At 42.1% G+C, this 57,671-nt stretch carries 41 protein-coding genes and 1 tRNA gene (1 of these 42 cut by a window edge); 15 read left to right on the plus strand and 27 right to left on the minus strand.

Annotated features, from left to right (window positions below; all coding sequences use genetic code 11):
- Positions 1-194: 194 nt before the first annotated feature.
- Genes LEP1GSC050_RS17980 through LEP1GSC050_RS17990 form a run of 3 tightly spaced genes read right to left on the minus strand, consistent with a single transcriptional unit; the run spans position 195 to position 3,621 of the window.
- A complete protein-coding gene (locus LEP1GSC050_RS17980; protein WP_016547953.1) occupies positions 195-524 on the minus strand; it encodes an STAS domain-containing protein in 330 nt (109 codons plus the stop codon).
- A gap of 16 nt (positions 525-540) precedes the next feature.
- Entirely contained in the window at positions 541-3,306 is a 2,766-nt protein-coding gene (locus LEP1GSC050_RS17985; RefSeq protein ID WP_010569742.1) for a SpoIIE family protein phosphatase, read from the minus strand.
- A gap of 9 nt (positions 3,307-3,315) precedes the next feature.
- The gene (locus tag LEP1GSC050_RS17990) at positions 3,316-3,621 is read right to left on the minus strand and encodes a hypothetical protein (protein WP_010569743.1); all 306 of its coding nucleotides are present in this window, start codon (positions 3,619-3,621) and stop codon (positions 3,316-3,318) included.
- Positions 3,622-3,682: 61 nt separating this feature from the next.
- Between LEP1GSC050_RS17990 and LEP1GSC050_RS17995 the strand changes: the two genes are divergently transcribed.
- From LEP1GSC050_RS17995 to LEP1GSC050_RS18010, 4 genes are all read left to right on the plus strand, one after another.
- Positions 3,683-3,755 (plus strand) — tRNA-Ala (locus tag LEP1GSC050_RS17995).
- Positions 3,756-3,820: 65 nt separating this feature from the next.
- A complete protein-coding gene (locus LEP1GSC050_RS21165) occupies positions 3,821-4,507 on the plus strand; it encodes a hypothetical protein (protein ID WP_020987907.1) in 687 nt (228 codons plus the stop codon).
- 6 nt (positions 4,508-4,513) lie between these two features.
- The gene (def, locus tag LEP1GSC050_RS18005; protein ID WP_010569746.1) at positions 4,514-5,050 is read left to right on the plus strand and encodes a peptide deformylase; all 537 of its coding nucleotides are present in this window, start codon (positions 4,514-4,516) and stop codon (positions 5,048-5,050) included.
- Between the two features lie 37 nt (positions 5,051-5,087).
- Positions 5,088-8,411 carry an efflux RND transporter permease subunit gene (locus LEP1GSC050_RS18010; RefSeq protein WP_010569747.1) on the plus strand — a complete coding sequence of 1,108 codons (3,324 nt, stop codon included), beginning with the start codon at positions 5,088-5,090 and terminating at the stop codon, positions 8,409-8,411.
- 241 nt (positions 8,412-8,652) lie between these two features.
- Here LEP1GSC050_RS18010 and LEP1GSC050_RS18020 read toward each other — a convergent pair whose 3' ends face one another.
- Both LEP1GSC050_RS18020 and tyrS read right to left on the minus strand, forming a co-directional pair.
- Positions 8,653-9,849, minus strand: coding sequence for a polysaccharide deacetylase family protein (locus LEP1GSC050_RS18020; protein WP_010569749.1), 1,197 nt, complete (start codon positions 9,847-9,849; stop codon positions 8,653-8,655).
- Between the two features lie 15 nt (positions 9,850-9,864).
- Positions 9,865-11,082, minus strand: coding sequence for a tyrosine--tRNA ligase (gene tyrS / locus LEP1GSC050_RS18025; protein ID WP_010569750.1), 1,218 nt, complete (start codon positions 11,080-11,082; stop codon positions 9,865-9,867).
- Positions 11,083-11,166: 84 nt separating this feature from the next.
- Between tyrS and LEP1GSC050_RS18030 the strand changes: the two genes are divergently transcribed.
- Complete coding sequence (locus LEP1GSC050_RS18030) at positions 11,167-12,786, plus strand: glycerol-3-phosphate dehydrogenase/oxidase (RefSeq protein WP_010569751.1); 1,620 nt, start codon at positions 11,167-11,169, stop codon at positions 12,784-12,786.
- 101 nt (positions 12,787-12,887) lie between these two features.
- Here the strand turns inward: LEP1GSC050_RS18030 and rpoD are convergent, their stop codons facing one another.
- The 6 genes from rpoD to LEP1GSC050_RS18060 all read right to left on the minus strand — a co-directional run bounded on the left by rpoD (position 12,888) and on the right by LEP1GSC050_RS18060 (position 18,335).
- Positions 12,888-14,657 carry an RNA polymerase sigma factor RpoD gene (rpoD, locus tag LEP1GSC050_RS18035; RefSeq protein ID WP_010569752.1) on the minus strand — a complete coding sequence of 590 codons (1,770 nt, stop codon included), beginning with the start codon at positions 14,655-14,657 and terminating at the stop codon, positions 12,888-12,890.
- 13 nt (positions 14,658-14,670) lie between these two features.
- Positions 14,671-16,458, minus strand: coding sequence for a DNA primase (dnaG, locus tag LEP1GSC050_RS18040; protein ID WP_010569753.1), 1,788 nt, complete (start codon positions 16,456-16,458; stop codon positions 14,671-14,673).
- Between the two features lie 11 nt (positions 16,459-16,469).
- Entirely contained in the window at positions 16,470-16,919 is a 450-nt protein-coding gene (locus LEP1GSC050_RS18045; RefSeq protein ID WP_010569754.1) for a GatB/YqeY domain-containing protein, read from the minus strand.
- A 41-nt stretch (positions 16,920-16,960) separates the two neighbouring features.
- Entirely contained in the window at positions 16,961-17,170 is a 210-nt protein-coding gene (gene rpsU, locus LEP1GSC050_RS20730; RefSeq protein ID WP_010569755.1) for a 30S ribosomal protein S21, read from the minus strand.
- A gap of 402 nt (positions 17,171-17,572) precedes the next feature.
- A complete protein-coding gene (locus LEP1GSC050_RS18055; protein ID WP_010569756.1) occupies positions 17,573-17,788 on the minus strand; it encodes a hypothetical protein in 216 nt (71 codons plus the stop codon).
- A gap of 106 nt (positions 17,789-17,894) precedes the next feature.
- Positions 17,895-18,335, minus strand: a complete 441-nt coding sequence (locus tag LEP1GSC050_RS18060; RefSeq protein ID WP_408605414.1) for a hypothetical protein — start codon at positions 18,333-18,335, stop codon at positions 17,895-17,897.
- A gap of 212 nt (positions 18,336-18,547) precedes the next feature.
- Here LEP1GSC050_RS18060 and fbp point away from each other — a divergent pair, with 212 nt between their 5' ends.
- Entirely contained in the window at positions 18,548-19,546 is a 999-nt protein-coding gene (gene fbp, locus LEP1GSC050_RS18065; protein WP_040911923.1) for a class 1 fructose-bisphosphatase, read from the plus strand.
- Positions 19,547-19,611: 65 nt separating this feature from the next.
- Here fbp and LEP1GSC050_RS18070 read toward each other — a convergent pair whose 3' ends face one another.
- From LEP1GSC050_RS18070 to LEP1GSC050_RS18100, 7 genes are all read right to left on the minus strand, one after another.
- The gene (locus tag LEP1GSC050_RS18070) at positions 19,612-20,391 is read right to left on the minus strand and encodes a response regulator (protein WP_010569759.1); all 780 of its coding nucleotides are present in this window, start codon (positions 20,389-20,391) and stop codon (positions 19,612-19,614) included.
- A 36-nt stretch (positions 20,392-20,427) separates the two neighbouring features.
- The gene (locus tag LEP1GSC050_RS18075; protein ID WP_010569760.1) at positions 20,428-20,904 is read right to left on the minus strand and encodes a response regulator; all 477 of its coding nucleotides are present in this window, start codon (positions 20,902-20,904) and stop codon (positions 20,428-20,430) included.
- On the minus strand, positions 20,901-22,073 hold the full coding sequence (locus LEP1GSC050_RS18080) for a histidine kinase dimerization/phosphoacceptor domain -containing protein (RefSeq protein ID WP_020987945.1): 1,173 nt from the start codon (positions 22,071-22,073) through the stop codon (positions 20,901-20,903). Before LEP1GSC050_RS18080 ends, LEP1GSC050_RS18075 begins: the two co-directional genes overlap by 4 nt.
- Before the next feature lie 2 nt (positions 22,074-22,075).
- The gene (locus LEP1GSC050_RS18085) at positions 22,076-26,224 is read right to left on the minus strand and encodes a response regulator (protein WP_020987824.1); all 4,149 of its coding nucleotides are present in this window, start codon (positions 26,222-26,224) and stop codon (positions 22,076-22,078) included.
- A 224-nt stretch (positions 26,225-26,448) separates the two neighbouring features.
- Positions 26,449-27,081 (minus strand): response regulator, encoded by a 633-nt coding sequence (locus tag LEP1GSC050_RS18090; RefSeq protein WP_010569764.1) that lies wholly within the window; start codon positions 27,079-27,081, stop codon positions 26,449-26,451.
- Positions 27,078-28,814, minus strand: coding sequence for a GAF domain-containing sensor histidine kinase (locus LEP1GSC050_RS18095; protein ID WP_010569765.1), 1,737 nt, complete (start codon positions 28,812-28,814; stop codon positions 27,078-27,080). Before LEP1GSC050_RS18095 ends, LEP1GSC050_RS18090 begins: the two co-directional genes overlap by 4 nt.
- Positions 28,815-28,931: 117 nt before the next feature.
- Entirely contained in the window at positions 28,932-29,360 is a 429-nt protein-coding gene (locus LEP1GSC050_RS18100; protein WP_010569766.1) for an SRPBCC family protein, read from the minus strand.
- Between the two features lie 199 nt (positions 29,361-29,559).
- Here LEP1GSC050_RS18100 and LEP1GSC050_RS18105 point away from each other — a divergent pair, with 199 nt between their 5' ends.
- From LEP1GSC050_RS18105 to LEP1GSC050_RS18115, 3 genes are all read left to right on the plus strand, one after another.
- Positions 29,560-30,843, plus strand: coding sequence for a YncE family protein (locus LEP1GSC050_RS18105; protein WP_010569767.1), 1,284 nt, complete (start codon positions 29,560-29,562; stop codon positions 30,841-30,843).
- Between the two features lie 327 nt (positions 30,844-31,170).
- A complete protein-coding gene (locus LEP1GSC050_RS18110) occupies positions 31,171-33,384 on the plus strand; it encodes a sensor histidine kinase (protein ID WP_010569768.1) in 2,214 nt (737 codons plus the stop codon).
- 83 nt (positions 33,385-33,467) lie between these two features.
- Complete coding sequence (locus LEP1GSC050_RS18115; protein WP_232225819.1) at positions 33,468-34,112, plus strand: response regulator transcription factor; 645 nt, start codon at positions 33,468-33,470, stop codon at positions 34,110-34,112.
- A 492-nt stretch (positions 34,113-34,604) separates the two neighbouring features.
- Here LEP1GSC050_RS18115 and LEP1GSC050_RS18120 read toward each other — a convergent pair whose 3' ends face one another.
- The 5 genes from LEP1GSC050_RS18120 to LEP1GSC050_RS18145 form a co-directional block, all read right to left on the minus strand.
- Positions 34,605-35,438 carry a patatin-like phospholipase family protein gene (locus tag LEP1GSC050_RS18120; protein ID WP_010569770.1) on the minus strand — a complete coding sequence of 278 codons (834 nt, stop codon included), beginning with the start codon at positions 35,436-35,438 and terminating at the stop codon, positions 34,605-34,607.
- Between the two features lie 448 nt (positions 35,439-35,886).
- Positions 35,887-36,543, minus strand: coding sequence for a hypothetical protein (locus LEP1GSC050_RS18125; protein ID WP_010569771.1), 657 nt, complete (start codon positions 36,541-36,543; stop codon positions 35,887-35,889).
- Positions 36,544-37,020: 477 nt separating this feature from the next.
- Positions 37,021-37,785: an ABC transporter permease gene (locus tag LEP1GSC050_RS18130; protein ID WP_010569772.1), complete on the minus strand. Its 765-nt coding sequence runs from the start codon at positions 37,783-37,785 to the stop codon at positions 37,021-37,023.
- Positions 37,786-37,791: 6 nt separating this feature from the next.
- Positions 37,792-38,592 carry an ABC transporter ATP-binding protein gene (locus LEP1GSC050_RS18135; RefSeq protein ID WP_010569773.1) on the minus strand — a complete coding sequence of 267 codons (801 nt, stop codon included), beginning with the start codon at positions 38,590-38,592 and terminating at the stop codon, positions 37,792-37,794.
- 329 nt (positions 38,593-38,921) lie between these two features.
- The gene (locus LEP1GSC050_RS18145) at positions 38,922-40,028 is read right to left on the minus strand and encodes a helix-turn-helix domain-containing protein (protein ID WP_010569775.1); all 1,107 of its coding nucleotides are present in this window, start codon (positions 40,026-40,028) and stop codon (positions 38,922-38,924) included.
- Positions 40,029-40,257: 229 nt separating this feature from the next.
- Here LEP1GSC050_RS18145 and LEP1GSC050_RS18150 point away from each other — a divergent pair, with 229 nt between their 5' ends.
- Together LEP1GSC050_RS18150 and LEP1GSC050_RS18155 are read left to right on the plus strand one after the other, a co-directional pair.
- Positions 40,258-41,997 (plus strand): C45 family autoproteolytic acyltransferase/hydolase, encoded by a 1,740-nt coding sequence (locus LEP1GSC050_RS18150; protein ID WP_232225825.1) that lies wholly within the window; start codon positions 40,258-40,260, stop codon positions 41,995-41,997.
- Positions 41,998-42,212: 215 nt separating this feature from the next.
- The gene (locus LEP1GSC050_RS18155; protein WP_010569777.1) at positions 42,213-43,055 is read left to right on the plus strand and encodes an SDR family NAD(P)-dependent oxidoreductase; all 843 of its coding nucleotides are present in this window, start codon (positions 42,213-42,215) and stop codon (positions 43,053-43,055) included.
- A 254-nt stretch (positions 43,056-43,309) separates the two neighbouring features.
- Here LEP1GSC050_RS18155 and LEP1GSC050_RS18160 read toward each other — a convergent pair whose 3' ends face one another.
- From LEP1GSC050_RS18160 to LEP1GSC050_RS18175, 3 genes are all read right to left on the minus strand, one after another.
- Entirely contained in the window at positions 43,310-44,302 is a 993-nt protein-coding gene (locus tag LEP1GSC050_RS18160) for a class I SAM-dependent methyltransferase (RefSeq protein WP_232225826.1), read from the minus strand.
- A 442-nt stretch (positions 44,303-44,744) separates the two neighbouring features.
- Entirely contained in the window at positions 44,745-46,115 is a 1,371-nt protein-coding gene (locus LEP1GSC050_RS18170) for an ATP-binding protein (protein ID WP_010569780.1), read from the minus strand.
- 3 nt (positions 46,116-46,118) lie between these two features.
- On the minus strand, positions 46,119-46,802 hold the full coding sequence (locus tag LEP1GSC050_RS18175; RefSeq protein WP_010569781.1) for a response regulator transcription factor: 684 nt from the start codon (positions 46,800-46,802) through the stop codon (positions 46,119-46,121).
- Between the two features lie 394 nt (positions 46,803-47,196).
- Here LEP1GSC050_RS18175 and LEP1GSC050_RS18180 point away from each other — a divergent pair, with 394 nt between their 5' ends.
- Genes LEP1GSC050_RS18180 through LEP1GSC050_RS18195 form a run of 4 tightly spaced genes read left to right on the plus strand, consistent with a single transcriptional unit; the run spans position 47,197 to position 53,987 of the window.
- Positions 47,197-48,438, plus strand: a complete 1,242-nt coding sequence (locus tag LEP1GSC050_RS18180) for a hypothetical protein (protein ID WP_010569782.1) — start codon at positions 47,197-47,199, stop codon at positions 48,436-48,438.
- A gap of 12 nt (positions 48,439-48,450) precedes the next feature.
- A complete protein-coding gene (locus LEP1GSC050_RS18185) occupies positions 48,451-49,734 on the plus strand; it encodes a TolC family protein (RefSeq protein ID WP_010569783.1) in 1,284 nt (427 codons plus the stop codon).
- Positions 49,731-50,852 carry an efflux RND transporter periplasmic adaptor subunit gene (locus LEP1GSC050_RS18190; protein ID WP_010569784.1) on the plus strand — a complete coding sequence of 374 codons (1,122 nt, stop codon included), beginning with the start codon at positions 49,731-49,733 and terminating at the stop codon, positions 50,850-50,852. The genes LEP1GSC050_RS18185 and LEP1GSC050_RS18190 overlap by 4 nt, the downstream gene beginning before the upstream one ends.
- Positions 50,853-50,903: 51 nt before the next feature.
- A complete protein-coding gene (locus tag LEP1GSC050_RS18195; RefSeq protein ID WP_020987868.1) occupies positions 50,904-53,987 on the plus strand; it encodes an efflux RND transporter permease subunit in 3,084 nt (1,027 codons plus the stop codon).
- 186 nt (positions 53,988-54,173) lie between these two features.
- Here LEP1GSC050_RS18195 and LEP1GSC050_RS18200 read toward each other — a convergent pair whose 3' ends face one another.
- Positions 54,174-57,671, minus strand: partial view of a trifunctional serine/threonine-protein kinase/ATP-binding protein/SpoIIE family protein phosphatase gene (locus LEP1GSC050_RS18200; protein WP_020987930.1) — the 3' portion only. The gene runs 2,439 nt beyond the window's last position; 3,498 of the gene's 5,937 nt are visible here — the last part of the coding sequence; the start codon falls outside the window, past its right edge — the gene reads right to left on this strand; its stop codon occupies positions 54,174-54,176.

The raw sequence follows: 57,671 nt of genomic DNA on the forward strand, positions 1-57,671 counted from the left end.
AACCGACTAAAACATTCCTGCCGCTTATTAAAGAAGGTCGGTTATGAGGCTTTGAGAGTGCCGGTACACAGTTTTTCTAGAAAGGCCTGAGAGGAAAGCGGAAAATAAAGGAAAGAACTCCTACGTGCTCGGTAAGCACTGCGTTGTTCCTTTTAGATCCTTTAATTTTGAAGTGAGACGAGCTAAGTATCGGGTTATTGTAAGGATGAATCCACCGTATCGTAGATTTTGAAAAGGGAATCCATATCGATAATTTCGAAAACTTTGCGAACTGCGGGTCTCAAGGCGGCCAATTTAAGCTGAATTTCCCTTTCTTTGCAAACGCGAAGAGAAGCGACAATGACTCTTAACCCTGCGGAAGAAACGAATTCAACATTCGACATATCGAGAACGATATTCGATTCTTTGGCTTTATTAATATGCTCCATAAACGCTTGTTCGATCTTATGGGTGTTATGGACATCCATATTCCCGATCAGATGGACGACCCGCGAATTCCCTTTTATTTCTACCGTAAGCTCCATTCTTTCCAACCGCCGTTTAGCGAAAGTTTTTTCTGAGAGTAAGAACATTCCTACCCTCTTCGATTCGGTAATCGACCGAATCCATCAATTTTTCAATCAGGTAAACCCCAAAACCGCCTTTCCTTTTTCCGGAAAGGTTTTCCTCGATGGACGGATCCTTAACCCGAGTTCGATCGAAACCCGTGCCGGAATCTGTCAGGACGATCGTGATAGAATCCTCAGTGAAGCGTATTTTACAATCGAATTTCGGATTCCTTAGAAGGGTATCCTTATATCCGTGCATTACTATATTTGTTCCGGCTTCGTCGCAAGCAAGTAGGATATCGTCGCGGAAAGCCTCGTCCAAATTGCGAACTTTGATGGTGTCGTAAATGAATTCCCTAAATACCGGAATTTGCGCCGTATTTGCGTCAAAGGTCCTATAAAATTGATAATCGTTGTTGAATTTCAAAACAAGAACGGTAAAATCGTCGAACGGTTCTTTTGATCCGGAAAATTTGCGGATCTCCTCATATAATTCTTCTACGATCTTTTGAGAAGATAAATGTCTTCGGCTGCGAATTTCTTCGATCATCCGTTCCAATCCGAACTCGAATCCCTGAGCGTCCTTCTCTTCCACTGCCCCGTCCGTGTACAGGACGACGATATCTCCCGGTTTTACCCTAAAATTGCCTCCTCGGTATTTTGCCGTGGGAATAACTCCCAGCGGAGGACCCTGCCCCTTAATCAATTCGTAAGATCCGTCCTCTTTGATCCATACTTGGTCGTTGTGACCAGCGGATGCATATTCGACCGTAAAGATGGACGGGTTATAATGAATGAAAAACGCGGTTACGAACATTCCGAAATGAGAATCCTCGAAAATAAGTTCATTCCCTTGGCGCAAAATTTCTTCGGGGGTTAAATCGTGATTTCTGGCCAGCGTTCGAATGATCGAAGAACTCATCGCCATGAATAAGGCTGCAGGTAAACTCTTTCCCGACACATCGGCCACTAAAAAAGAATATTGTCCGTCGCTGTATTGATAGTAGTCGTAAAAATCTCCCGACACGTCTTTTGCAGGAACGGAAAGGATCCCCAGATCGAAGTTGGAGAGGAATACTTTTTCGGATGGAAGAATGTTCTGTTGGATTTTTCTAGTGATATCGATTTCTTGTTGAATGACTTTCTTAGCCAGCATTTCGTTCCTAAGTCGAAATGCCTCGAACCCCTTCGTCACCTGAGAAGCCATTGTTTGTAAAAGTTTGAAATCGGAATCCCGATAAGAAAGCTTGTCCCTCCGATCCGCGACCGTCAAAGCTCCGTAAGGTTCTCCGCTAGACAAGAATAACGGAACGATAATATAGGAGCCTCGTAAATAGGTCCGATCCAGCGAGTGAGGAAAAGGATGATCCAGAATATCCCGTTTCAGGATGGGCAGTCCTTCTTTTATGCTGGAATGAATCTGAGAGCCTTCAATCGTCGTTTCGGGAATTCGATCGATTCGTTCGGTTTCTCCGTCGAAATAAGCACAATTGATGTATCCGTCTTTAGTGAGACTATAAACAAATGTACCCGAGATGGACGCATCCAATTCTCGATTTACTAGCCTAATCGTTTTTCGAACCAAACTTAAACGGTTTCGAGATTGAGTTACAGCATGAGAAAGTTCGAATAAAGATTCAAGCTCGGATACTTTTTTTCGCAAGTCTCTGTTAGCAAGTTCTAGATTCTGCAACAGCCCGGTTTTTTGAATCGCAAGAGCCGATGTCCCCGAAAAGCTTAAGAACAATTCCAAATCTTCGTCGTTAAAAGATTCCCGGTCGACCGTATTGATCGCTTCAATAACGCCGATCACCTCGTCGTTTGCGACTAGAGGGGCCGCCATTATATTTCGAGTCGTAAATTGTGAGGCGCGATCCACTTCTTTATAAACTCGATCGTCGTTTTGAGCGTCATTAATGATCATCGGCTTACTTTCGCGTACGACCATACCTGCGATGCCCTTGCCGATCGGTACTTTCATTTTAGTAACGGCCTCGCTCTTTTCGCCCAAAACTGTATGAAAATATAGATATTCTTTCGTTTCATCCAATAGTAAAACGCTGCAAGCTTCCGTACGAAATACGGTCTTGGAGGAGAGCATAATCGCTTCTAACAGTTGAGAGAGATCCAGAGAAGAATTGATCAGCCCCGAAACTCGGATCACTTCGGTTAGTAGAAAATCGAATCTTTCGGATTGCCGCTTGGCTTGTGCTGCCTCTAGCACTAATTGAGTAGTCGCTAGTAAGGATAGAGTTACTAGAGAAGAATCTCCTGAAACATAGGATTCTTTTAGGAGTCTTCCGATCGTTTTGCACGTCGTTCGCAATAATTCAAAATCGGTCTTTGCAAATCGATCCGCAGTTTGCATTCCTCTAAGAACCAAGACCGCGTAAACTGCGCCTTTTGGAAGGGATGATCCTGTTTCATCGATTTTTAATTTGCAGATAATGATCGGGGAATTCGAGTGATGCTTTGTCCAGGGAGGAATCTTTCCTCTCTCAAGTAATAGATCTTTTCCGGATGCGGAAAATGCCCAATCTCCCGCTTCTACTAATTCTTTCGTGGATTCTCCTGAAACTAGTCTAAGTTCTCCGGGATTTACTTTAGAAAATACCGCTCCTGCTTCCGCGTGAGTCAAGCTCATTGATTCACGCAAAAAGCTGTCGAAAATCGCGGAGACTCCTTCCCCTTCCTCTAAAGAGAGGGAGCCGTCGGGACGGCTGCGAAGCAGAGTCTCCTGTTTCTTAATCTGGGTCAATGGTGAAATTTAAGATTGAAACTTAAGAGATTCTTCCCGAAGTTTCTTGTTAGCAAGTTCCAACTCTTTGATTCGATTCATTGCAGAAATGAGTTCATCTCTAGAAAGATTTGTAACGACCGAGGTTGCGTCAAACGCCTCCCTTACGTCTTTCAATTCTTGTCCGGAATATTGAATAATCGTTTCGTACATTCTTATAATTTCATCAGCGTTTTCTAATTCCTGTTCGTTCAGTCGCAGGACTTTTTCGTAGCCCTTGATAATGTCGTTCTGGATTTTTATTTTTTTCTTTAGTTCCTCTATGGATTCGCTCATCCACATGCTCCTAACAATTATCTATTGACAGTACGACCTCTCATGGGATCGTGGGGCCCGAGGGGACGTAGCTCAGTTGGGAGAGCGTTTGAATGGCATTCAAAAGGTCGGGGGTTCGATTCCCCTCGTCTCCAGCGCCTTCCCAATTCTCCTATAACTACTTACGTTTCACAATCACTGTCAATATCTTTTGAGACCGATGAACGATAACCATTGGAGTTTTACTAGTAAAGGAACCCCTAAAGGAGAAGAAATTCTCTGGATCAGGGACAGTTGGAATCTGTCTTTTTCTTCGAAAGAGCCGAATTCACCCGATGGTTCTTACTTAACTTTTGCCGTTCCCCCTAAGAATTCGGGAACGGAGACTTTCGACGAGCTATTTGCGTACGTCTCCTCCAGAAAACGAAAAGTAAATTTAGTTGCGGAAGGTTTCTCTGCGAGATTTGCATGGGAACTCGCATTAAAAAAAAAGGAATCGATTCAATCTCTTTTTTTACTCTTTCCAAACCCTAGTCCGATCTCCGGATTCGCTCTGCCGATTTTGGAGAAGGCAGATTGGATTCTAAAAAATCTAAGCCTTCTGCCGCGATTTATAACCAACCCGTTTTCACTGGATAAAATTCTTTCTCAGTTTGATAAGAACGATGTCTATGAATTCGAAGTTTCCATGTTTTTGGGAATTCTACTACCCAGAACCGTCGGGCAACTTTCAGCTCAGGCGGAACCTCTCTCTCGGCTGTCTAAGAGGACTCAAATTTATCGTTGGGAGACCAGAAATCCTAGATTTTCCGAACCGGACATGCATAAGTTGAATAAAATCCTGGAGTTGTTCTGGAATAATAGTGGGCAAAAACGGTCTAAGTCTAGGATTAAGACTAAATTCTAAATTCATATGTCCATTCGTAAAATTCTTAAGATAGGCGATCCAATACTTCGTAAAATTAGCGAGCCGGTGCATCCTGACGAACTACAAACCAAGGAGTTTAAAAAGCTCGTTAAAGATATGTTCGATACGATGCGACATGCGGAGGGAGTCGGTCTGGCGGCTCCTCAGATCGGTATTCTTAAACAAATGGTCGTCGTGGGTACGGATCCAAAGGAAGATTATCCCGAAAGTTCCCGTGTTCCGGAGCGAGTGATTCTGAATCCGGAGATTACCCCTTTGGTCGAATCAGTCGATGGGAATTGGGAAGGGTGCCTTTCCGTTCCCGGAATGAGGGGCTTTGTGGAAAGGCCGAATAAAATTCGAGTCATATGGATGGATGAAAAAGGAAACCGGCACGAAGAAGTGTTGCAAGGCTATGAAGCCATCGTTTTCCAGCATGAGTGTGACCATTTAAAGGGCGTTTTGTACGTAGATCGTTTAAAAAGTACCAAACTTTTCGGTTTTAACGATTCTATGGAATTGACAGGTCCGATCCTAGACTGATCATTCGTCTTTCAAGCCAACCTAGACGGGGTTCTCCATGAAAACTATTCTAGAATATTTTCTATCGAAGAGTATCTTCGTCAATCTTCTCACATTCCTTATCATCATGTTCGGCGGATTGACCGCCGTTTTGATGAACCGGGAAGCATTTCCTAATATCAATTTCGATATTGTTTCAATTTCTACTTTGTATCCGGGGGCTTCCCCTCAAGAAGTCGAGAAATTGGTCACAAATCCTTTGGAAAAAGCGATCAAGGAAGTGGACGGAATCAAAGAATATAGATCCACTTCGATCGAGGGCAGGTCCGGCATTGTCGTCACTCTCGATCCGGATGCAAAGGATTCTCAGAAAGTCGTAGACGATATTAAATCCGCAATCGACCGAGTGGAGGATACACCGGAGGATGCGGAAGATCCGATTGTAACAGAGATCACGACTGCGAGAACTCCGGTTATCGAAGTATCCGTAACTTTGAAAAACGACGACGGTTCCGTAGAATCCGAGAAGAAATTAAAAGCCCATGCAAAAATCGTAGAGCAATCCCTGCTCGATATTTCTGGAGTAGCCAAAGTCGTACGTCGCGGATGGAGAGACACCGAAATGCAGGTGGATCTGAATCCTAGCGGTTTGAATAGCCGTTATTTGACCGGCCAAGACGTAATAAATGCATTACGAAATCGAAATGTGAATGTACCTGGAGGAAATGTAACCGGTTCCGAAAATGAAATCATTCTTCGAACGGTGGGAGAATTCGATACCCCGGACGAGATCTCCAGAGTGCATGTCAGAGGTAACGAGATCGGATATGCGATTCGAGTTCAGGACGTATCTAAAGTAACGGAAGGGTTGAAAGAAGCCGATTATTTGGAAAATGTGAACGGGAAAAAAACCGTCGCATTGACGGTTCTAAAACGACAAAGCTCGGATGCGATCAAGGTCGTGGACGACGTGAAGAATACCGTCGAAAAATTCCGGCAAAGCAATAAAGAATTCGAATATGCCTTCGTAAACGATTTATCCAAGTACATTCGCCGTCGATTGAACGTACTTATATCGAACGCAGGTTTCGGAATGGTTTTAGTCACGGCTTCCCTTTTCTTCTTTTTAGGCTGGAGAGTCGCATTAATGACTGCACTCGGAATTCCTGTCTCTTTCGGCGCGACGTTCATCTTGATGAATTATTTCGGACTAACCTTGAATTTGATTTCGATGTTCGGTTTAGTGTTGGTCGTCGGAATACTCGTCGATGACGCCATTATTATTTGTGAGAACGTTTACAGGTATATAGAAGAGGGTCTTCCCCCGTACGAAGCTACGTTAAAGGGTACCTTGGAAGTGGTTTCCCCGGTTACAGCAACGGTTACTACGACTATCGCCGCATTTGCACCGATGTTATTCATGTCGGGAATCTTCGGAAAATTCGTTTATAGTATCCCTTTAGTCGTAATCATCGCACTTTGCGCCTCCCTTTCCGAAGCGTTTTTTATTTTGCCCAATCACTTATACGATATTAATAAGAGACATGTTAAAACGGGTGAAATCAAAGGAGAATCGGGCTGGTTCGCTAGATTTCGTAATACGAAATATATTCCTGTTTTAAAGTTTTCACTCGCCCACCCTTGGGCCATGACTTTCGGAATCGTCGGGCTTCTAATAGTAAGTTTTATCGTTCTTGCAAATTATCCGCGATTTAAATTATTCCCCGGTTCGGTAGATCAGTTTTACGTTAAAATCACAGCCAAGACTGGAGCCAGCTTGTCGGAAACGTATCGTTACCTAAAGGTGATCGAAAAGGAAATCGCGAAAATTCCTCCTGAAGATTTAGAAAATTTTGCTACAAGAGTCGGGATCATTCAGGCAAATCCGAACGATCCATTCACAAAACGTGGAAAACATTTTGGAATGACGATGGCCTACCTAACTGCGGAAGAGAATCGTAAAAAATGCCATAAGACGGACGATATCATAAGGCGATTGCGAAAAAAGACTCTCTGGCTCCTGAACGACGAATCCCGTAAAATCGAAGAAGGACGGATCAAAAAAGAATCTGCTGATAAGAAGGATGAATGCGATGTCGATGAGCCGGCGGTGATTCCCGAAGAATTCGCCTCCTTACGTGGAAAGTTAGTCGCCCTTGAATACGAAAAGCTTTCCGGAGGACCCCCCGTCGGAAAACCGATCGCGATCGAAATTCGCGGCGACGAATATGATACTCTTTCGAAAATCGCAGCCGAATACAAAGAAGTCTTGGGAAAAGTGAACGGGGTCACCGATATCGCCGATGATTTTAACGAAGGAAAAGACGAGGTTCGGATCAAGGTAAGCGAATCCCTTGCCTCGACTGCAGGCGTTTCAGTGAGTCGAGTTGCGCAGGCTATCAATACCGCCTTTCAAGGAACAGTCGCTACGAAGATCAAGCGTACCGACGAGGAGGTGGAGGTAAAGGTCCGCTTTCCCGAATCCTATCGTCAATCCGTTGGCAGCTTGAATCATGTATATGTTTCGAATTTGCAAGGAAAAATGATCCCCGTTTCAAGGCTCATCACGATACAAAAAAATCCGGGCTTCTCCAATATCAATCATTTGGATGGGAAACGAGTTATGACCGTTTCCGCAAATCTAGCTTCCGGTAAAAATACGAATCCGAGTAAGGCCAACTCGGAGAGTAAGAAATTGGCTGATGCCCGTAAGATTCTGGAAAAGTATCCGGGATATACAGTACGTTTCGGAGGAGAGAATAAGGATACGGACGATTCGTTTAAATCTTTGGGACTCGCTTTTGCAGCTGCCTTTCTGATTATTTATATCATACTCGCTTCCTTATTCGGGTCTTTATTGCAGCCTTTGGTCGTAGTAAGTGCGATTCCATTTTCGTTTATCGGAGTCATCCTTGCTTTCGTTTCTCACGGAGAATATTTCGGGTTCTTGGCATTTCTCGGAATCGTTGGTCTTTCCGGAGTCGTAGTTAACGATTCGATCGTGCTCGTGGATTTTGCTAACTCTCTCCGGAAGAATAACCCAAACAAAGATATTATAGAAGTTCTTCTGGAAACTGGAAATTTACGACTTCGAGCTGTCATTTTAACTACGGTAACGACCGTTCTGGGATTACTTCCCACTGCGTACGGAATCGGAGGATTCGATCCATTTTTGGTTCCAATGGCTTTGGCATTTGGCTGGGGACTAGCTTTTGCGAGCTTAGTCACGTTAGTCATGGTTCCGGTATTTTATCTGCATTTATATCGGTACCAGACTTGGTTTAGCGGTCTGTCGGATCGAATTTGGAGTGCAAAACCGAAATCGATAACGTATTCATTCGAATCTTCCCCGATCCCTCAAAAGCAAAAGAAGAAAAAATAGAGGGTTTCTATAAAACTTTCTCGAAGTAACTATTTTTCCAGTTTCATTTCGTGGGTTCTCTTTCTCCCCAACGATGAGAATATCGGTAGGAAGCGATTCCGGGGCATTATCTATTCCATGTAATCGCAATCTCAGTAGAAAACATATTTTAATAGTCATTCGCCTTTCCTACAATGCATAAATACATACTAGAAAAGGGTATAGAGAAACTCGTCGCCGGCTCGGTCTTACTTGGTAACGCTTAATCTTGCCGATCGTTTAATATTTCCGGAACTGTGACGAATTTATAGCCTTTATCCAGCATCGCTTGGATAAAATCGGGCAAAATATAGATTAATTTCTCTGTCTGTCTAGGCGATCCTAAATGCATCAGTATGATTGCACCGTTCATTCCGTTCTTGTCGGATTGCTCCCAGCGATAAAGAAAATCCAGCATCTCTTGTTTGGTTTTATAATGCGGATTTTGAATTAGTTTTGTTTTTCCGTTGGAATCCTTTCTCGCGACGTATTTCTTATAAACGAAATCGGGAACATCCAGCGACCCTACGGAATTATTGCTCCAGAAAATGTGATTTTCATATCCGTAGTTCGCATACGTATCCAGCAGAATTGGATCGACTGCTCCGTACGGTAGACGATAGTATTTCGTCAACTCGGCTCCGGTTAGAATCCGAAACTTTTCTTCGACTGTTCTCATTTCTTCGAGTAAATCGTTGAGATCGGGAATTTCATCGTTCACGTAGCTGAGCAAGGCTCGTTTTCGCAGCGAAGGTTCCCTTAAACTACGCGGGAGATTATAGTGGCTCCATGTATGGTTTCCAAACACTACCCTTCCCTTTAAGGCGACGAGTTTTTTTAAGTAATGAATGTTCGTTTTGGAAAAAAGAGAACCGCCTTTCTTTGCGGGATTTTCGTTCGAGACGAATAATGTAACTTTAATCGGAAAACGACTCATAAACTCATAGAGAATTTGTAAATCTTCTCCCGTGCCTAGATCGAAAGTAAGAGCAATTTCTTTGAATTTTACGTTCCCTCGAGTGATATTCTTTCCGATTCCTTTCGTCGGTAGGGATTGATTTAGAATTTGGAGATTTTTTTCCACTTCTTCGTGTAAATCCCCTTCGGGAACGTCGTCAAGTAACGAGGATTTAAATCGTAAAACCTCCTCTTCTCTCTGTTGTTCGTCTAGGCGAAGACTCGTAATGTCTTCGGAAAGAACCGAGATGACTTTATTCTGTTTTTCGACGGTAGTTTGGAGCGAGTCGAGTCTGCGCGCCAAAGCAAAAACTGTCGTAACGATCAAAATTAAAAAGAAAAGTCCGGAAGACGCTAATCTTATCGTACGAAATTTCCTCTCCAAAACTTCGGACTGAATTCCAGTGTCTTGGATTTCCTTAATCGTTTTTGAAAGAACAGACGATTCTTCTTCGCTAAGCATAGATATATTGTCCGATTAACTGATCAGACGGAGGAATTTTCCCTTTTTCCCTTGTCGAATCAAGTACTCTCTGCCCCGTGCCAGAGTAAATTTCTCGTCCCCGAGTTTCTCCTCATTGACATAAATTCCTCCTGACTTAATAATTCTTCTTCCTTCGGAAACGGAGGGAATAAAGCTTAACTTGGCTAGAACCCAAACTAATTGGGGCGTTTCCGATTCCGAAAAAAATTCCTGCCCAAGTTCTGTGACCGTAATATCTTCGGGAATCGCTCTGGATTTAGGATTGTGGATCTTGTTCCATTCCTCGATCGCTTCAGAATTCCTTTCTGCAGGAGAAAATTGATCCATAATCAATTTCGCCAATTCGGTTTTTACTTCTTTCGGATGCAGATTTCCGGATTCCATCCCTTTCTTTCTTTCGGAAACTTGATCCAGGGGGAGATCCGTCAGCAATTCGTAATAATTCCACATAAGATCGTCGGATATGGACATCAATTTCCCGAACATATCTATCGGTTCTTCAGTAATTCCTACATAGTTTCCGAGAGATTTGGACATTTTTTTTACGCCGTCCAATCCGACTAATAACGGAACGGTCAATACGCATTGCGGCTCCTTACCGTATTCACGCTGTAAGTCGCGTCCCACTAGAAGATTGAATTTTTGATCGGTTCCCCCCAGCTCCACATCGGATTCCATTTCTACCGAGTCATAACCCTGAACTAACGGATATAAAAATTCTATTAGGGAAATGGACTGGCCGGATTTGTATCTCTTGCTAAAATCATCTCTCTCCAATAATCGGGCCACACTGTATTTGGAGGATAAGACGAGAACGTTTTCAAAGTTCATCCCGGAACACCAGGAAGAGTTATAGACTATCTTAGTTTTATCCTTGTTCAACACCTTAAACACCTGGTTTTGGTAGGTTTTGGAATTTTCCAACACCTCTTCTCGCGAAAGACGTTTTCTAGTTTCGGATTTTCCGGTAGGATCTCCGATCATTGCCGTAAAATCGCCCAATAGAAAATGAACCTCGTGTCCTAGCTCCTGAAAGTGACGCATTTTTCTAAGAAGGACGAAATGCCCTAGGTGAAGATCGGGAGCAGTCGGATCGAAGCCCGCCTTGATTTTGAGAGTTTTTTTCTTGTTCAGCTTAGCGAGAAGTTCGTCTTCGCTAATCACATCTACGCAACCGCGTCTGATGATTTCGATTTGTTTCTTTGCTTCCATGTAGTCCGAGTTCGTTCTTGTTTAGGAAATCTATTTGCAAATTCGCAGGCGGAAACCACCCTGTAAAGCAGGAAGACGTTACGTATGCAAAAACAAGACCGTAAAACTAAATTTCGGAGCCTCTCCGAGACCGAATTCGATGTTCTCATTTTAGGCGGAGGAGCGACTGGAGCCGGAGCGGCTCTGGATGCAAGTCTGCGAGGTCTCAAAGTTGGTTTGATCGAGAAGGCTGACTTTGCTTCGGGAACTTCTTCCCGATCCACTAAACTTATCCATGGAGGAGTGCGCTATTTAGCGCAATTCCATTTCAAATTAATCCATGAAGCCTTAACAGAAAGGCAAAGACTTTTGGAAAATGCTCCCCATCTTGTAAAACCGCTGCCGTTTGTCTTACCTACTTATAAATTCTACGAAAAACCCTACTATAGTATCGGAATGACCATGTATGATATCTTAGCTTGGAGAGGAAAACTTCCGTCTCACAAGCGCATTTCCAAAGAGGAGGTGCTAACTGACTTTCCGTCTCTCAAGAAGGAACATCTGGTTGGAGGCATTCTATATTATGACTCTCAATTTAACGATTCTCGCTTAAACGTTTTACTCGCGCGCTCGGCGCAAAAGGAAGGAGCGGTCGTCCTCAATCGCGCCGAATTACTCTCATTTAAGAAGAAAGACGGTAAGATTGTCGGAGCGAAAGTCAAGGATTGTATCTCCGAGCAAACGGTGGATGTCAAAGCTAAGATAGTCGTGAACGCGACCGGTCCTTGGGTGGATGATATTCGATTAAAGGACGATCCTCGGACGTACAGAGTATTATCTCCAAGTCAAGGGATTCATTTGGTTTTTAAAAAAGAAACGATTCCATGCAACACCGCATTAATTATCCCCAAAACCAAAGACGGTCGAGTCGTTTTTATGATTCCCTGGGAAGACCATGTGATTTTGGGAACTACCGACAGTCCGGTTCAGGACATATCCGAGGATCCGATGCCCTTGGAATCGGAAGTGGAATTTCTCTTAAATACGAGCTCGGATTATTTGGAGAGGCCCGTTTCTCGAAAGGATATCATTTCGGTTTACGCCGGTATTCGCCCTCTCATTTCGCCGGAAGGCAATCAAGATACCAAAAGTATCTCAAGAGAGGAGGTAATTTTAACTTCTCCATCCGGTTTGATTACGATGGGAGGCGGTAAATGGTCCACCTATCGAAAGATGGCGGAGGATTTAATTGATCGAGTCGTTCGGGAAGGGAATCTTTCCTCTAACAATGGTTGTAAAACGTACCAGTATAATTTCCCCGGGAAGTCAGGATTCTCGGAGCAATTATATCTGGAAATAGGTAAAACGTATAAAACGTCGGAACCAACTTCGAAGCGCCTACAAAATGCCTATGGTGGAGAAGTCTTTACTATTCTCGGAAAGAAACCGACTGCATTAGGGGCCGGATTGGAATTCTTTAAAGAAGAAGTAGAATGGTTTATTGCCGAAGAATTCGCGTTGACTGTCACGGACGTAATCGCCAGACGTTTTCGGGTTCAATTTGTGGATCTAAAGTTGGCCGGAAAATTGATCTCGCCGGTAGCGCAAATTTTGTCGAAATCCCTGGGTTGGAAAGAAGCAGAACGAAAAAAACAGGAGGAGTCTGCACGGACTCTGATTCAGTCGCTGGCGGCAAGCACCGCAACCGAACCGAAGGCTCGCTAAATAAAAAGGCGGAGGCAAATTCAACCTGCTTCCGCCTTTGATCTATCCGGAAATTTCGTTTCGCGATAGCGAAAAATCCGAACCTGAATTAAATCTAAAAATCAGTCTATATAATCTCTGAGTTTCTTAGAACGAGACGGATGTCGCAGACGACGCAATGCTTTTGCCTCGATTTGACGAATCCGTTCGCGGGTTACTTTAAACTGATAACCGACTTCCTCTAATGTTTGCGGATAACCGTCATCCAGACCGAAACGCATCCGTATGACTTTCTGTTCCCTAGCAGGAAGCGTATGTAAAACCTGACGAATCTGTTCGGCAAGAATACTGGATGCCGCCGAATTTACCGGAGATTCCACGTCTTTGTCTTCGATGAAATCGCCCAGCTCCGAATCTTCCTCGGATCCAACTGGGATTTCCAAAGAGATCGGCTCCCTCGCAACGTTTTTGACGGCCTTTACTTTTTGAACGGGCCAACCTAAACGTTCAGCGATCTCTTCGTTGGACGGATCTCTACCGAATTCCTGGACAAACAGTCGAGTCTCCCGTATCACTTTATTGACTTGCTCGATCATATGGACGGGGACGCGGATCGTTCTGGCCTGATCGGAAATCGCCCGCGTGATCGCTTGCCGAATCCACCAGGTTGCATAGGTGGAGAATTTATAACCTTTCTTATACTCGAACTTGTCGACCGCTTTGATTAATCCGATATTTCCTTCCTGGATCAAATCGAAGAAATGCATGCCGCGATTCGCATAACGTTTTGCGATCGAAACCACTAGTCGAAGGTTAGCTTTAACAAGTTCCTTTTTGGCCTGCGCGATTTCGCGCTCGCCCTTGATGATTTTCTCTCCCCAGTCCTTAATTTCCTGAACGGAAGACCCGGCCTCTTGCTCCATACGGCGGAGTTTTCTTTCATTGTTTCGAATGTCTTTAATGACTTCACGAACTTCGTCAATGGAAACTCCCATCATCTTTTCGATATCTTCGAGCTTTTCGTTCTTCTCGATGAAGCGATTGAACGCCTTGATATCCCTTACATCGTAACCGTACTGTGCCTTGATTTTTAAGAAATGACGATCTATCTCTTTAATCCTAAAAACCATCGATTTGATTTTCTGGGAGATTTTTTGAATTTCCTTTTGGGAAACTCCGAGCTCGCGGATCGCCGTATCGATGATTCCTTTGGATACGTCGATTTTTTCCTTAAATTCTTTGAACTTCTTGGAATTCTCAGAGTATTTGCGAATTCTAGATTGAGCTTCCTGAAGAACTTTTTCCTGTTCCTGGATAACGGAGATGTTTTTAAAGAAGAGCTCTTCTAATTTCTTCGCTTCTTCCGCATTCATCGCGTACATTTTATCTACGCGAACAAGATCATAGACCTTGGTTTTTTTGCTTCGAATCTTAGGTAGAAGTTTGATAAAGTTAGCGCGAAGTATCGATGACCCTAAGATCGTTTCTTCAATGATCTTTTCGCCCTTCTCGATTTTCTTTGCTAGAAAGACTTCCGTCTCGCCCGAGATCAGATTTACTTTTCCGATTTCCTTTAGATAGAGACGGATCGGATCTTCGGAGCCCCCTGCCGCCGATGCGGACTCTTTCTTTTTGCGAGCGGGTTTCGCGGGAACCATACTTGGGTCATCTTTTAAAACGACTGCCGAAGAAGGTTCTAAAGTTTTCCTGGTATACTCTTCTACGATTTCGATTCCCATCTCATGCAAAAGCGTGAAGACGTCGTCGATCTTTTCTGAGTTCAGGATTTTATCCGGAAGAATCTCGTTGATCTCGTCATAGGAAATTTCGCTGTTCGCCTTTCCTATCGCGATGATCTTCTGTACTTCGGGCATGCTTTGCAAATTTTCCATCATAGGGATTCCTCTATCGTATTGCCGAGCCGGCGTTGCGAATATGCTCTAAGAGCTTTTCCTTCTCGGTCTTGTAATATGCCAATTTAGTTAGTTTTTCCAGTTGGTCTAGGCTGGAATCTCGATCGAGCTCTCTCATTTTTTCGTCGATTACGAATACTTTTTGTTGCTCCAGTAAAAGTCCGAAAACTTTGGAGGCTTCTTCTAAACTCATTTCCGATTCGTCCAAAAGAAACGGTGCAATTGCTTCTTTGAATTCGTTCGGCACTTCGGAAGCTAAAATAGCTGCCGGAGAAATTTCTTCCTCGCTAACATACCGGGTATATAAAAAGTCCCAGAGGAACGCGCTTTTAGCGTCTAAGAATTCCATAGATGATAATTCTTCTGAAAAAGAAAAAAGTGCGTTCATTCGTACAAGAAGAGCTATCAATTTCCGTTCGCAATCTTCTGCGGGAGTTGGACCAGAAATTCGCACCCCCGGTCTACCTTTATTATCGGACCCGAGCGGGGTGAACTTGGCTCCCCCGCCCTTATAATCTCGTAAAACCGCATCCATACTGATGCCCAGTTTACGAGCCCCGAGGCCGAGGAAAAATTCCCTATCGGAATCGCGAGTTAATCCACGAAGGAAGCCGTAAAGATTATCTAAGGCCTTCCTTTTTTTCTCAGGTAGGGCCCGAGAATCGGTTTTTTCCAACAATTCGTCTACTACGAACGAGGAAGCGGGATGCGAAGTTTCGAGCAGTTTTTGTAATTCCTGGCGTCCGCTTTCTTTGGAGATATCGAAAGGATCTTTTCCCTCCGGAAGAAGTACGACGGAGCATTCCAGCCCTTCTTTTAGACAGAGTTCGGCAGCATGAAGTGCTCCTTTTCGACCTGCAGAGTCCCCATCCAGAACTAAAAGGAAACGATCGGCGAACTTTTTCATTGTTCGAATATGGTTTTCAGTGACTGCGGTTCCCATACAGGCAACCACGTTCTCGATTCCTTTCGAGACCAATCCGATTACATCCAAATACCCTTCTACTAAAATCGCAGTTCTGGATTTTTGAATGGATTCTTTTGCCTGGTATAGATGATAAAAAGTTCTACCCTTGTCAAAGATCGAGGACGCAGGACTATTCACGTATTTCGCCTCTTTTCCCGGTCCCAAAATCCGTCCCGAAAATGCGATGACTCTGCCGGAAAGATCTAGAACGGGGAACATGAGTCTTTCTCGGAAAAAATCATACGGTTCACGGCCTTTATCGGACTCTCGAATGAGTCCGACATCTAAAGCGGCTTTGATCTCTTCCTTTGAAGAAAATACTTTAGGAATTAAATTCTGGAATCCAGGAAGGGAGAATCCGATCTGAAAACTTTTTTGAACTTCTTCACCCAATCCTCTCGAATTTAAATAATCTCTAGCTGCAAGACCCATGGGGGAACGAAGATTTTCCAAGAAAAACTGCAAAGCCTTGCGATTTACTTTATAAAGTAGTTCCGTCTTTTCCTTTTCGTCCTTCCCTTTCTCCTGGATAGGTATCCCGGAATATTCGGAAAGAATTTCCTTTGCCCTTTGGAAATCTACGCGCTCGTAACTCATAACGAACTGGAAGATATCGCCGGAGGCTTTACATCCGAAGCAATGATAGAATTGCTTATCCGTTGAAACGTTGAATGACGGAGACTTTTCCTGATGGAAAGGGCAAAGCCCTACCATATTTTTTCCGCGTTTTTGAAGCGGCACAAATCGACTGATATAGCTTTCGATGGGAATTTCCCTGCGTACTCGGTCGATAAACTCCCTTTGGAACTGCAATGGTTGCCCGCTTAGGAGAGTTTGGACTTAACGATCGCAGAGACCTTTGATCCATCTATGTTCAACCCTTTAAACTCGGCCATGACTCTCCCCATGACTTTGCCTATATCTTTCGGACCTGTCGGTTTTAACTCGGCCACAATTTTATCCAGGACACCGAGGATCTGATCTTCAGATACTTCAGGAGGAAGATAGGATTTGAGAACTTCTGCTTCGGCTTTTTCCTTATCCGCTAAGTCGGATCGATTCGCCTTTTCATACATCTGAATCGCATCGGTTCTCTTTACATAGCTGCGCTTGATTAGAACAATAATCTGCTCGTCTGATAACTCTTGAGCACCGGTTTTCGTTAATTCGTACTGGATATCCGCCTTAAGAAGGCGGAGTGTGGACAGAAGAGGTTCTTGCTTTGACTTAATAGCCTCTTTCAGGTCGGTATTGATCTTTGCCTGTAGGGACATGTTCCTCCCCTTTTCACTGTCCGAAATCGCGCGAACGCGGATTAACCGCGATCCTTCCGCGAAAAGAGGCGCTTTTTCTTTTCGAGCTTGCGTTTTGCAGACTCAAGTGCCTTCTTCTTTTTGATACTTGGCTTTTCGTAGAATTCACGGCGTTTAATTTCGCTCATAATTCCTGCATTTGCACAATCCCTCTTAAAACGTTTGAGGGCAGATTCGATGGATTCTCCTTCCTTTACGATGACTCCTACCATTCGGTGGAATTCCTCCTGTTCGGATTTTTAGAAACCGGATCTGCGGATTTCGGCCTTATCTTGGCGGGAAAACCAACCCTGAAGGGACAGATTTCCCCGAGGTCCGGAAGCAGGGAATAAAAAGCCCTGATTTGCTATCTTCCTATTTTGAGGTTCCCTGTCAAGGGAATTTATCCCCAAATTTGATCATGGAGAGTTTATCTGTAATGGATCTTGGCCAAAGTTGGGGATAATTTTGACCAAGTGTGGTCAAAAAGAGCTTTTTTAAGATTACGAGATTGGGTGTGCCGTGGTGTAGAAGTTCCTACAATTCGTGCAAATCACTGCGGTTCGCCCGGAACCAGAATTCAAATTGGAGTTTTTAGTACTAGGGGACTTGTAGAAGTTCCTACAAGTATCCCCTCAAGCGGCAAAAAAATCTGCTTTCTGTATTTCGGAAATCTCGATCGTAGCTTCGATTCCGAAGGTTCCGTTTTTAATTACGATATCACCGTCCATTCTGCGGTTCTTATCTAATTCGATAATTGTTCCATCTTTCAATGTGAGAATAATATCAATTCCGCGATAGTTGATATAACGTTCCAAGGTAGCTCTAAACTTTTTCGCTCTATCTTCCATCTTTATCTCCCGTACGTTCCAATTTACGGTACAAACGTTCATTTTCAGAAGAGAGTTTTTTTAATGTAATAAGATTTTTGAAAGGCGGCCAAAACTAAAGCAGGAACTACCCTATCAAGGGGCGAAGCAATTTTTCATATACGGGCCGAAAAGAATCCAACGGTTCGGTGATTTCGAGGAAACGAATTTCGTAATCGATGATTAGATGGTTTACCTGGAAAATAACTTCATCAAATCTACTTTTTACGATATCCAATCGGCAATCAGGGCAAAAGGTCATAAAGGACCTGGAATTCAAAACATAGAGTTTGTCGTAGGGTCGCAAATGCGCCTGTATCACCGATTTTAAATCGGTCAGGATTTCGCCCGATTTTTGCTCTCCCAAAAGTCGAAAGTATTGGGAGAGATCTTGGAAATAAAAATGAGTCAAAACCATTTCGGTACTCAGTGAATTCTTTACGTCTCTGAGAAACTGGTTCGTAAATTCTTCGAAAACATCCGGAATTTGCGTTTTGGTTATAGGTGAATTCACGACTGCTATTAATATCGACCGAACAGGTTTGATTTTCACCCCTTTTTCTTTTTCAAAATCCCGATATCCTGCTAAATTTTTTCTGATTACCCCTTCCCGATTCAAAGTTATAGCCGATTCTCACCTACAAATCCGGCTTGTCTTCTCAACAGGGTGCGATTTCATAACCGAGTACCATTCACTTACGATAGGAGATTCCCGTGACGACCGCCCATCCGACCCAATTGATGAGTCTTTCCCAGTATTTGATTGAGGAGCAATTAAAGCTTCCTCAAGCGACGGGAGATTTTACGGCTCTCATGAGTCACTTGGTTTACGCAGCAAAAATCGTTTCTAGGGAAGTTCGTAAGGCCGGATTACTGGATAATATTTTAGGTTCCACAGACCAGACAAACGTTCAGGGCGAAACAGTCATGAAACTGGACGAATATGCGGATAAAATCTTTACTCACACTCTCACGCGTTGCGGTCATTTATGTGCGATGGGGAGTGAGGAACAGGAAAATATCATTTCGATCCCGACAGGTTATAAGATTGGTAAATATACGATCGCGATCGATCCTCTGGACGGCTCTTCAAATATAGACGCGAATGTTTCGATAGGCACAATATTCTCCGTTCATTTACGCACATCGCCTCAAGGAACGCCCGGCACCAAGGAAGATTTGCTACAAAAAGGGGCAAAACAGAGAGCGGCCGGATATATCGTGTATGGATCTTCAACTATGTTAGTCTTGTCTGTCGGTAAGGGGGTTTCCGGATTTACTTTGGATCCTTCCTGCGGGGAATTTATACTCTCGCATCCTGAAATGAAGATGCCGGAGTCCGGCGGAATCTATTCGATTAACGAAGGAAATTATAATTACTGGTCCGATGAAGTAAAAAATTATATTCGAGATATCAAATCCATCGAAGGCGGACGTAAACCGCAATCCGCTCGTTATATAGGATCCCTTGTCGCGGATTTTCATAGAAATTTACTTAAGGGCGGAATCTTTCTGTATCCGAACGATACAAAATCTCCGAAATACCCGAAAGGAAAACTACGATTGTTATACGAAGTAGCTCCGATGGCATTGATCGCCGAGCAGGCGGGAGGAGTCGCCATTACGGTGGAAGGGCAAAGAATTCTGGACTTACAGCCTTCCGAACTTCACGAAAGAACGACATTCATCGTAGGTTCAAAAAAGGAAGTAGAGCATTTCCTTACTTTCATTAAAAAGTAATCCGGAAGCGGGTTCCGAATCCGAAGTGATAAAGAACGAAATTTCATCGTTCTGCCGATTCGATTTCATTTCCATGGGTTATCGGAAAGCGAATTGCTAAAGTCTCGGATGATCAGGATGTAGGCAAGATCTAATTCCTCTTCCACTACGACGAATTTATTTACCGTCAACACTTCCGTCATAACTTTTTCTTTCGAAACTATAAAACCGTGGGAAGGAATATCTAAATCAGATTCCGCTTTTAATATCGTATCTAAATCAGAATCCTTAGAAGGAGAAGAAACCAGTATTCTGACAACTTCTTTGAGAGGACGTCCGGACGCTTCCGATTCGTTCCAGCCGGTCAACTTTTGTGCAGTTCCGTTTATAAAGCAAATATTTCCGGAACGATTGACGGCAACGATACCCTCTTGCAGATTATAGAGCGTCGCCGACACGAGGCGGTCGTCTTCTAAAAAACCTTTTTCAATCTTATGCCTGTATAGAGTTAGCTCTATCGCAATTTGAAGTTCCCTGCTTTGAAAAGGTTTTAAAATATAACCGTCGGGTCCGGTCGCCTTAGCCCTGGTTAAAGTTTGCGCATCCGAAGAGGCGGTTAAGTAAATGATAGGTACGTCTGAAAATTTATGAATTTGTTCCGCCGCTTGGACCCCATCGATAAATCCATTGGATAAAATTATATCCATAAGAATCAAATCTAGCTCGGTATTTTCCGCTTTTTCCACCGCCTCCTCTCCGGTATAGACGATGAACGGAGCCGGGTAACCCATTCTCAAAATTCTATGCTTAATATCTTGAGCGACGAGTCCTTCGTCTTCAACAATGAGTATTTTTGCAGTTCCCAAATTGAGCCTTCCTTTTCCGGTAAAATCTTCGCTCGATCAGTAGGTTCGCTGAATTTTCATATCAATAATACTTTTAATATTTTCTGAAATAGAATTGAGTAAGCGATAATCTTCTTTTCTTTTCTTTTTTAGTTCGTGGTTACTCAATGCTGTTTCGATTAAAACTTGAAGTCCTTTGATTCGGAACGGTTTCAATACGTAAGCGAACGGATTTGTGGCAATGGTTCGTGAAACTGACGATGAGTCGGCGTATGCGGTTAGAAAAATAACAGGAACATCTATTTTTCCTCCGAACGCAATTGCGGTTTCGACACCGTCAAGGACACCTGAAGAAAACATTATATCCATTAACAATAAATCCGGCGGGGACTCGATTACCCTGCGAATCGCTTCTTCGCCGTTTCGGGCAATACTTACGTTAGGATATTCCGCTTTTATTAGGCGGCTTTGGATATCCTTCGCTACTATGTTTTCATCTTCTACGACTAGAATTCTGGCAGGATTTACACTCATCTTTTTACCCGACTGCGATCTTTAAACGCTAAAGTAAATTTTGTTCCCGAATCTCTACTCAAATGTAATTTTCCCTCGATTTGCTCGGCTAACGTACTTACTAATTGTAAGCCTAAAGAATCGGCTTGTCTATAGTCAAAATTTTCCGGGAAACCTACACCGTCGTCCTCGACCGTTAAAATATATTCATCTTCGAAATTTTTTATCGAAACGGATACTTTACCTTCGTCTCGGCCGCGAAAGCCGTATTTCAGCGAATTTGTTACTAACTCGGTTACGATCAATCCGCAATGTATTGCCGAATCTAATCCGAATGTTACGGGATCGGCGTCAATTTCGAAGCTGATTCGTGAATCTACTCTATATGTTCTCAACAAATTGGTTACTAAACTTCGCAGATACTCCTTAAAATCCATTCTAGCTAAATCTTCGTTTTGATACAATAGTTCATGAATGAGTGCGATCGATCTAATTCTGGACTGGGAATCTTCGAACATCTCCAGCGATTTTTGATCTTTAATATAATTGCCCTGTAAACTCAAAATGCTTGATACGATTTGAAGATTATTCTTCACACGATGATGTATTTCGCGAAGAAGAACCTCCTTTTCTCGTAAGGAGTTTCGCAGAGCCTCTTCTGCTCGTCTTCTTTCTATATTCTCCGTCATTAATTCAGCGTTGACTCTATGTAACTCGGCAGTACGTTCTTCGACTCGTACCTCCAGTTCATCATGACTTTGCCGAAGTAATTCTTCCTGCAGAATTAGAATTTTGTTTTTTTTGAATAGATCAACAAATACGGAAACTTTTGATTTCAGTATTTCGGGGGCGATAGGTTTAATTAGAAAATCGACAGCTCCTAACGAATATCCTTTAAACATTACGGTATCACTATTGCTGTAAGCGGTCAAAAAAATGATCGGAATTTGCGCGCACCTTTCGCGTTGACGTATCAGCGAAGCGACTTCGAAACCGTCCATCCCGGGCATCCGGACGTCCATAAATATTAGAGCAAAATCCTCCGGATCAAGAAGTAGTTTTAAGGCATCCTGTCCCGAATAAGCTTTAATCACATTCAATTCTGGATCTGCGAGAATATATTCCATCACTCGTAGATTCTCGGGATTATCGTCGACGATGAGAATATTCACATTAAATTTTAGATCCATATTCACCTGCACAGCAGCACCCGAAGCAACGAAAGTAACTGATCGACACTCACCGGTTTCGTAATATAATCGGTGGCACCGGCATCGATGCACTTTTCTCTGTCACCTTTCATTGCCTTGGCTGTCAGGGCAACAATCGGAAGTTGGGCGAAATTCTCATCCGCCCGAATGCATCTCATAGCCTCATAACCGTCCATGTCCGGCATCATTACGTCCATTAACACGACTTCCACGCCCTCGACCTTTTTTAAAAGTTCAATACCGTCTCGAGCGTTTTCAGCATACTCGATTTTCATTTTATGCTGCTCGAGAACGCTGGTTAGCGCAAAAATATTTCGCACATCGTCGTCTACGATCAGCACTTTGCGACCTTTTAACGCTTGATCGTTATGTAAAGTTTCCGTAATTAATTTTTGATGTAGAGGTGTGATATTTTCGATCGGCTGATGCAGAAAGATTGATATTTCTTCCGCCGCCAATTCCGGCGACTCGACTTCCTTCAGAATAAATCCGCTCTTTAGATTTTGAATTTCGGCTTCCTGAGCTTGACTAAGTTCGGAATCGATGTTTAGGACAATCGGAATTATTTCCTTTCCTAGATGGCTGATTTCAAGTAAGAAATCATGGAAAGACATATCCGGTAGTTTAAACGAACAGTAAATGCAATCAAAAGAATCCTGCATTAAGAAGCTTATTGCTTCACGCGCATTTTCCGTCGTCTTTATACTTAAATCGCGCTCACCGAGCAATTCGCGAAGTTCCTTTAATGTTTCCTCGCTTCCATCGATAATCAGAAGGGATCTCGACTTTTTACTTTTAAAATTTAAGAACGTATCAAAGATTTGCTGAATCATATTCGGCTCGATCGGCTTGGTTATATGTGAAAGAGCTCCCATTCGCAGACTTCTTCTCCATTCATTTTGCTCGGATATTATCTGTACTGGAATATGTCTGAATTTCGTCTCTTTTTTTAACCAATTAAGAATGAGCCAACCGTTCATGTCGGGTAATTGATGATCGAGTAATACGGCTTGAACGGGAAAATCCTTTAAGAGAGAAAAGCCGGTTTTACCGTCTAGTGCAACGAGACCTTTGAACCCGTTCTTTCGGGATATTTCTAGAAGCAGCATTGCGAATGCTTCGTCTTCTTCGATAATTAGGATCGTATCACCGGAAAGGCTTGAACGGTCGTCTTCCACTAAACGTCTCGGGATTCTTTTGGAGAATGATTCGCTTAAGATTACCGGATTCACCCGGTTGCTGATTCCGTTCGACTGAATCCATTCCGTTTGTTCTCCGGCAGTTTGAGTTTCATCCGTCGGTATGTATTCGATCGGGAGATAAAGTGTGAATGTGCTACCCGTATTCGATTGACTTGTGAGTCTAAGTTCTCCGCCTAATAATCTGGTGATCTCCTTGCTGATCGATAAACCTAGACCTGTCCCACCGTACTTCCGACTTGTGCTTCCGTCGGCTTGTCGAAAAGCCTCGAAAATCAAAGTTTGCTTTTCCAGCGGGATGCCGATTCCGGTATCTATAACTGAGAAGGCTATCACCGAGCTCGCCTGATTTAGAATTTGGTGATCGCTACCCCAGCCCGATTTAACTGGGGAAATGACCAAGCGTACTCCTCCTTTATGAGTGAACTTAAACGCATTAGAAAGTAGGTTTCTCAATATCTGCTGTAACCTTTGCAGGTCGGTAGTCATTCTGGCCGGGAGATCGACGTTTAAATCGACTTGGAATTCAAGCTCCTTATTTCGAGCGGTCTCTCTAAACGACCTTTCAAGATAATCCGCGAATTCCTGAAATGATACGGAATCCAAATCAACCGTCATTTTGCCGGATTCTATTTTTGATAAATCTAATATATCGTTGATCAGTTGCAGCAAATCGTTGCCAGAACTGTGAATCGTTCGGGCATATTCGATTTGTTTAATCGATAAGTTATTATTTTCGTTATCGTATAATAGCCTAGATAAGATCAACATATTATTAAGAGGAGTTCGTAATTCGTGGGACATATTGGCGAGAAACTCGGATTTGTATCGGGATGTTAAGGCGAGTTGTCTCGCCTTCTCTTCGAGAGAATGTCTGGCCTGCTCTACTTCCATATTTTTTCGCTCGACTTCGTTATTTTTTCTCGCCAGAAGTCTAGCTTTCTCTTCCAGCTCGTCGTTTTTATCCTGCAATTCTTCCCTTTGTTCCTTAAGCAGATCCTCGGATGCTTGCAAAGATTTGGCTTGTTCTTCCAATCGTTCGTTCGTTTTAGTCAGCTCTTCTTGACGTCCTTGCAGCTCCTCCGTTAAAGTCTGAGACTGAATTAGAAGCTCTTCCGTTCTCATTCCGGCGGCAATCGTATTTAAAACGATTCCGATACTTTCAGTGAGCTGATCTAAAAAGTTTAGATGGATCGGTGTAAAACTCGGAAAGGAAGCTAACTCGATAATCGCCTTCACTTCTCCCTCGAATAAAACCGGGAGAACGACGATATTGAGTGGCGCCGATTCCCCGAGCGCCGAGCTGATCTTGATGTAATCGTTAGGGACCTGAGTTAATAGGATTCTCTTCCGTTCCAAATAACATTGGCCTACCAGTCCCTCTCCAGGGTCAAATCGATTCGAGACATTCTTGCGCTCTTGGTATGCATAACTTACCAAGAGTTTTAAGGAAGCCTCTTCCTCTGCGTTTTCTGTAATGAAAAAAGCTCCGTGTTGAGCGGAAACAAGAGGAGCCAATTCCGATAAGATCAATTTACTTACGTTTACGAGGTTTCTTTGGCCTTGCAGTAATCTAGTAAATTTCGCGAGGTTCGTTTTGAGCCAGTCTTGTTCGGTATTGATTCTAGTCGTTTCTCTTAGATTTCGAATCATCTCGTTAATATTATCCGAAAGTGCCGCAACTTCTCCTGCGGCCTTAACCATAACGGTCCTGGACAAATCTCCTTTCGTCACACCTGTGGCAACCTCGGCGATGGCTCGAACCTGAGTGGTAAGGTTACTTGCCAACTGATTCACATTATCCGTTAAATCTCTCCATAATCCGGCCGCTCCGGGAACGCTTGCTTGACCTCCTAATTTACCCTCGATTCCCACTTCCCTTGCAACGGTCGTCACTTGGTCTCCGAATAGACCTAAAGTATCGATCATATCATTGATCGTATCGGAGAGTTCCGCTATTTCCCCTTTGGCTTCCAAATATAATTTTTTCTTTAAGTCTCCGTTAGCTACTGAGGTTACTACCTTGGCGATACCGCGAACTTGAGTTGTGAGATTATTCGCCATAAAGTTCACGCTGTCAGTGAGGTCCTTCCAAGTTCCGGCTACTCCACGAACGTCAGCCTGGCCTCCAAGCTTTCCTTCAGTTCCCACTTCTCTAGCAACCCGAGTCACCTCGGACGCGAATGAATTCAATTGATCCACCATCGTGTTGATCGTGTCCTTGAGTTCTAGGATCTCTCCTTTTACATCCACGGTGATCTTCTTAGATAAGTCACCTGTCGCTACCGCCTTGGTTACTTCCGCTATGTCTCGCACCTGTCCGGTGAGATTTCCGGCCATAAAGTTCACGCTATCCGTGAGGTCCTTCCATGTTCCGGCTACTCCACGAACGTCAGCCTGGCCTCCAAGCTTTCCTTCAGTTCCTACTTCTCTAGCAACCCGGGTCACTTCCGACGCGAATGAATTCAACTGATCCACCATCGTATTAACGATTTTAGCCGTACGTAGGAATTCCCCTTTTAACGGGCGCCCTTCGATTTCTAAAGACATATTTCGAGAAAGGTCTCCGCCGGCTACCGCTCCGATTACACGCATTACTTCGGTATTCGGTTGTACTAAATTACCTATAAGGGAATTAACGGAATTCATGCAGGCTGCCCAAGAGCCGCCTGTTGCTACTGCGCTTATCCGGTGTGAAATTTTTCCTTCTTGACCGACTTCGTTACTGATTCGCTCGAATTCTTTTACCATCCGGTCATTTTGGTCTATTATATCATTAAGAATGTCTGATATTTTACCCGCGATACCGGTTTGGTCGAGCGGCATTCGTCTGGATAGATCTCCTCTTTTCAATGCGGACAAAACTTCCAGCAATTGTTTTAAGTCGAGCGTGTCTCTAACAGGAATTTCAGTCGTTTTCGTCGAAACCATAGCCTTTCACTCCGATGCTAAAGATGCAAAAATATTGCAGAAAGTAATAATTATGCAACGGAAATGGAAGAGTAACAACAAAAATTGATATTGAAATTTATCGTATTAATATAGTTAAACGATACTATAATTTGTAGCGAAAAATGCTACAAGGAAAAGGTAGGCAAGGTATTCAATTTTCGAATCAACTTAATATAGAAGTTTTACGAGCTTGATCGTACTTCCTATTCAAGTAATTGTTGGTCGAAAGCATATCGCACTAATTCTTGAGTCGATTTTAAATTCATTTTATATAATATCCGAGATCGATACGTGTTGATCGTATTTACGCTCAATCCTAAATCCTGCGAGATACTTCGAACATTTTTTCCTTTAGCTAAAAGTAATAGAATTTGAAATTCACGTTCCGAAAGAATTTCATGAGATAAGCGGTCAGCGGGGTTGGATAATTCTCTGACGAGTATTTCTGCAGCTTCGGAACTTACATAACGTTGACCAGCGGCAATTCTTCTAATTGCACCGATTAATTCGTCTCCGGCGCTGCCTTTCGTAATATAACCGGCGGCTCCCGATTTTAGGGCTCTAACTGCAAATCGTTCTTCCGGGTACATACTTAAGACTAAAATATGCGTAGTAGGACAGGATTTGTGAACGTATTTAACAGTCTCTAGACCGTTCATAAGCGGCATATTCAGGTCAAGAATGAGTATATCGGCAGTACGATCGGCGAGAAACTCTAGCACCTGCTTTCCGTTTTCGGCTTCATAAACCACGTTAATATCCTGTTCTCCGACCAGAATTTTTTTCAGGCCTTCTCTTATTAGTACATGATCGTCCGCAAGTATTGTATCAATCATAGGAATACCGTTTTTAGTGTTTCTCCGCGCGGGATTCTTACTGCCACAGTAGTTCCTTTGGAATTATTGCTTTCGATAGTTAACTCCCCTCCTAAAACTGTGGCTCTTTCTCTCATACCGATCAGACCTAAGGATTTAGAATTTGAAATCTCATCGGTAGGAATTCCTACCCCGTTGTCGTGAACGGATAGTCGTAAGCTCGATGCATCTTGGGTTAAAGACACATCTACAATTGTTGCCTGGGAATGTCTAATCACGTTAGTAAGTGTTTCTTGAAGAATTCGAAAAATAGCCGTTCCACTTTCCGCACCGGGGTTAAGCGGGACTTCAGCATCTATGGAGATATTACAGACGATACCCGATCGCTTTTGAAAATCCTTAACATACCATTCTATTCCTTCCAATAAACCGAGATCGTCGAGGATTAAGGGTCGAAGTTCGGTCGCGATTCTTTGTACCGATTGGATGGCCGAATCCGCAACCTTGCTCATTGAATTTATTTCATTTATCAATCTTTCTTCATTATGGACTATTTCGCTCTTCTTTTTACGCAATAAGGAAAGGTCGATTTTCAAGACGGTTAATAATTGTCCTAACTCGTCGTGAATTTCGCGAGCGATCCGAACCCTTTCTTCTTCCCTTACATGTTGTAAGCGAGCGGCCAAGGATCTTAATTCTTCCCTTGAATTGCGCAGATAATTTTCGGAATACGTTCTTTCAAATACTCGTCCGATTTGAGAACCGATATGCCTTAAAGCTTCCAAGAATGAGGGCTCCGGTATTTCAGGGCCGGAAAAAAATTCCAAAACACCTACAATTGTTTCTCGAACAAAAAGCGGAATCGAGCAGCAAAAGTAAATACCCGCCTTCCACGCCAAGTCCTGCTCTAAAGTCGTGAATACGGATCGAAAATCATCGACCCAAATTACCTTTCTTTCCTTTATGACCCGCATAGCAATGCCTGACGCAGTAGAATGAATTTGCTTTTCCAATTCTAACTTGAATTCTTTGAGTGCAGTCTCCTCCTCCATATACCAGATCGGCGCTAACTCGAGCATTTCCGTTTCGGAGGACCACAAATAAACACGACCGAGCTTCCAACCCGATATAAGGCAAATTCTATCTAAAGCAAATTGAAGGAGTGATTCGACACCATCTGCTTCGTTGGCTGCGGTCGAGATTTGCTGGAGAAGGTTTAAAATAGAAATTTTCCAGAGAAGTTGCTCTTTATTGGCCGGATCCGACTTTTCGGACCCTTCATCTGACGTTAAGGATTTAGTTGGCGAAATGGTCGGGTCGATCCGAAAATCCAGTTCCTTTAACGATTGCCGGTAAGACAATGCCGGTCCTTTAAATAAAGAATTACTTTCGGAAAGAGTCGAATCCGAATCTTCAAAAACGGCAAAATAAAAATTACAATCCGAAGAACTCCGCCAAACGGAAACAAGTTCGGGGGACGAACTTGCGCGTGCTCTCTTTGAATGAACTACCGCATGAAATGCTAAGGACAAAAAATCATTTCGAGCATCCCATTCCGGTATAATGCGAGCTAACGTATTAAATTGAACGGATTCTCCGAGATCTGGAAATTCCAGCCACGCCGCCTTATTCCATTTTAGAATATTCCAATCGTAATCGAGAAGTAATAAAGGATCTTCGATACAATTTTCAAGAAGATTCCATTCATCGAAAATTAAGGTTCGATCATATTCTATATTTAACGGATTCGGCACGCAATGATTATGCCGTTTTAACTAGGATTTTTCAATTCGTTTTTCCCGCCTATCTATCCGTCCTTGAAAAAAAGGTAATATCTTGAAAAGGATTTTAACTAAACACGGCAGGAAACTTTAATCGCCTACGTGTATTTTAACATCATAAGGAGAAGGACGACCTTCGTCTCGTTCCAACCAGTATTTTAAACTTAAAAGAAAAGTTGCCCATTTGGTGCTACAATGATGCATAAACTCGACAGGATTTTTCCAATTTGCATGAGTAAAAATTACGAATGTTTGGTTTTCTTTATATTCCAGCCTGAATTTAATCTCGGTATCCAACCACTCCTCGGGTCCTCGAATACATCTCCACTTTATCGATTGGTAAGGCTGCAGCTCGATTACCTTCAAATCACAAAATCCGAGGAGAATCGTAGAGTTTAGTTCGGCATTTCCTTTTGTATCCGAAACCCACCAATGACGTAACCCATCTATGCTCGATATACCTTCGAATACCTTTTTAATGGGTGATGCGATTCCAACTCTGTGAAGAATGTCAGACATTGTTTTTACCCCCTGAATGTAAATGAATTCGTGAGCCTAAAGGCATTACTCGATTCACCGACTTGTCAAACGAAATACTAAGCACACCTCAAGTGCAGACAGTAAAGAAATATAATTTATAAATGTAAATAAATTCTTGCTCGATTCGAACGGCCCGTTTATTTTTTGAGCGATCGATTTTTACCGGACGAGGAATCTTATGAGGATTTATTGGAATCTATTAATCCGCTTAACAATTGTGTTTATGGGACTATTGTCCGGAGAAATCGCTTCCCAATCTTTAAAAAAAATCGAAAGCTACAAAGTGCAAAATCGTGCGGACGCCTTTTTGAAATTAGATGCAAATCGGTACGTTTTAGTAGGTCAGAAGAACGAAAATTGGGATTCGTTAGAAAAGCATAAAGTGACATTTCGCCTTTTCGATATGCGGGATAGAAAAACGTTCGATTTGTCTCCGCCAATCGCGGAATTTGCGGCGAGTAATCCGGATGTTTTCATAGATGCCACACCTATTAGAACTTTTTCCAACGGTAGATCGTTCGTTCAATTTAATACTAATCTCGTTTTCTTTGACGGGACAAAGGGCGGCCTAATTCTTAAAAATCGGAGTAGACCGGGTCAGCCGAAGTCGATTGAGAGAACGATTTACTTAGATTGGGATATCGGTTCGAATAAAATAAATTGGAGTAAAACAATATCTGAGTTGGATCAATTCGAAAACTTAGATATTAAAGTCGGTCCTAATTCGGTCGAATCCAAATCGATACTCCGAAATCTCATGATTTCAATCGGAATAGATTCTAAGAATGGAATCTATTATTATCGGATCGAGAAAGATAAGGATAATTTGGGTTGGCCGTCTTCGATTTCAATCCTGAGTTTTTCGATCGATTCGAAAAAAATCGAAGAGGTTGCTTCCTTTTCCATAGAGAAAATTACCGGCGGCAATAATTTCTATTCTGAACTCGGAATTACCGCGAGTTCAGATTTCAGCAAGTTGGCTATTTTAGAATACTCCGAGCTGGTTTGGAAGAAACTTGTGAAAGGACATGTCTTGGATTTAAAAAGCGGTAAAATGATAGATTTCGCGATTCCCGTATCTCCTTACGGAGTCGCGTTCGATCCTACAAATGAGAATCTTTTGATTTTAAGTAATGAGACGGGTAAGTTGGTAAAAACCAATTTATCGTCGTTAGAGCAAGAAACTTTCGATTCCATTAAAGGTGCTCGAAATTTAATTTTTTCGAATACGGGAAAATTTGTATTCGTTTTCGTTCACGGTGGATTAGTGGAAGTTAGGTCTTGGCCATCCTTAAAAAGCCTAAAAAAAATTTCCGTTTCCTCATTACAAACCGGTCAGTCGGCTTGGGAACCGGGTGGTTCCGTTTTCAGTAGTGATGGAACCTACGCGACAATACCGGAAAGCGACGCAGTTTCACAATTGGGAAAATCGGGTTTTCATCTCTTTTCCATCAACGAATGATTTATATTTGCCGATCGATGCTTAATCCAATTATCTATATATGCTCGATCTTAAGATAAAAATTTGGCTTTAGTCTTTCGACTGTGTCATTCGTATGTATTAACGATTGCTTGTCGAGTTCGTAGTACGAATTGAATTTTTATCTTCTGCATCGAAAGTCCGTTTTCTTAATAAGCGGATTGACTTTGCGCCCATTCTTTATAGAATGCTTGTCGAGCTAATTGATCCAAACCGACGATGCGCCGTATCTATATATTTTTTCTGCTTATCTCGATTTGCATAGGATGTAAGACTCAACCTAGTAGTTCTTCGGAAAAATCAAATGATGTGAAAATCGAATCCGGAACTTTAGATCTGCGAGTTTGGAATTCGGAATCATCGCCCCTACTATTGAATGGATCCTGGGAATTTTATTGGAATCAGTTCATCCCTACGTTCTTCCAAAATCGGAGCCCCGTTAAGTATTTTCCGATGCCGGGATTCTGGAATGGAAAAAGCATCGGTCAACAAGTCTTAAACCCCCAAGGATATGCAAGCTATCGTTTAAAACTACTTTTACCGGAAGAACGTTCATTATATGCGGTTTCTATTATTGATTTGGAGTCTGCGTATATTCTATTTGTTAACGGTAATATCGTAGGGAAAAACGGAATAGTCGGGACTTCGCGAGAAAAGGAAATCCCCGAATGGCGTCCCGCTGTTTATCCGTTTGAGACCTCGGGAGAAACGGAATTACTTCTTCACGTTTCCAATTTCCACCACCAGTTGGGTGGAATCTGGCAAGGAATTTCTTTCGGAAAGGCCGACTCCCTTTTATCGCATCAGCGTAACTCGATAGCATTGGAACTTTTTGTTGCAGGTTCGATCTTTATGATCGGAGTTTATCATTGTTTGATTTTTTTCGTTCGACGGAGGGAATTAACTTTTTTACAATTAGGTCTTTTTTGTTTTATAATGTCCGTCCGAAGCTTGGTAACGGGACAACGTTATATTTTACAGATTCTTCCCGATTTATCCTGGGAATCGTTAGTGAGACTCGACTATTTAACGGTCTATGTAGGGGCGCCGGTCTTACATTGGTATCTGTTTACGCTTTTTAAAAAATACTATAATCGATACGTGTTCGGTGTTTTTGCCTCTGTTTCGGGATTTTTCAGCGCACTTGTCTTATTTTTAGATCCTCTTATATTTACCAGATTCGCTACGATTTATCATTTGGTCCTGCTCAGTTGCTCGATCTATTTTCTTTACATTAATTTTATAGCCGTTCTCCGTAAAGAAACGGGGGCTGCCGTCCTTTGGATAGGTTGGATTGCTTCCACTTTGGCAAACATAAACGATATACTCTATACATCGTCTATAATTAATTCCGGATATTTTTCGGCTATTGGACTACACATTTTTTTACTGACTCATTCGTATTATCTCGCCGTTCGCTACGCTAATACTTTCAATTTAAGCGAAAGACTCGGTCAAAGAATGGAAAGCCTATTGACGATTACTCGAAATTTGAACCGTTCGAATAGTAGGGAAACCGCAATTTGGACCGCTTTCTCAGGAATTCTTGATGCATTCAATATAAGAAGCGGGTATTGCGTATTTCTTTCTCAAACGGATTCGGAGAAATTTATTCGACTACTTCCTGAGCCGAATTCGTTACCGGAAGCCGTTTTATCGGATGTTAATAAGGAGCTAGGTTCATTATCTGAATTGGAACTCCTCGGAACTCGGTTACGTCTTCCGGTGCTTAGAGGAAATGAAATCCTCTGCGTTTTACAATGCGAAGGAATTAAGATCGAGGATCTAGAAAGAGAAAAACTGTACATTACGGGTGTTTGCGAATCTCTAAGCGTTGTCTTGGATAATATCGATAAGATTCGAGCGGAAGCGCTAGCCAGCGTTGGCCAAGCTGCATCTGAAATCGTTCACGACATCAATCATCATTGTCAGGTAATCGGAATTCAGGTTCGTACCGCATTGCAAGAACCGCAGTCCGCTGGAGTAATTCTCGAGCAGATCGAAAGGGAGGCTTTATACATGAGAAATATGGCCTTGGACATTCTCGATTTCGCAAGAGAGCGAATTATTGTTCGTTTGGAAACGCATACTTTATCCGAGATTGCTAAGCGTATAGAGACAGATCTGTCCGATCAATTGAAAGATATACCTATCGAGTATAAAGTCGTCTTACGAGAAGAAGGTCTCGTTCGTATGGACGTGGATAGGTTTCGTAGAGTCGTCTTAAATCTGACTCGAAATGCGGCTGCGGCCATGCAATCCGGTGGACTCTTTCAAGTCGTCATAGATCGGGAAGACAATCGGCTCTATTTTATTTTTCAAGACAACGGACCCGGGATAAAGCCCGAATTACGAGGTAAATTGTTTCAACCGTTCGGTCTTATCGGAGGTGATCAGAAAGGTTCCGGATTAGGGTTGGCCGTGGTCCGAAGAATCGTACTCGCCCATGGAGGAGAAATTCATTTTTATTCGGAATTGGGAAAGGGAAGCCGATTTACGATCGAGTTGCCTTCGAACGTTTGATTTCAATCGGAACATTTTCTAAAAGTATCACTTCTATTAACAATTGACCGATCGAATGGGACGAATACCTTCAGCAGTGGAAAATGTTGAGTTTGAAGCGTAGTTTGTTTTTTGTCGATGATCATCCGCTTGTGCTTGCCGGTCTTGAAAATGCACTGATCGGAGCCGATGATTTTAGCATCGATGGAGTGGCGCGATCCCGCAACCAGGCGGAACGCAGATTGCGCACGGACCCTCTTCCGGATTTGACTCTGCTTGATATTCAACTTCCCGATGGACCGGTATTTGCTTTGTTGGAGGAGCTTCATGCGGAGCGTCGAACGTTTCCGTTTGCGATCCTGACTTCCTCTCGAGATTGGGATCATTTGCGTCGCGCTGGACAATTGGGAGCCCGCGGCTACCTTCTAAAAGATGCGGAGCCGATGGAAATACTCTCATCGATCAGAAAAATGCTATCAGGAGAAAGGTTATTTCCCGATTTTCCGATCGGTGTACAAGTCTTGCCGGAAGAACTCATCCTCTCTTTCCATAAATTAACGGATAGGGAAAAGGAATTGCTTCGATATATCTCTAAAGGGTTTATGAATCGAGAAATCGCGGAGATACTCGGAATTAGTCTGCGAACAGTGGAAGCTCATCGGGCAAACGCGGCTGAAAAGCTGGGTGTCAAAGGGAGTATGCAATTCTCGACTATTATAGTGCAACTTCGAGATCTGCTAGATTCATAAAATTGGAAAGTTTTATGAATTTTTGAATAACCGTAAGTAAATCACGTACAAGTATTCGGATCGATGTGGTTCCTACGAAATGTCAATCTCATGATCTTCGTTTATTCTGAATGACATAAATTCACCGGAGAGTGTATGTCTTTTAAGAATAAACTATCAATCATTCCAATCGCTTTAGGATTCACCGTGCTTATTTGCAAGCTGTTCCAAGAGTAAAGGCGACAATAATAGTAGCCTTCTACTTCTTGCTGGCCTTGCCGGTTCGGGCGATAATCCGAACTGCGGGGTCATCGATTTCGGTACTCGTTACACCGGAACCACGGCTATAGCGCCTACAACTGCGGTCCGTTCGATTCAATTTCAGCAGATCACTAGCAATAAATTCATAAGAATTGCCTTGCTTGTAGACGTGTCAGAGGGCGCGGAATACACTGTGAGGTTCCCGTCTGGAGTCCCCGGCGGACAAAGCGCTTACAATAGTTTCGCCTGAATTTAGGAGGATTGAAAAAGCGTCTTTGCTCGATCATATCCGAGATTGATCAACTTCTGAATAGACTCTTGTCGAGTATCTAAAATGGAGAAGAATCCGGATTCTTTTCCCGGCTCTATTAATATCGTGTCGGAGTCAAGTTTATCCAGACCGCTCCTCTCCCGATCGTTCAACAATATATCGATCGTCCTAATTAAATATCTAAAATAATTAGCGTTTGCCGGTAAAATCGGATCTAAAACTTTACTACAACTTACGACAACGAACGAATTCGCTTTTGAATTAGAGACATCATTTTTTGCTAACTCTAAAGGAACGTTTTCCGTCAGTCCTCCATCTCCATATAGATAATCTTTAATTTGAACCGGAGGAAAAATACTTTGAACCGCCGAAGAAGCTTCAAGAACTCTCTTAAATTCGGGCAAGTTTTCTTTCGATAAAATGTACGATTCCTTGGTGCCGAGAGACATATTCGTCATGATAGCACCGAAGCGGATCCCGCTTTTTAATATCTTGGATGGATCCGTATACTTTTCGATTAATTTATATAGCGGAGCCGGATTTAACGCGGCGCGTTTCCAGTAGGATTGAAATATTCCCAGAGGCCATTGCTTAAAAAATGAGTTATTTTCTGAAAACGATCCCCATAACGCTTCAAGGCCTTCGTAATTATCCTGAGAAAGTAATGCGGAATTCAATGCTCCTGCCGACGTCCCGTAACAGCCGACAATATGCGCATTATTTTCTTTCATCCATCGAATAACGCCGACTTCAAAAGCCGCCAATGCACCTCCACCTCCTAAAACGAGAGCGATTTTCTTTCCTTTGATATTCATTGTGTCCTTCCTCGTTAAAACGTTTCGGGGATATGGTTTTTTATAGATCCTGGATTACCGGTCGATCTAAATGAATCCAGTTTTGATAATCGTATTTCGCCGTTGTAGAATTCAACATGGACTTCTGCATAAATAACGAAAAATATGTCGGAAATAAAAAAATCGACAATAATAGTTCAACTAACGAAAAAAGGTGAAATTACATTTTAACGCTTAAGCGAATGTAATTCCATATTCCGAAAAACATCGCTAACTGAAATGCGGTTTATCATCTATACGAAAATTATTTTCTTGATGAAAATTAAATCCCTATCCGTCGTTTATGTTAGTTTGCGTCAAGACTTTCAACGGGCTAATCAAAATCCCATAATTGTGTAGTAACGAGAAAGCAAGTTCGTTATGAAGAAACTTATTGAACGCGTACAGCAATTATTATTTTGTTAGAATTTCACTGGACTAAGCCGTCTACCGTTGCTTGATCTAATACGCAATAATAGTAAAACGATTGTGTAGCTTTTACCGAGTGGATAAAACCGAAAAATTCCTTCCAAAGCGCTCCGTCCCAAGTACTATCTATTACGCTGCAACCGGCACTTGCAGCATTTACCTCTTCTGACGGAGTCGATTTAGCATGAATATCAATGCCGAACCACCCGGTCTGGAAAACACTAGGTTTTTCTTCCTTCCAGGAAACCCAGGGCGATTGATCAGAATGCTCTTTGTATCTTTGAACCGTCACTTGTGAGTCTTGATTCAGCGCAGGATGCCCTCGGTGAATACCGATTTTATATTTATAGAGGCCTTCTTTTAATCGAGCGGTTCCTAACGGATTCATTGCCATACGTAACCAAGTCAATCCGGGATCTAAAGTAGCATTGTACGAATGGCATTCCAGTTGACTCGTCTTTCTTAGCAGAATCAGTGAGTCGTTATAAACGTTAATTTTGTCGTCATTCTTTGTTAAAAGGTTATTTGGAAGAGTATAACCTCGAATTCCAAAAATAACGAATTTATTATCGAGATCGATGATCGGTTTTCCGGATTGATCGTGATAGGTGCGGCTTTCATATTCGATTAGTTTGCTAGCCAAATCCGGCAAGTTCATCTTTTTCTCGTCTCCATTTAATTGATAAAGATCGAATAGTCGTCTTAAAGAATTTCGCGGCTCAGTTAAAATAAAAAACCGATCGGTAATGTATTTAACTGGTGCGCGCAGTAGAATTTAATCCTAACTGCTAAACGATAACAAACATATATCCGTATTTGACCCCGGATCGCCCGATTTTTCTAGTTTGCGGCGAAAAGGCCACATTTTTTTATTATTTTCTAAGAATTTAAACGGAAGGAAATTCTAAGAATGAAAATAAAGAAACGCGTGAGAAAAGTTTTAGTCCTGATGAATTGCTTCCGAGAAAATCGAATTCATAACCCGTAACCCTTAGGAAAAAGTCTATAACTAGAAGTTTTGAATGAAATACTTTTGCTCTTAGGACAGCTTAATTCCAGATTCAAATATTCGCATGATACGCCGCGTGACAAAGGTGAAAATCTCTTGATCGCTCCAGAAAGGAAGATGCACTGCCTACACTGCCACTCTTTTATATAAAACTCCACCGATAAGAACGACCAAAAGCGACGCGATAAATAAGACTCCGAAATCTACTAATACTCCGAAGTTTGAGGGGAAGTCCAGCATTAACGAACGAAGCGCGTCTATCACGTACGTGAGGGGATTTACATGGGAGACAACCTTAAGCCAATCGGGCATGATTTCGATCGGGTAGATAGCGTTGCTCGCAAAGAATAGCGGCATAGTCAACAATTGACCTATTCCCATGAACCTTTCCCGAGTCTTAACTAAGCAAGCGATGATTAAGGAAAAAGTGGAAAAGAATATAGAGCCAAGAAAGACGAATAGTAAGACGCCTAAGATCTTAAAAATGTCCCAATGAATCGATACTCCTAAGATTAACGCTAAAAGGTAGATAATGACTACGATCGGGAGCGTACGGAATCCGGCTGAGATCGCTTTTCCCAAAACCATGGCGGTTCTCGGAGTCGGAGTGCTAAGCATCTTTTGGATGAGCCCGAGATCTCTCTCCCAAATTATTGCGATACCCGAAAAAATCGAAACGAACAAAACGCTCTGGGCGAGAATTCCAGGAGTCATAAAAGAAAGATAATCCGTTCGATTTGCTAAAAATGGCATTTTTGCAAAAACTTGACCGAAAATCAACAACCAAAGAGCAGGCTGAACGGATCTTGTTATGATCTCCGACGGATCATGTATAATTTTTCTTATTTCCAGCTCGCTAATAATTAATGTTTTATTAATAAAGTTAATCATTATTAATCAACCTAGCCTTCTCGCAGTTTTTCGTTCCAAGTTAACCGAATGAAAATTTCCGTCGGACTCGTTTAGATCTTCGCGGGCATAGTGTATAAAGACTTCCTCCAATGATTTGTCGGAACCTCCGACGGATTCTTTCAGTTGGGCTGGCGAGCCGATTGCGGCCAACTTTCCCCTAGACATTAGCGCGATTTTCGTGCAAATCTTCTCGGCTTCGTCCATCAAATGGGTCGTCATTACGATGGTAGTGGCGTATTTCTTCCGGAGCGCTAATATATGTTCCCAGACAACGTTTCTCCCGATCGGATCCAATCCGACGATCGGCTCGTCAAGGAACAACAATTTAGGCCGATGAATTGTTGCCTGTGCAATTTCCAATCTTCGGACCATCCCACCTGAATACTTTTGGATTAGAACGTCTCCAAAGGAATCTAAGCCCATAAAATGGAGCGCATCCTTAACTCTTTCTTTCTGTTCCTTTCGGGGAAGATCGTAGAGCTTAGCGAATAGCATCAAATTCTCATAGCCTGTTAAATTCCCATCCACCGAAACCATCTGAGGCACATATCCGATTATTCTACGGATTTGATCTGTTTGGGTTTTAAGATTAAAACCTCCTATAAATGCCTCGCCCGAACTTGGCGGAAGAAGAGTGGTCAACATTTTAATCGTTGTAGTCTTCCCTGCCCCATTCGGGCCAATCAGGGCGAAAATTTCCCCCTCCTCGACCATTAGGTTAAGCGAACTGACGACCGTTAATTTACCGAAGGATTTGCTTAGATCGTGTAATTCTAAAATATTCATTGCATACTCGTTAAAAGGACAGTTTCCGTATGCTGATTTAGAATAGAAATCGATCGACCAATAATTCTTGGAAAAGTTCTGATAATTATCATTTCATCCATTTCGTTTAACCAAACGCTTGAAAGGAATTTAGATTTATCCTGGAGGCGATAATTTCTACAGATCGGAATTGGAAATGAGCCGACAAAAAAGGATTTCCTCTTTTCTTGAGAATGTATCGAACACGCGTCCGTCACGATATACTAATATTATCGAATACGATTCTCCGAATGCAGTCGTAACAACCCGCAATTCCTATCTAAAAATTAAAAGTCTTCGGTTTGGCTCCTTTATTCTTTTTGTGAAAAGCTTTTTCTGTATAATGCCGGAGACATACCGGTCACTTTTACGAATTGAGAGTTAAAGGTAGACTTGGAATTAAAACCTACTTCAAAACCGATCTCCAGCACCGACGTACTAGGATTGGCGATTAAAAGCCTACAGGCTTCTTTAACTCTATAATGGTTTATTAATTCGTAAAAACTCATTTTATGAATTTCGTTCAAATAACGAGAAGTTTGATGAAGCGTTAATCCTAAACCGGCTGCTAAATCTGTTAAGCGAAGTTCGTTGTCTCGATAGAATTTTTGCCTCTCTAATATTTCCTTAAGCCTCTCGTCGGCTTGCTGAATATCTTTCGGAAGAAGGTTGGTATTTTGGTATTTGGCGGTTTGAATGGCAAGACTGATTTCTTCAAAAAAACTAGGATTTCTCTCCTTCAAAACGAACGTCATAAGAACGATTAGGCTTATGCAAGAGGTTCCGATTTCAAATAAAAGAAAATTCTTTAAAAAGAAAGCCGGGCCAATCATGCTGTTAGCAACCACCGGTAAGAGGAGAATAATCCAAACCAATTTCAGCTCGTAAATCTCATATCGACGGCTTATCTTATGATAGATATGTAGGCAAAATAGAGAATAGATTGAGACTTGAATGCAGGCGATAAGCGTCCCGAAATGTATTAGATCCCAATGAAATTGAATGGCGCTCTGCCGAACTAGATTTCGTAATTCGATCGGATCCTTTTGAAAATAGAAAATTTCGAAGATAGCGAAGAAAAAGGGAAGAGAAAAATGAACGCCGTATTTGGTTAAAAAATTCCGGAAACCTACGATTTCGTCCAAGGAATTTTGGAGACGAGAACTCCCGTAAAGATAAAGCAAGGGGCCGACAAGAGTTATACTAGTGTGAAGGAATAGGAATAAATACGGATTTTCTATCTGCCATGAATCGGAATACCAACCGTAACGAATGAGAATTGATCCGGTCAGAAACATCACTAAAACTAACAATTTGCTCGAAGAATTTCGCTTAACGATTTCGAGGAAGGCATAGAGAAATGAAATTCCCGCTCCGAAGTAAATCATCGTTTTTAAGCTATAGTGAACGAATTCCATACCGTTGTTCTTTTCTATGAATTCTCAGAAATCTTTCCTTTTCCATACCTTTTTTGCCGTTCTTAAAACGGCATAAACCGAAAATCCTTCTCGAACTTTAAAATCGAATGCCCGAATTTAAAAAGTGAAAAGGAAACCGGAGCGATGGAAATGTCCGATCCGATAGGATAGAACGCCCTAACCTATAAGAGCGGTCGATGTATTTTTTTTTGATGGTATTCTCCGAAGTATGAATCAGCAGCAGACGCACCCACTGGCAGTTTTACAGCTCAAAGGAACCCAAGAGGAAATGGGCCGACAGTTCGGCGAAATCATGAACGTTATAGGTCAGTTCGAACCGATCTTCGATTTCTATCCGGCCATTGCTCAAAATTTGCTCTTAGGCAGTATGCCTAGGAGAAGTCGGAATGCCTTGGCGAAGGGAGTCACCTCGTTTTTCATAAAAGTACTGCAAGGCAAAATGAGGAAACATAGACCCTCAGAATTCTCTAAACGGACCCTTGCAGCATTGGCGGCAGCCGGGCAATCTTCCCGAATTGAAAGAGAACTATTTACCATGGACGCGTTTCAAAATTCCGTGGGTCTCTTGGGGAAAATTCAAATTCTTCCCGAACTAGGTCATATCACCGGTTGGGGAAACGCACAGTTGGTTCCTGCGTGTACGAGTGTTGCTGTTTGGGGGGACCAGAGCCGGGATGGAAATTTATACCATGCGCGAAACTTCGATTTTCCGGGAGTCGATGTTTGGGATCTAAGACCGATCATCGTATTTTGCACACCGAAAAACGGTTTGCGCTACGGTTATATCGCATGTCGAGGCGCGGATGTTCCGGGTATCACCGCGTTCAACGAAGCCGGTTTAACGATTGCGTTTCATACTCGATTCCATAGAAAAATCGGTTTCGGGGGATTAGGGGTAATCGACTTCGGTCATAAAATTATTTCAGAGGCCAAAACGATAGACGACGCTGCAAGAATAGCAAGATCCCATAAAATCAATTCAACTTGGGGAGCAATAGTTACGAATTATTCGGAAAAAGGACCTAAGGCCGCCGTGATAGAAACTAACTATGAAGACGTGGATATCACTTATTCCAATCTAGGAGCCGAGAGTTTTGTGAATACGAATCACTACCTAAGCTCGAAATTACAACACGGAGAATTGCTGGCGGCTCCCGTTTTTTACCATCACAGTCAAAGTAGATATATTCGCGCACAACAACTATTGGACGAGCAAAGGACAAAAGGTACAAGCATAATCGATCTACAGAATTTGTTAAACGACTCAATCGATCCGACGAGCGGCGCTCAAAGGGTAATGGGTTCGACTATTAGACAAATTACTTCGGTAAAATCGGTTATCATGAGTCCGGAGGCAAAAAAAATCCATATTTCGGTGGGAGCCGCTCCGACCGGCAGCGGCCCATATCTTGAAATTCCGATCAGTTGGGACTCCCCCGGTCATAAAATTATCGATCTCCCTCAAAAAGTACAATCTAAGAACGGTAAATCCGACAGTTCGGAACAAGCAATTGCAGTGAAACATTATAAAAATGCAATGTTACTGAATGACAAGGCGACTTTCTCAGACCTGGACAAAGTAATCGGGGAACTCCAATTGGCAGGTCGATACTCGGTAAATGATCCTTCTCTCTTGTTTTTGGAGGCGTTACTGCATTTGGAAAAAGATCAGTTTAGACAAGGTGCGCAACTTTTGGAAGAAGCAGCCGAATTGGAATCGTCTACTTTTCGTAAACGGCAGGCGGAGCTTTGGCTTGCAAGGACCTATTCAGCTTCGGGGAAAGAAAAGCGGTCGGAGCATTTCTATCGTAAGATTCAGAAAGGAAACGACTCGACTGAGAATTTCGTCTGGAAAAAAAAGGCCTTCACCGACAATGGAAGCTACTCCGCACGAAAGCTTAGAAAAGTTTCTCCTAATTTTCTTTTAGTGGATGCCAACGAACTTTGATCAAAGCTATAAGCCCTGCGGAGATGGAATTTTAACAAACCAAATCGGCATTAACTTATTATCCGAAGTTGGAATGAGTTCCATATGGGTATTTCTTCGCGAGAAGCATTAATATATTATGGAATTAAAAATTGACCGTAATGGAGAATAACGAGTATGTATCACTATTATGCAAGTGTTCGCAAAGCAACTGCGACTAAAGGAAGAAAGAACAGATGAATCAATCTCCGTTTCAAGGTAAGAAAATCTTTATCGCAGGCGGATCCGCCGGGATTGGAAAAGGACTTGCGAAGTCGTTTGCAAAGTTAGGGGCAAGTGTTATGATCGGCGCTAGAGGAGAATCGGCGCTATTGAAAACGCTCGAGGAATTGAAAGATTCCGGCAGCTCGTCTGCAATTTTCGGACATGTGGTTGTAGACGTTTCTGATTCTGTTAAAGTCGGTATCGCGGCTAAGAAGGTACTAGATACGCTAGGCGGACTCGACATTTTAATTTGCAATACCGGTTACGCCCAGGCCGGAACGGTTGAAAATTTGGACGAAAACGTATTTCGCCAACTAATGGACGTAAATTTTTTCGGACACGTTAATTTAGCAAAAGCGTTTCAAGCCCATTTCTCAGCCCAGCGCTCGGGTGACATCGTGTTCGTTTCTTCTATGCTCGCGATTCTATCAGTTTACGGGTATTCAGCCTACTCTGCAAGTAAATTTGCGATCGTAGGTTTTGCACAGGCTTTTAGACAAGAAATGCTGCTACATAACGTTCGAGTAAAACTTTTCTTACCTCCTACTACTGACACTCCCGGTCTGTCGAAGGAGAATGAAGATAAACCTTTGCTATGTAAAGAGATTGAAATGGGTTCCGCATTGAATGCCACTCATTCTGTGGATACTGTAGCTAAAGCTCTGATCGACTGGTTACCGACCAGGAAATTTTTCGGGTATGCTACTTGGGACTCTTGGCTTCAATATTTTCTGGCGAGACATTTTCCGGAGTTGACTCTCAAGATTGCGGATGGAGAGTTACGGTCCGCCCAATTGCGTCTTTCAAAAAAATAACCGGGTCTACATAGAATCTTTGATATAGTAATTTTCAGGGAAATCTGCGAATCTCCGAGTTATAACTAATTAAGCAAAATCGACTTGTGAAAAGGGCATATACTTTTCGAATTTTAAAACTTCGATTGAATATTTGCTCAGCTACAAAACACCGACGAAAGCGAATCGTTATAGGCAATGCCGGTAATGATCCGCTCCCTCGACTGATTCCCAGCTAAGAATACTGCATGGATTATATTAAATAAAGCTTTTTCTTAACCTCCGTTTTTCAGAACCGCTTGTATTTTATATCCAAGATAATTTTCGTGAAGCAGTTTTTCATCAATAAGGTTTATTACTTTACCACCGTGGGGAATATCGCCCAAATATGCATCTTCGTAATTAAGATAATTATTAACTATCGGAATTTCCGAAATAACGGTACTCATAGAGACGATCTCAAAATCATTTTTTTCGGCGATTACTTTTAAAGTGACGGGTGAATAAAGGTTAACGTGCTCCAATCCGTCAAACATCTTGCATTTTTCTTGCAAAACCCTTGCTGCAAGAGCGTGGAAATTCGGAACTTGGATAAAAATTACTCCGTCGGGTGCGAGTAAGCGTTTCATTAATTTTAAATATTTATGCCCATCTTTGATATGTTCAAACACATCCCATAATGTAATCGCATTAAACTTAATCGGAAATTCAATACTCTCAAGCATCTGATTAAATGCCTTATGGCCTTTCTTTTTAGTGTAAGCAATTTCGGCTTCGTTGAGTTCAACACCCCATGTGTCCCAACCGTTCGATTTTGCGATATCTAGAAAGCCGCCGGCCGAACATCCCACGTCTAGTATAGCTCCCCTTTTCGTGTGCGGGGTTAACGCTTCTAATCCTTTCATGTATATTTTTTTATAGAAGTCGCTTTCATTTTCGACAACTTCGGATTGAACCGTGTTATTGCCCGTATAAAATTTAGTTAGCGAGTCATCCGTAAAAACGGGGTTTAAGTAACCCATACCACATTCGTTGCATTTAACGTAAACCCCTCCGTCCGCGTTAAAAATAACTCTCTCGTTATCCTTCAGACAAACAGGACAGCTTCGTTTCTCTAAATATTCTGATTTAAAAAAACCGGTTTTAGGATCTTTAAAGGAATCATGATATCGTTTTGCGGCGTCGTACATGAACTGCCGGCCCTCGTGGAGTTTTTTGGCTCCTATTGCCAAAGCCATATCCTCAGGTCTACTTGTGGTATTACTCACTATCGCTCCTCTCTCCGTCTGCAAGTTATTCTTTTCAAAGAGAATAATATCGCAAATCATCTAAGCAAGCAAAAAAGTAATTTTCAATAATGAATACGCGGCCTTGGTGATCATCATTCGGAAGATGAAAAAATCAGTCGATTGTCCGGCTGATGAACTATCCAGTAAAACTTTCAATCGGTCCCTTTCCCTAACTCCCATAGTTCGAATAGTGTCGGTCCGGCCGTAAGGGAAGGCGTCTAATTTTATAAAATTGAAAATCGGCAGTGCGGGCTTTACTAGTTTCACGAACGATCAGTATAAGCCATGCTCCAATGCATGAAACTCTTCCTTGAGCGCCTTTTTTACATTACATTGAAAAAGATCCGGTTGCGAATTATTTAGCGTAAAGCAAGCTGAAATAATTGCAAAGGGGGGCAAATATTTAAAATTCGTGCTCCTATTAAGATAAAGTAAACTCCATTTTCACGGACGTACCCGCCTGAGGCTTCGACTGAATGCTTATCGAACCTTTGTGAAGTAAGACTATGTTTTGCGTTAGGGATAAACCGATTCCGTTTCCTTCCGCGAATTTTCCGTTCCCGCCTCGAAAGAAGAAATTAAAGACATTCGGCAGGTCTTCTTTTTCAATTCCAATCCCGCTATCCTTAAATTCTATAATCAGTGAGTTATTCTTGCTCATTTTAATAAAAACTTGAGATCGATTGTCCGGTGAAAACTTGCATCCATTTTCCATAATATTCATGAAAGCTAATTTTACTAGATACTCATTTCCGCTTACGGTAAGTGCCTCCGATTGCTCGAAATCGTCGCTAAAAACCAAGTCGACGTTATAGTGCTTATTTTTAGCGATCAATTCGGATCTTGCATCCAGCAACACTTCGTCGATTCTAACCCGCCTAAACCTGATAGCGGAAGGATCATAACTAGTTTTTGCGAGGTCGAGCAAGTCGCTTATTAGTCGAACTAATTTTTTAGAATCGGATAAAGTAAGTCCTATGATTTTCCTATATTCGTCGACGGTTCTCCGTTTATTTTGTGATAATTCCAGCTCGGCAACGATTGCAGACAAAGGTGTGCGTAATTCGTGCGATATATTCGAGATGAACTCCTTTTGAGCCTTAAACGACTTTTCAAGTCGATCTAACATCTCATTAAAGGTAAGACCTAATTCGCTTATTTCATCCTTCCCTTTTCCGACTATGATTCTTGAATCTAGGCTAGTGGCTGTAATTTCTGCGACTTTGCCGATTAGCTTGGACACCGGATTTAAAGATTGCTTAGCGAATAAGCGACCTAAAATCAAGGTCAATCCGACCATGATGATGTATGCTATGATCAATCTATACTTGAGTTTTTGTAGAATTGCGAACCCGTATCCGTCCCTAGCCGCGGCGGTTATGATATACTTTTTTCCGTCGTGAATATGCAGTAATCCTACCGCTTGCAGATTATTTGTATAGAATTTGATTTCGCCTTGCTCCAGAATATCCTGAAACATGGACGGCGTTTCCTTAACTTTGTCCAATTCCACCGAGTCATGGTATAATAGATTCAAATTTTCATCATAGATAGCGATCTCCTCTTCGAAAAGAGTATTCGGGGAACTTTTGTAGATCAACTGAAGCGCCTCAGGCGGAACTTTCGCCTCCAATAGAAGTTCAGCCTTCGTAACCGCTTGGCTTTTCAATCTTTTATAATATTCTTCTTCTCTATTATTGCTGAAAGAAGCATAAACTATCAAAGCAAACATCAAAAGCAATGTGGAAAAAAGCGCTGTGAATAATAAGGTTAGCTTAAGTCTAATTTTCACGAGTCACGGGCCTTCTTTTAGTATAAAACCCATTCCGGATTTGGTATGTATTAGTTTTGTCGGAAAGTCCCTGTCTATTTTCTTTCGTAAGTAATTTATATATACGTCTATAAAATTCGTTCCCGTATCGAAATTCGTGCCCCATACCTTTTCCGCAATCTCTCGCCTGGATAAGACCCGACCGTTATTTCTCACTAAGTATTCCAAAAACTTAAACTCTTTCGGGGTCAATTCGATCTCTACACCGGCACGAGCGGCTGTCTTCGTTTGCATATTCATTACTAAATCCGAAAACCTAAGTAAAAATCCCTGACCGCTTGGGTTTGCATTCACCCGTTTTAGCAAGGTTTTAATTCGTACATGAAGTTCCCTGAAATCGAACGGCTTCACTAGATAGTCATCGGCTCCCGAATCGAAGGCTTCCACCTTGTCGTCAGTCGCTCCGAGCGCAGTCAGCATGATAATTGGAATATGCGGTTTTATATTCCTGATCTCTTTGCATAATTCTAATCCGCTAAAAACGGGGAGAACTATATCGGTGATAACTAAATCAAATTCGTAATTTAAGGCTAACTTCCTACCCATATTGCCGTCGTACGCGACCGAAACTTCGAAACCTTCCTCCTCCAATCCTCTTTTAATAAGATCGGCCATTCGAACATCGTCTTCGATGATGAGGATTTTCATACGATACTCCTTTTTTTCTCTCTCTCGGAAATTTGAAAATCAAAATCTTAAAACGAAGTAACTACTGAAGATTCTCTTAACGTATTCGATCAAATATAGGGTTCATAAGAAACGAAAGGATCTTAGTTTTAGCTTTCCTAACTTTAGCATTCGAAAAATGTCCAAGTCCGAATTCCTTTTTGCTTCTTTCGGAGCGTTTTACTAACGAAAACGATTATTTTTTTCACAGTAATTTGACAAATTCCCGTAGATTATTCCTAATGAATTTCTAATAAAATTCTAATCCCACATTAAGGTTGAAATGTAGAAAAGATATTGTTAAAGCCACCCGCTATAAGTTTCGTGTAAGCTGGAATCCGGAAAGACATTTCTTTCGGCTCTTCTCTGCAATGAAATGAACTCTTTATCGATAATTACGATTTTTCCCCGAGTTTGCAAAGCGATCTCTTTCTCCTCCAAGCTCCGACTCTGGAGAATTCCGAAAAAAACATCGAAATTTGAAGCCTTAAAGGCTTTTATCGATCGATGCGAAGTCAAATTCGTAAAGCTTCGACTTCATGCATTCTTGCTAAAAGCAAGCGGATTCGCTTTTTTATTTTCCCTGTCTTATCCCGTATATTCGCAAGAAAAGGACCGTTGGGGAGAACTTATTAAGGAGAACGTCGCCGTTAGTCTAGAAGAGAAACAAAAAAAGGAAGATCAAGAAACCGAAAAATACAGGACGAAGTATTTTTCAGTAAATCCGGGAATTAGCTTCTCTCATACCGAAGCTGCAATTCGTAGGGGGGATTACGTCGGCCTGATGACCCAATCCCACTACGTAAAGCCGAACCTATTTCTGGAAATTAAATCTAGAGACTTTAAAATTTCGGATTGGTTCGGATTCCAATTCCTCAATAGCACTTCGACCTTCGATATGGACAATCAAGAAGTGGATTCACTTCCGGATAATATCACCTTCAATAACTTCGGACTCGTGAATTTCATAAACACGCGACTGCAGAATAGAACCAAACGGGAGGATCTAGGAACTGATGTAAAAGGATTTTATTCCTTACTTCTGCCCGTACTTTTTCTCGGTAAATCGAATTCCGACGGATTTAGGTTAGGTGTAGGAGGAGGGATCGGATATTTGAATGCGGACGGAAACTTATATATAAAAAATAGAAACGAACCTTTCCTGGCTTTAAGCAGCATCGACTCCTCCGGAAATTTCAGTCCACATGAATACATAGGAGCCCTAGGAACTTACAATTATCTTTCCGGATTAAAGGACCCTTTAATGCTTATGAATTCGCTTAGCAATTCAGTGAACTATAATCAGCAAGCGTATGCTGCAATCGTTTTGGCGGACGGGTACACGAGTAGAAAACTAGATCTACTTACTTTCAATCAATTGGTCTTTAACTTAGGAGTGGATCCTTATTCGGCCGCGTTTTTGAGTTATAAACCTAAAACAAAAGAACATATCTCGAATAAAGATGCGCTTGCCTTTAACGCATTTTTGGAATTTCCGACCATATTCGGAATTAAATCAAAATTGTCCTATACGATCATCTCGGCCCATATTCAAAATCAGTTTCACGCAAGTCTTACCAACGTCACGATCTCGGCTTTTTATCCGATACAATTTTGAGCGAGCAGCAGTATGAAACACCGAATCCTTTACATTCTGGCGCTTTTTCCAATAACGAGTTTATTTTCTCAATCGGATCTAATGAAAGAAGCTCCGGTTCGAGAAATCGATTTCCAAACGTATCTCAACGAAGTATTGGATAATAATTACGAACTAGCGTCTAGAAAATACAACGTTGACATAACGAAATCCGAAATCGACGTCGCGCGTAAATTTCCTAATCCGAATATCGTATTGGGAAATCAATCCGCGGACATATCCTCTAAGCATCTACCGCAGCAATGGTATGCCGGTTTTCAAGGGACGGTAGAATTGGGGGGAAAGAGAGGAGCTCGAATCGATTATCAAACGGCGGTCGCCGATCAATCCCGGGCTCAATTCGCGGACTTTCTCCTGCAACTAAGAGCGGATGCGACGATAACCTACGTAAACACTCTCGCGATCATGTTGGTTACGAAGAGAAAGGAAGAATCTTATAAATCGCTTTTTCAATTGGCCGAATCCAACGCCATAAAACTGAAATTCGGCGATATTACCGAACTGGACGTGACGCAATCCCAAGTCGAAGCGAATTTAATGAAGAACGATCTGATCTCCTCCGAATCCGATTTGCGAGCAGCAGCCTTGAATATGATTCTTTTTATGTGTAAGAAGGATAGAAGTAGGTTATTCTACCCGCAAGGAGATCTGAATATTCAACCGAAAGAATATGATCTTGAAAAGTTGATCGGTTTCGCTCTGGAAAATAGGCCGGATGTAATCGCAGCGAGATATGATAAAGTTTCCTCCAGATACAATCTGAAATTAACGGAAGCGAATCGGGTTCCGAATTTCAATTTTGAAGTGGCAAACAATTTTTATACTAGATCTACGAATGCGACCGGACCGAGTCCCTCCTACTACGCCTTGACATATTTTTTTGGAGTTACCATGCCTCTTTCGAATATGTATACCGGAGATTTGGAAATGGCGAAGTATCGGATAAGTAAATCGGAAGTAGATCTTGAAGCCGCTAAGCTGAAAGTAGAAGTGCAGGTAAAAACCGCTTATTTGCAATATCAATTGGCTAAAGAGCAGCTAAAAATATACAAAAGCAGTATCTTAGCCGATGCCGAGAAGGTTTTTCAGGGCAGAATGTACAACTACAAACGCGGAAACACGACCCTAACGGACGTATTGGCTGCTCAAAGAACATTGAATAGCGTTTACTTCGCTTATTATCAGGATCTCCGAAATTATGTTACGAAGGTAGTGGAGTTGCAGAGGGCATCAGGAATATGGGAAATTAGTATATGAAGAAACTATTAATTTTAATATTGTTCCCGTTTTTATTCAACTCCATAAACTGCAAAAAGAAGAGCGTCGACTCGGAGCCGATCGACGATTTCAGGGTTGAAGGCGATTATTTTATCATTCCTGAAAATTCTCCTCTTCGAAGTAAAATTCACATCGGAGAGGTTCACCTAAAAGACTTTGTAAAGGAAATTCAGGCGCCGGCCTCCGTCGAAGCGAATTCGACAAAAATGGTCAAGGTGACTCCTCCATTGGTCGGAAGAATCGTTAAACTTTATGTAAAGTTAGGAGAACCGGTCTCGCCCGGTAAGATTTTATTCAGCATTGACACACCGGAATTAGCCCAGGCTCAAAAAGATTATTTGAGCGCCAAAGCTCAACTACTGCAGGCGGAAATAGACTTAACCAGACAAACCGATTTGCTAACGCACGGAGTCGGAATGCAAAAGGAAGTTCAACAGGCAAAAACCAATTATGACGTGATCAAGAGCCAGTTAAATCAAGCCGAAATCAGATTAAAAATGTATAAAATAGATCCCGAAAATACCGCTCTCGGAGAGCCTTTAAAAGTTTATTCCCCGATAAAAGGAAGAATCGTATCGATGAATATCGCACCTGGAGAATTTCATAATGATGCGAACGAGACCTTAATCACGATAGCGGATTTATCTAGCGTCTGGATAACGGCAAACGTTCAGGAAAAGGACATCAGATTCGTGAATGCGGGAGATGCCTGTTTCGCCAGAGTTTCGGCTTATCCGGAAGAGAATTTCAACGGAAAGGTCCTATTCATGGACGATATTTTGGACTCGGAAAGTCGAACCGTAAAAGTCCGCGTGGAATTCCAAAATCCCGAAAGGAAACTGAAACCGGGAATGTTTGCCACCGTCATATTCCAATCGAAACCGAAGAAAAGTATATTAATTCCTTCTAAAGCTCTAATACAGGAAGGGGACAAAAAGTTCGTGTTCGTCAAAAAGTCGGAAAAAAGTTATGAGAAGCGCGAGGTCAGAACCGACGATACCGAATCCTTAGCCGAAGACGCAGTTATAATAGACGGCCTAATCGTGGGCGACCATATCATTACGGACGGAAGTTTCTATCTATTGAAAGTGAAATAGATGAGTTCCCGATCTTTCAAACCGCATGAGATATTAGAAAATTAAGGCAAAATGATTCATAAATACATTCTAAAATCGATTGAAAGACGAGTTTTAATATTCGTCCTATTTATACTTTTATGCGTGTTCGGATATTATTCTTGGACGCAATTGTCAATCGAAGCTTATCCGGATATAGCGGACGTTACTTCCCAAGTGATCACGCAATTTCCTGGAAGAGCTGCGGAAGAGATAGAAGAGCAAATCACGATTCCTCTGGAGCGAGCTCTCAACGGAATGCCCGGTTTGTCAATTATTAGAAGCAAAAGTACCTTCGGATTATCCGTTATTACCTTGGTCTTTCAGGAAGGAGTCGAAGACTATTGGTCCCGACAAAGAATCAAGGAACGAATCGAAGGCGTGCAGCTTCCCGGAGATACAAAACCGGAACTAGATCCGCTTACTTCCCCCATCGGAGAAATCTTCCGATATACTCTCGAATCTTCTAACAAGGATGCGCGGGAGTTAAGGGAATTACAACGATGGGTGGTGATTCCGAAGCTGAAGCAGGTGATCGGCGTTGCTGATGTCTCCAATTTCGGCGGTATTACCACTCAATTTCAATTAGAAATCGATCCTAATAAATTGAATCAATTCAATATATCATTGGCTCAGGTGATCGATACAATTCAAAAGAATAATACGAATTCCGGGGGAAGTATCCTAAGAATGGGGGACCTAGCCTACGTAGTTAGAGGCATCGGTTTGATCCGCTCGTTGGAAGATCTCGGGCATATCGTTGTGGATACTCGAAAAGGGATTCCGATCTTTTTAAAAGACTTAGGCGATTTAAAATTAGGTGAACTTGGAAGAAAAGGAATCTTAGGAAGGGATTTCAAAAGCGACGAGGTATCCGGTATAGTTTTATTACTGAGATATCAAAATCCTAGCGCGGTCCTTAAGGGAGTTCATGCGAAGGTGGACGAGCTGAATAACGGACTTCTCCCGTCCGGCGTTAAAGTCGTTCCGTACATGGATAGGATCGATCTTGTAAACACTACTCTGAATACCGTATCTAAAACCCTTTTAGAGGGAATCGGATTGGTGATAATAGTTCTGATTCTTTTTCTGGGGAATATAAGAGGCGCTTTATTAGTCGCTCTGACGATTCCGATCTCCCTACTGATCGCATTCATCTTGATGAATTTCACGAACATTCCCGCGAATTTACTTTCATTAGGAGCCATCGATTTCGGCATTATCGTGGACGGTTCCATTGTCATGATGGAAAGCATTCTTAAATTGAAAGAGGAAAAGGAAACAGATACATTACAAATTCCTGACGTAGCAAAAGTTGCCTCTGCCGTAGCCTCGCCTATCTTCTTCGCCACTCTAATCATTATAACCGCATATCTTCCTCTCTTTGCATTCGAAAGAATCGAACGGAAACTATTTACGCCGATGGCCTATACTGTGGGATACGCATTAGCAGGCGCATTATTCATCGCTTTAACTCTGATTCCGGCAATCTCTTATATAGCTTATAAAAGACCTCAGAAACTCTATCACAATAAGTGGCTGGAAAAAATTACGATCCTTTATCAGAAAAAAATCACCGATCTGATAGAGCACCCGTTAAGAATTTTAAAATTCGCGGGCGGTGCATTATTGCTATGCTTCGCCCTTTTTATGGTGATCGGAAAGGATTTTTTACCTGAGTTGGACGAAGGTTCCATATGGCTTCAAGTGCAACTTCCTCCCGGAATTTCTCTTGCTAAGGGCGCGGAAATGGCCGACGAGCTACGAAAAGAAACGTTGAAATTCGAGGAAGTCTCTCATGTAATCACACAGACCGGTCGCAACGACGACGGTACCGATTCATGGACTCCATCGCATATAGAATGCTCGATAGGATTAAAGCCGTACGACACTTGGAAAAGCGGTCGAAGCAAGAGGGAACTTGTAGGAGTACTCAGGAACCATTATTTAAAAATGCCGGGATACACTATCAGTTTTTCCCAACCGATGATCGACAACGTAAACGATAAAATTTCCGGAGCTCATAGTGAATTGGTCATCAAGGTCTTCGGAGACGATTTTAGGGAGACTCGAGAGCTTACGAAGAGAATTGCGGAAGTGTTAAAGTCGACTCCTGGCTCTTCCGACGTTGGAATCGATCAGGAACCTCCCCTACCCCAAATACAGGTAAAAATAGATCGAGGCACCGCGGCACGATACAGTTTGAACGTATCGGATATCTCAGACCTGATAGAGGCGGCCATCGGGGGACAAGCGATTTCCAATCTGTTTCTCGGAGAAAAAAAATACGATATTACGGTTCGATACGGGGAGGCGTTTAGAAATACGCCGGAAGCTATCAGTAATTTAATGCTGACATCGCCGAACGGTGCAAAAATCCCCGTTTCTCAAGTGGCAAACGTAAAATTAACGACCGGTGAAAGTACGATTACCAGGGAATCCAATCAAAGACACTTAACAGTAAAAGTTAACCTACATGGACGGGATCTATCTTCCTTCGTTTCGGAAGCGAAGGAGAATATTTCTCACAAAATAAAGTTCGATTCTAAAAAATATAGGATAGTTTGGGGAGGTCAACTCGAGAATCAAGAAAGAGCAAATCGGAGATTGTCCATAATTCTTCCTCTTATACTATGCGTAATGTTCACGCTTCTTTACGTAGCCTTCGGAAATCTGAGACACGCCATTTTATTATTGTCCATCGTTCCCGCAGCCCTTCTCGGCGGTCTGATCGCATTGATAGTAAGAGGAATGACCTTAAACGTATCTAGCTCGGTCGGTTTTATAGCGCTATTCGGAGTCGCTATCCAAAACGGAGTGATTATGGTTTCTCATCTAAACGAACTAATAGCTAATAAAGTACCGTTGAAGCTTGCGGTCATATCGGGTGCGACGAATCGATTGAGACCGATTTTAATGACTGCTACGGTTGCGGCCCTCGGGCTTCTTCCGGCATCGATCGCAACCGGAATCGGCAGCGATGTTCAAAGGCCGCTCGCGACGGTAATCGTTTACGGACTCATAACCGGTACCGGCATCACTCTTTTTGCATTACCCGTACTATATTACATGTTGGAGATGAGAGTTAGTAACGGTAAATATAATAAAAACAAATAACATCATGCTTTCCAAACGATAGGATTTTTATATTTTAGTAACAAATAAAATACTTTTGCTTTATTTTCCAAGACGAGTATCCGAAGGCTGCTAAGCCCGAATACGATGAATTTTATCGATCGAATTTACGTCATTATTGGATTGAAGAACCAATTTTTCCTTCGCGCATAAATCACAATTCAGGTTTTAACGGGCACCTGCGCCCATTGAGGAACGAATATCATAACGAGTATGTTTAGCGAGATTTACTTTCTCATTAATTTTCTTTCGGAGTTTAGAAATGGATGGAAAATTGGGATCCGATAGTTCGGCCCTCCGTAGAAAAGACTCGGCAGTCTTATCGCCAGTCGTCGCTAAAATATTCGCATAATGAACTAGGTAGCCTGCATGTTCTCTTTTTCTCAAAACGAGACTTTCGGCGGTTTCCAGAGCTTGAGAAATTCTACCGATTTGAAAAAGAGAAAGCGAAAGTAAAAAAAGATTACTGCTATCGGCGGGTTCCAGCAGAAAATATCGATGAGCAAATAGACTTGCAGCTCTGAATTTTTTTAGTTTATAATACGACCGAGCCATCGCCTTTAAAAGCGAAGGATGCTTATATCCGAGCCTGTACGATTTTTTTAGTTCCGCAATCGCTCCTTCCAAATCATTTGCTATTTTCTTTTGTCTAAATAGATCCAACGTTTGGAGAATATTTTGAGTGACGGCTGTTTTGCGTTTTTTTAATTTATGGAATGAAAGCCGCATAAGCGATAGATCGTCGGTTAGTTCTCCTTTTCCTTGTATCAATTCGTAAAGTTTTTCCAAATCTCCATTAGATTCCTCTATCAGAGAAAGAATCATATTTTCATCTTGGTTTTTATCCAGAAATCCGTCTCTATCGGAATGTAAATTAATGTCGTCTTTTCCGTCCGAACCAGTGATCAATAAGTCGCCGTCCCGAAGGGAAAATACATCAACGGACAGATAATTAGCGATTTTTTGAGAATTACTTTTACTACTTTCGTTGATTATGAAAGGGTTAACTCCTAGTTTTAGAAAGAAATTTGACGGAGGTAGATGTTGAGCCTTGCCGTTTCTAAATAAAATCGGAGCAGGGTAATCGGAATTAATCGTGTATACCGTACCGGTTAATTCGTCGACGGCTCCTATCAGAATTGAAATCAACATTGTTCCTTCAAGATTTTCAAAGACTTTTTGAAGTTCTGTGAAACTATTTCGAATCCATTGCTCCGGCAGAAAGTTTTGCCAGTATTCGGATAACTTCGTACGCTGAATAATCGATTCGAAGACCGAACCGGTTATTAAAGCCCCCGCGGCGCCTTGAATGGACTTCCCCATTGCATCTGCATTCATAAAGACGGTGTACTTTCTATTTTTTAAATAAATATTATGAGCGCCGCAAAGATCCCCGCCGATCGAATATTCCTTGTTCTTATATGTGAAATGTTTTTTCTGTCTTAAAAAGAATTCGATTTTTACGTTCTCTCCGCCGGTTTTGTTTTCTCCGAGCGGTTCAAGCAATAAAGAAGTAAGAAAATAATCGGCATCTTGTTGATGCTTGAGTTCTTGTATTTCGAGCAGTAGTCTGGATAACTCCTCGGTACGCTCTCGCACTTTCTCTTCAAGGTTTTCGTATAAAAGAGAATTCTCGAGCGATATTGCCGCCTGGGAGGAAAGTATATTAACGACTTGAAGGCGATCGGGAGTAAAGGCATCCGCCGTGAGCCGATTTTCAAGATAAACCGCTCCGCTTAACTTCCCTTGATTTATAATCGGCGCGCAAAGAACCGACTGCGGCTTCACTTCTATAATATAATCATCGTTTTGAAATTGAATATCTAGCCAGGCTCGACTTAATACGAGAGGCTGCTTACTTCTAAGAACGTAATTGATAATCGTACGCGGTAACTTTTTACTCTGCTGCAACAATTCGGAACTTAAGACGTCGATAGTTCCGTTCGCGCTACCTTCTGCTCGAATCACCCAGTTTCTATTTTCTTCCAAAATCAATAGGCCTTTTTCTGCACCGGTATTTTGAATTAGGTTTTGCATCAATTCGGATAAAAGTTTTTCTAGTCGGATTTCGCCGGATACTGCCTGAGAGGCCTTTAATATCGTAGTTAAGTCTAGAGTGTTCGATCGATTATTACCAGTACTCGAGTGAGTTTCTCGTAAACTTATGGATTCCATACTTTTAGGAGAATTGGATTTACGAATATAATGCCCGTAATTTTCCTCCAGTTGTTTTACTTTCGCAGTCGCACCCCAACTCGAATATAAATAGACCGCCTCCGTCATATATGCGGTCGCAGCTTTTTCTATATCGTTTTCGATATAGAACTTAGCAGTGCATTCATTTGCGAGCGCTTCATTAATCGTAAATCGAGCATGATGTGATTCCTTTATGGCCTTCTCGAAATAAACTCCAGCTTTGTTCAGATTTCCCTCTAACTGGGCTTCCAAAGCGGAAACCAACAAATCATGCGCCAAAAAATTGGCCGGATTTTTTTTACTGTAATAGCGTAACAAAAACCGATTCAATTTGTATGCTAATCTAAACTTAACGCTCATGGATTTCTTTGTCGAAATTTGATACGAAAGGCAGGATAGCACAAAGTAGTAACGAAGTTGAAAATCGAGCATATTTCCCAACACTTCTAGGACGATTCGGAATCCTTTCCAACCGTGTGAAAGGGCCGATTCCCAATTTTCGTGCATAAAATTCTGAATCATTTTTAAGGTATGAAAGTAAGTTCGGATAGTAAAATTTCCAGGAGTTTCCATCTCCCTTTCGTAATCATCTTCGTCGAACGAGAAAGGATCGGGCGCATTATTATCACGAACCATCAAATCATTTAAAAAATTCAGAATAAAGTAATGATTCAGAATTACCTCTCGATCTTTGTGTTTTAGATACATTTCGTAAATTTTTTCGTTTTCTTCTAAAATGGATTCCAGATTTTTATCGGTGAAGAAAATCCCTTGGATTCTCGAAAAAGTCATCGAATAATCCGCCCAATTGATCGTACCTGCCTCAAGTGCGGTTTTTAATGCGGTGTCGACATACCACTTATGCTCGCGCATGGGCAATACCCAATGTATATTAAAATTTCCGATTGCGAAATGAACTTTTGCTTTTACGCCTATATTATAAAATTTTTCGGAAAGCGTTTCGGCTAGTTCTGCAAATTTAAAGCCCCCTTCCAATTCTTTGGTCACCCCCGCCATTATTACCGCCGTCATAGCATAAGCAAACCCCGAGTAAATTGAATTACCGTATTTTAAACAATGCATAGCCATAAGCAGGCTGATATATCCCATCAAATCCGGAAAGATTTGATACGCGGAGGGAACTAAGTCGTAAATAATCGCGCATATATTAAAAACGCGTTTATCGGTGATTTCGGGTAATTCTACCAAATCCCGGGCTTTTCTACGGCCCAGCAGCATTCTAAATCGAAGGTAAAGAAAAGCTATATGAGCCTTTTTCACGTTTTTCGGAATCTTGACGCCGAGGTATTTCAGAGCGGAGATGCCAACTTCGATTCCGTCCTGATGCCGATTCAATTGATATAATAAATTAAGGTAAATTTGATATATCGCCGTTTTATGATCTTGTCCAATCGCATTTTCCAGCGCGATTTTTACGTCCTGCTCGCAATCTTCTAGCAAAGCGGCGCT

Origin of the sequence: Leptospira broomii serovar Hurstbridge str. 5399 (assembly GCF_000243715.2) — a bacterium.
Lineage (GTDB): Bacteria > Spirochaetota > Leptospiria > Leptospirales > Leptospiraceae > Leptospira_B > Leptospira_B broomii.

Bases quoted from the DNA above. Each gene is read 5' to 3' on its own strand.
- LEP1GSC050_RS18100 (WP_010569766.1), bottom strand. From the start codon at position 29,360: ATGTCTGACATTCTTCACAGAGTTGGAATCGCATCACCCATTAAAAAG.
- LEP1GSC050_RS18105 (WP_010569767.1), top strand. From the start codon at position 29,560: ATGAGGATTTATTGGAATCTATTAATCCGCTTAACAATTGTGTTTATG.
- LEP1GSC050_RS18195 (WP_020987868.1), top strand. From the start codon at position 50,904: ATGATTCATAAATACATTCTAAAATCGATTGAAAGACGAGTTTTAATA.
- LEP1GSC050_RS18115 (WP_232225819.1), top strand. From the start codon at position 33,468: ATGTTGAGTTTGAAGCGTAGTTTGTTTTTTGTCGATGATCATCCGCTT.
- LEP1GSC050_RS18010 (WP_010569747.1), top strand. From the start codon at position 5,088: ATGAAAACTATTCTAGAATATTTTCTATCGAAGAGTATCTTCGTCAAT.
- LEP1GSC050_RS18185 (WP_010569783.1), top strand. From the start codon at position 48,451: ATGAAACACCGAATCCTTTACATTCTGGCGCTTTTTCCAATAACGAGT.
- LEP1GSC050_RS18125 (WP_010569771.1), bottom strand. From the start codon at position 36,543: ATGAACTTGCCGGATTTGGCTAGCAAACTAATCGAATATGAAAGCCGC.
- rpsU (WP_010569755.1), bottom strand. From the start codon at position 17,170: ATGGTAGGAGTCATCGTAAAGGAAGGAGAATCCATCGAATCTGCCCTC.
- LEP1GSC050_RS18045 (WP_010569754.1), bottom strand. From the start codon at position 16,919: ATGTCCCTACAGGCAAAGATCAATACCGACCTGAAAGAGGCTATTAAG.
- LEP1GSC050_RS18090 (WP_010569764.1), bottom strand. From the start codon at position 27,081: ATGATTGATACAATACTTGCGGACGATCATGTACTAATAAGAGAAGGC.
- LEP1GSC050_RS17990 (WP_010569743.1), bottom strand. From the start codon at position 3,621: ATGAGCGAATCCATAGAGGAACTAAAGAAAAAAATAAAAATCCAGAAC.
- tyrS (WP_010569750.1), bottom strand. From the start codon at position 11,082: ATGGAAGCAAAGAAACAAATCGAAATCATCAGACGCGGTTGCGTAGAT.
- LEP1GSC050_RS18030 (WP_010569751.1), top strand. From the start codon at position 11,167: ATGCAAAAACAAGACCGTAAAACTAAATTTCGGAGCCTCTCCGAGACC.
- LEP1GSC050_RS18190 (WP_010569784.1), top strand. From the start codon at position 49,731: ATGAAGAAACTATTAATTTTAATATTGTTCCCGTTTTTATTCAACTCC.
- LEP1GSC050_RS18150 (WP_232225825.1), top strand. From the start codon at position 40,258: ATGAATCAGCAGCAGACGCACCCACTGGCAGTTTTACAGCTCAAAGGA.
- rpoD (WP_010569752.1), bottom strand. From the start codon at position 14,657: ATGGAAAATTTGCAAAGCATGCCCGAAGTACAGAAGATCATCGCGATA.
- def (WP_010569746.1), top strand. From the start codon at position 4,514: ATGTCCATTCGTAAAATTCTTAAGATAGGCGATCCAATACTTCGTAAA.
- LEP1GSC050_RS18120 (WP_010569770.1), bottom strand. From the start codon at position 35,438: ATGAATATCAAAGGAAAGAAAATCGCTCTCGTTTTAGGAGGTGGAGGT.
- LEP1GSC050_RS18175 (WP_010569781.1), bottom strand. From the start codon at position 46,802: ATGAAAATCCTCATCATCGAAGACGATGTTCGAATGGCCGATCTTATT.
- LEP1GSC050_RS18080 (WP_020987945.1), bottom strand. From the start codon at position 22,073: ATGGATCTAAAATTTAATGTGAATATTCTCATCGTCGACGATAATCCC.
- LEP1GSC050_RS18020 (WP_010569749.1), bottom strand. From the start codon at position 9,849: ATGCTTAGCGAAGAAGAATCGTCTGTTCTTTCAAAAACGATTAAGGAA.
- LEP1GSC050_RS18085 (WP_020987824.1), bottom strand. From the start codon at position 26,224: ATGGTTTCGACGAAAACGACTGAAATTCCTGTTAGAGACACGCTCGAC.
- LEP1GSC050_RS18130 (WP_010569772.1), bottom strand. From the start codon at position 37,785: ATGATTAACTTTATTAATAAAACATTAATTATTAGCGAGCTGGAAATA.
- LEP1GSC050_RS18055 (WP_010569756.1), bottom strand. From the start codon at position 17,788: ATGGAAGATAGAGCGAAAAAGTTTAGAGCTACCTTGGAACGTTATATC.
- LEP1GSC050_RS18155 (WP_010569777.1), top strand. From the start codon at position 42,213: ATGAATCAATCTCCGTTTCAAGGTAAGAAAATCTTTATCGCAGGCGGA.
- LEP1GSC050_RS18145 (WP_010569775.1), bottom strand. From the start codon at position 40,028: ATGGAATTCGTTCACTATAGCTTAAAAACGATGATTTACTTCGGAGCG.
- LEP1GSC050_RS18135 (WP_010569773.1), bottom strand. From the start codon at position 38,592: ATGAATATTTTAGAATTACACGATCTAAGCAAATCCTTCGGTAAATTA.
- LEP1GSC050_RS18075 (WP_010569760.1), bottom strand. From the start codon at position 20,904: ATGAGTGTAAATCCTGCCAGAATTCTAGTCGTAGAAGATGAAAACATA.
- LEP1GSC050_RS17980 (WP_016547953.1), bottom strand. From the start codon at position 524: ATGGAGCTTACGGTAGAAATAAAAGGGAATTCGCGGGTCGTCCATCTG.
- LEP1GSC050_RS21165 (WP_020987907.1), top strand. From the start codon at position 3,821: ATGAACGATAACCATTGGAGTTTTACTAGTAAAGGAACCCCTAAAGGA.
- LEP1GSC050_RS18180 (WP_010569782.1), top strand. From the start codon at position 47,197: ATGAACTCTTTATCGATAATTACGATTTTTCCCCGAGTTTGCAAAGCG.
- fbp (WP_040911923.1), top strand. From the start codon at position 18,548: ATGAGTCTTTCCCAGTATTTGATTGAGGAGCAATTAAAGCTTCCTCAA.